At 58.1% G+C, this 40,592-nt stretch carries 34 protein-coding genes and 2 tRNA genes (1 of these 36 only partly in view); 17 read left to right on the forward strand and 19 right to left on the reverse strand.

Going from position 1 to position 40,592, the window contains the following annotated elements; genetic code table 11:
* Positions 1–15, forward strand: partial view of a putative quinol monooxygenase gene (locus tag AC2FEB_RS06370; protein WP_496676483.1) — the 3' portion only. Its footprint begins 291 nt before the window's first position; the window shows 15 of its 306 coding nt (coding positions 292–306); the start codon falls outside the window, past its left edge; the stop codon is at positions 13–15.
* Between the two features lies 1 nt (position 16).
* Here AC2FEB_RS06370 and AC2FEB_RS06375 read toward each other — a convergent pair whose 3' ends face one another.
* From AC2FEB_RS06375 to hemB, 4 genes are all read right to left on the reverse strand, one after another.
* Positions 17–412 (reverse strand): SgcJ/EcaC family oxidoreductase, encoded by a 396-nt coding sequence (locus AC2FEB_RS06375; RefSeq protein WP_496676480.1) that lies wholly within the window; start codon positions 410–412, stop codon positions 17–19.
* 109 nt (positions 413–521) lie between these two features.
* The gene (locus AC2FEB_RS06380) at positions 522–2,984 is read right to left on the reverse strand and encodes a penicillin acylase family protein (protein WP_496883915.1); all 2,463 of its coding nucleotides are present in this window, start codon (positions 2,982–2,984) and stop codon (positions 522–524) included.
* A 168-nt stretch (positions 2,985–3,152) separates the two neighbouring features.
* Positions 3,153–3,725 carry a lipid-binding SYLF domain-containing protein gene (locus AC2FEB_RS06385; RefSeq protein WP_117868788.1) on the reverse strand — a complete coding sequence of 191 codons (573 nt, stop codon included), beginning with the start codon at positions 3,723–3,725 and terminating at the stop codon, positions 3,153–3,155.
* 142 nt (positions 3,726–3,867) lie between these two features.
* Positions 3,868–4,866 (reverse strand): porphobilinogen synthase, encoded by a 999-nt coding sequence (hemB, locus tag AC2FEB_RS06390; RefSeq protein WP_299893725.1) that lies wholly within the window; start codon positions 4,864–4,866, stop codon positions 3,868–3,870.
* 120 nt (positions 4,867–4,986) lie between these two features.
* On the opposite strand from hemB, the gene AC2FEB_RS06395 reads away from it, so the two are divergent.
* Both AC2FEB_RS06395 and mfd read left to right on the forward strand, forming a co-directional pair.
* Positions 4,987–5,511 (forward strand): component of SufBCD complex, encoded by a 525-nt coding sequence (locus tag AC2FEB_RS06395; RefSeq protein ID WP_496676474.1) that lies wholly within the window; start codon positions 4,987–4,989, stop codon positions 5,509–5,511.
* 21 nt (positions 5,512–5,532) lie between these two features.
* A complete protein-coding gene (mfd, locus tag AC2FEB_RS06400) occupies positions 5,533–8,991 on the forward strand; it encodes a transcription-repair coupling factor (RefSeq protein WP_496676472.1) in 3,459 nt (1,152 codons plus the stop codon).
* A 144-nt stretch (positions 8,992–9,135) separates the two neighbouring features.
* Here mfd and AC2FEB_RS06405 read toward each other — a convergent pair whose 3' ends face one another.
* The 4 genes from AC2FEB_RS06405 to AC2FEB_RS06420 all read right to left on the reverse strand — a co-directional run bounded on the left by AC2FEB_RS06405 (position 9,136) and on the right by AC2FEB_RS06420 (position 14,311).
* The gene (locus AC2FEB_RS06405; protein ID WP_496676470.1) at positions 9,136–10,794 is read right to left on the reverse strand and encodes a tetratricopeptide repeat protein; all 1,659 of its coding nucleotides are present in this window, start codon (positions 10,792–10,794) and stop codon (positions 9,136–9,138) included.
* 58 nt (positions 10,795–10,852) lie between these two features.
* Positions 10,853–12,061 (reverse strand): multidrug effflux MFS transporter, encoded by a 1,209-nt coding sequence (locus tag AC2FEB_RS06410; RefSeq protein WP_299637229.1) that lies wholly within the window; start codon positions 12,059–12,061, stop codon positions 10,853–10,855.
* Positions 12,062–12,137: 76 nt separating this feature from the next.
* Positions 12,138–12,797, reverse strand: a complete 660-nt coding sequence (locus AC2FEB_RS06415) for a DsbA family oxidoreductase (protein ID WP_496676466.1) — start codon at positions 12,795–12,797, stop codon at positions 12,138–12,140.
* A complete protein-coding gene (locus AC2FEB_RS06420) occupies positions 12,794–14,311 on the reverse strand; it encodes a class I adenylate-forming enzyme family protein (protein ID WP_496676464.1) in 1,518 nt (505 codons plus the stop codon). Before AC2FEB_RS06420 ends, AC2FEB_RS06415 begins: the two co-directional genes overlap by 4 nt.
* A 64-nt stretch (positions 14,312–14,375) precedes the next feature.
* Here AC2FEB_RS06420 and AC2FEB_RS06425 point away from each other — a divergent pair, with 64 nt between their 5' ends.
* On the forward strand, positions 14,376–14,999 hold the full coding sequence (locus tag AC2FEB_RS06425; protein WP_117868795.1) for a helix-turn-helix domain-containing protein: 624 nt from the start codon (positions 14,376–14,378) through the stop codon (positions 14,997–14,999).
* Here the strand turns inward: AC2FEB_RS06425 and AC2FEB_RS06430 are convergent.
* Together AC2FEB_RS06430 and AC2FEB_RS06435 are read right to left on the reverse strand one after the other, a co-directional pair.
* Positions 14,988–15,227: a hypothetical protein gene (locus tag AC2FEB_RS06430; protein WP_496676460.1), complete on the reverse strand. Its 240-nt coding sequence runs from the start codon at positions 15,225–15,227 to the stop codon at positions 14,988–14,990. The genes AC2FEB_RS06425 and AC2FEB_RS06430 overlap by 12 nt on opposite strands.
* Before the next feature lie 559 nt (positions 15,228–15,786).
* Complete coding sequence (locus AC2FEB_RS06435) at positions 15,787–17,604, reverse strand: extracellular solute-binding protein (protein WP_496676458.1); 1,818 nt, start codon at positions 17,602–17,604, stop codon at positions 15,787–15,789.
* 298 nt (positions 17,605–17,902) lie between these two features.
* On the opposite strand from AC2FEB_RS06435, the gene AC2FEB_RS06440 reads away from it, so the two are divergent.
* Entirely contained in the window at positions 17,903–18,676 is a 774-nt protein-coding gene (locus AC2FEB_RS06440; protein WP_496676456.1) for a 3-hydroxybutyrate dehydrogenase, read from the forward strand.
* A 67-nt stretch (positions 18,677–18,743) separates the two neighbouring features.
* Entirely contained in the window at positions 18,744–19,769 is a 1,026-nt protein-coding gene (locus AC2FEB_RS06445) for a patatin-like phospholipase family protein (RefSeq protein ID WP_496676454.1), read from the forward strand.
* Here AC2FEB_RS06445 and AC2FEB_RS06450 read toward each other — a convergent pair whose 3' ends face one another.
* From AC2FEB_RS06450 to AC2FEB_RS06460, 3 genes are all read right to left on the reverse strand, one after another.
* A complete protein-coding gene (locus AC2FEB_RS06450; RefSeq protein WP_117868800.1) occupies positions 19,770–20,447 on the reverse strand; it encodes a DUF502 domain-containing protein in 678 nt (225 codons plus the stop codon).
* Between the two features lie 64 nt (positions 20,448–20,511).
* The gene (locus AC2FEB_RS06455) at positions 20,512–21,423 is read right to left on the reverse strand and encodes a pseudouridine-5'-phosphate glycosidase (protein WP_496676452.1); all 912 of its coding nucleotides are present in this window, start codon (positions 21,421–21,423) and stop codon (positions 20,512–20,514) included.
* On the reverse strand, positions 21,420–22,313 hold the full coding sequence (locus tag AC2FEB_RS06460; RefSeq protein WP_299893700.1) for a PfkB family carbohydrate kinase: 894 nt from the start codon (positions 22,311–22,313) through the stop codon (positions 21,420–21,422). The genes AC2FEB_RS06455 and AC2FEB_RS06460 overlap by 4 nt, the downstream gene beginning before the upstream one ends.
* 171 nt (positions 22,314–22,484) lie before the next feature.
* Here AC2FEB_RS06460 and AC2FEB_RS06465 point away from each other — a divergent pair, with 171 nt between their 5' ends.
* Complete coding sequence (locus tag AC2FEB_RS06465; protein WP_496676449.1) at positions 22,485–23,627, forward strand: HupE/UreJ family protein; 1,143 nt, start codon at positions 22,485–22,487, stop codon at positions 23,625–23,627.
* Here AC2FEB_RS06465 and AC2FEB_RS06470 read toward each other — a convergent pair.
* Positions 23,624–24,244, reverse strand: coding sequence for a thiamine phosphate synthase (locus AC2FEB_RS06470; RefSeq protein ID WP_299893696.1), 621 nt, complete (start codon positions 24,242–24,244; stop codon positions 23,624–23,626). The two genes, AC2FEB_RS06465 and AC2FEB_RS06470, sit on opposite strands and share 4 nt — an antisense overlap.
* A 155-nt stretch (positions 24,245–24,399) precedes the next feature.
* On the opposite strand from AC2FEB_RS06470, the gene AC2FEB_RS06475 reads away from it, so the two are divergent.
* From AC2FEB_RS06475 to AC2FEB_RS06490, 4 genes are all read left to right on the forward strand, one after another.
* Positions 24,400–25,143 (forward strand): RNA methyltransferase, encoded by a 744-nt coding sequence (locus AC2FEB_RS06475; protein WP_117868805.1) that lies wholly within the window; start codon positions 24,400–24,402, stop codon positions 25,141–25,143.
* Between the two features lie 59 nt (positions 25,144–25,202).
* Positions 25,203–26,351, forward strand: a complete 1,149-nt coding sequence (gene ctaA / locus AC2FEB_RS06480) for a heme A synthase (RefSeq protein WP_496676446.1) — start codon at positions 25,203–25,205, stop codon at positions 26,349–26,351.
* A gap of 1 nt (position 26,352) precedes the next feature.
* Positions 26,353–27,822, forward strand: coding sequence for a carboxypeptidase M32 (locus AC2FEB_RS06485; protein WP_496676444.1), 1,470 nt, complete (start codon positions 26,353–26,355; stop codon positions 27,820–27,822).
* A gap of 149 nt (positions 27,823–27,971) precedes the next feature.
* Positions 27,972–28,721 carry a CE1 family esterase gene (locus tag AC2FEB_RS06490; protein ID WP_496761214.1) on the forward strand — a complete coding sequence of 250 codons (750 nt, stop codon included), beginning with the start codon at positions 27,972–27,974 and terminating at the stop codon, positions 28,719–28,721.
* A 156-nt stretch (positions 28,722–28,877) separates the two neighbouring features.
* Here AC2FEB_RS06490 and trhA read toward each other — a convergent pair whose 3' ends face one another.
* Complete coding sequence (gene trhA, locus AC2FEB_RS06495; protein WP_117868810.1) at positions 28,878–29,540, reverse strand: PAQR family membrane homeostasis protein TrhA; 663 nt, start codon at positions 29,538–29,540, stop codon at positions 28,878–28,880.
* 131 nt (positions 29,541–29,671) lie between these two features.
* Positions 29,672–32,398 carry a DNA gyrase subunit A gene (gene gyrA, locus AC2FEB_RS06500; protein WP_496676437.1) on the reverse strand — a complete coding sequence of 909 codons (2,727 nt, stop codon included), beginning with the start codon at positions 32,396–32,398 and terminating at the stop codon, positions 29,672–29,674.
* A 193-nt stretch (positions 32,399–32,591) separates the two neighbouring features.
* Between gyrA and AC2FEB_RS06505 the strand changes: the two genes are divergently transcribed.
* Positions 32,592–32,861: an usg protein gene (locus AC2FEB_RS06505; RefSeq protein ID WP_299643075.1), complete on the forward strand. Its 270-nt coding sequence runs from the start codon at positions 32,592–32,594 to the stop codon at positions 32,859–32,861.
* Positions 32,862–32,962: 101 nt separating this feature from the next.
* Entirely contained in the window at positions 32,963–33,640 is a 678-nt protein-coding gene (locus AC2FEB_RS06510) for a lipid-binding SYLF domain-containing protein (protein ID WP_496676434.1), read from the forward strand.
* Here AC2FEB_RS06510 and AC2FEB_RS06515 read toward each other — a convergent pair whose 3' ends face one another.
* The gene (locus AC2FEB_RS06515; protein WP_496676431.1) at positions 33,641–34,594 is read right to left on the reverse strand and encodes a radical SAM protein; all 954 of its coding nucleotides are present in this window, start codon (positions 34,592–34,594) and stop codon (positions 33,641–33,643) included.
* A gap of 163 nt (positions 34,595–34,757) precedes the next feature.
* Between AC2FEB_RS06515 and zwf the strand changes: the two genes are divergently transcribed.
* The 4 genes from zwf (at position 34,758) to AC2FEB_RS06535 (ending at position 40,294) form a co-directional block, all read left to right on the forward strand.
* Positions 34,758–36,212, forward strand: coding sequence for a glucose-6-phosphate dehydrogenase (zwf, locus tag AC2FEB_RS06520; protein ID WP_496883916.1), 1,455 nt, complete (start codon positions 34,758–34,760; stop codon positions 36,210–36,212).
* A complete protein-coding gene (gene pgl / locus AC2FEB_RS06525; RefSeq protein WP_496676426.1) occupies positions 36,209–36,880 on the forward strand; it encodes a 6-phosphogluconolactonase in 672 nt (223 codons plus the stop codon). The genes zwf and pgl overlap by 4 nt, the downstream gene beginning before the upstream one ends.
* Before the next feature lie 4 nt (positions 36,881–36,884).
* Complete coding sequence (gene pgi, locus AC2FEB_RS06530) at positions 36,885–38,489, forward strand: glucose-6-phosphate isomerase (protein WP_117868816.1); 1,605 nt, start codon at positions 36,885–36,887, stop codon at positions 38,487–38,489.
* A gap of 185 nt (positions 38,490–38,674) precedes the next feature.
* A complete protein-coding gene (locus tag AC2FEB_RS06535; protein WP_496676503.1) occupies positions 38,675–40,294 on the forward strand; it encodes a long-chain-fatty-acid--CoA ligase in 1,620 nt (539 codons plus the stop codon).
* Between the two features lie 21 nt (positions 40,295–40,315).
* Here the strand turns inward: AC2FEB_RS06535 and AC2FEB_RS06540 are convergent.
* Both AC2FEB_RS06540 and AC2FEB_RS06545 read right to left on the reverse strand, forming a co-directional pair.
* Positions 40,316–40,390, reverse strand: a tRNA-Asn gene (locus AC2FEB_RS06540).
* Positions 40,391–40,516: 126 nt separating this feature from the next.
* Positions 40,517–40,591, reverse strand: a tRNA-Asn gene (locus tag AC2FEB_RS06545).
* Between the last annotated feature and the right edge of the window lies 1 nt (position 40,592).

The following is a 40,592-nucleotide window of genomic DNA, read 5'->3' on the forward strand; positions in this document are numbered from 1 at the left end:
TCCAACGGGGGGTAGGTCAGGCTCCGTCTATCTGTCGTTGATAGTCATCCGCGTCGAACCAGCCTGTTGATGATTGTACAAGGTAGTCCGGCGTCAGTTCCCATTCCTCCCATCCACGCGTGACAACGTGATTGCCGGTCTCGGCGTGGTGCCCTTCGCGCGTCCAGACGAAAATGGCACGAGTTCCGGCCCATCGCATCATGTCACAGCGCACTTCCAGATCCGGAAAACTGGCGTAAGTTTCGCGCACCAGGTTGGCGATTGCTTCGCGTCCTTTGGCTGGTTCGCTATCGTTGAAGGTGATCTGTCCGTCACGTGCAAAGAAACCGGCAACTGCGTCAGCGTCGCCAGAGCTCCATGCGATTGCGTAGTCGCGCGCAAGATTATTTAGGACATCCCGAATACTGGCCATACTCGTCCCCCTTTGGTCCCACATAATCAGTCCGATAATGTTAGGGGAATTTGACCTTGGGCGCCACGAGGCGTGGAAAATCGGGGCGGGGACTTGCCGAATAGGCGGATTATCGCGGGATCAGATTGGTTGTTCCGACAGCCGCGGCGCGGGCCAGATCAAGATCCAGTGACATGGGGATGTATTCGCCACGCCGCCACAGCTGCGCCTGATCGTCATAGTAGCGTGACAGGAAATGACCCGATTGCCCGGTCGCCGTAATGAAGACCGAGCTGTTGGGGTCGGCGAAGTCATAAACCCCGCGATACCCGGCGCCGTGCACATTCTGGAACGGATCCGGCCCTTCGCCCGACGTGCGGCCTCGCAGCAGCGTGTTGTCGCCGCCACTGGTCGATTGGTGAATGTTAACAAAAAACCGCAATATGGGGGCGGATCCCAGCACGGGATGATCATGAGTTGCCTGATGCGCGTCGCCCCAACGCAGAGATTCAAGCGCGCTGCCATATCGTTCGGAGATCCAGATCAGCGCGTCGTCCAGCGCGAGCCGTGCCATTTCCGTGCAAGTCTCAACCGGTGCGCTTTGAATCACGTCGCACCAGACACCAGCGCCGTCAATTTCGCGATAGACCCGCTCGATGAACAGCGGTTCGACATGTTTGTATTCGCTGGCCAGTGGCCCAAGCTCGTCCGAGATCAGCCGGATTTGCAGCGCACGCAGCCAGGCCGCATAGATCAACGGCTCGGGCAGGTGTTCGTTCATCTCACCGTTCCAGTCCGCCAGCAGCGACAGCGCGATCTGGCGCTGACGCTCCAGAGTTCCTTCAGGGGCCGAAGCCCCGGTAAACCACAGATCGGCACCGATCAGCGGCAGCAGGGACCGCGCAGTAAAGCTGACCGTGTCCAATTGCGCTTCGATAAAACTGTCGCGGGTATGCACCTCGCGCGATTGCATCAGGCGTTCCCAGCGATGCACGCGCTGCGTATCACCCCATTCATACGAGACGTGCTCCGGAAACGGGCGGTCGATGATCTTGTTGTTCGTGTTGCCAAGAACACCGCCGACGGGGGCCACGAATTCCGGGTTGTCGGCATAGGGCAGGCGGCCTTGCCAGCGATTGGCTTCGATCCAGCCGGGCGATGGGATACGCCCACGGCTTTGGTTTTGCAGATCACGCCGTGGCATGGCGCCGATCAGCTTCATCCCAATCGTCGTCTTGTCGACCAGCGACAGATTCTGAGAAGGCGCGATGAACTGTTCACCGACCGCGATGGCCTGTTCCACGTTGTCGGCGTTCATCAGAGCCATGGACGCCGACATCGACGTGTCTTGCGGGCTGAGCGCCGTCCAGGACAGAGATGCCACGTGGCCCGGCGGCGTGATGGTTTCCAGCTTGTAGTCCGTGCCCGGCAGCACCGGCCCATTGTCCGTCCAACGCAGGGTCAGCGTAACCGGAGCCTCACCCTTGATCTCTATGATCGAAGGGCGGGTCTGGAATTCCTTGAAGCCGGTCGGGGTCAGGTATTCCTCGGGGTTGTCAGGATTGAGCTGCTCGATATGAACGTCCTGATCGTCAAGATACGAGGATGTAAGTCCCCATCCCAACCGGTCGCTGCGTCCTGTCATGATGGCGGGCACACCCGGGATCGAGGCCCCGATGACACTGCCTTTTTTCAGATCGAGATGCGCCAGGTACCAAATCCCGGGAGCAGTGAAACCCAAATGAGGGTCGTTGGCCAACAGAGTCCCGCCACTTGCAGAACGTGACGGCGCGGCGGTCCAAGCGTTTGACGCTCCGGCCAGACCACGTTTGGGAAGGGGTGAAAGATGTGTTTCGGGAATATCCGTTCCCGCCGCATAACGCGGAAGATTTGGGAACAGCGTGGCATATTCCGGCAACGCCGCGATGCCGGGTCCGGGAACGTCGGGCAGGATATCCGCCAGACGATCGGGGTTGTTCAGCATCAGCGACGTGCGCGCACGCAGAACTTCATCGGTCAGGTGGCCTGACAGTTGCAGCGCCATCAGCTTGATCATCGCGATACTGTCACCCGGTTGCCAGGGTGAGACCGGAGCGTTGAACAGGAACATCTCGGGCGCGCCGCGACCCAGCGCCTCTTCGTTGATCTCGGTCAGACGGGCATTGACCCCGGCGGAATAGGCACGCAAGGCGGCCTTGGTATAATCGTCCTGCACCTCGACCGAGCGGTGAGCCAGCCCATAAAGGTCCAATCTGCGCAGCAGCTTGTCGATGTGAAGCGTGCGCGGGCCAAAAACCTCGGACAGACGGCCTTGCGCGGTACGGCGCATGACCGTCATCTGCCACAGTCGATCCTGTGCATGGGCATATCCCAATCCAAAAAACACATCGGGATCGGTCTGGCCCAGAATATGTGGCACGTTGGCGGTGTCGCGTACGATTTCGACCGGGGCGGTCAAACCGTTAACCTCAAGCGTTTGGTCATAGTCCGGCAGGGATTGGCTGGCCAGAAAATAGACAAGGCCCATAGCGGCGAGGATCAGGATGATCAGACCCGACGCGATGCGCACCAGCCAGCGGAAAACAAGACCCATTACTGCCCCAGATTCTTATTAAGTGAACGTTGGTCTGAGATTAGAGGATGGTCGGTCTGACCGAAAGAGGAACGCGGCAAGAACCTGCGCGGGGAGGGTTGAAATTAAATGCCCCGCCGCAGTGTTGCGCTGCGACGGGGCCGTGTGTGGGGGAAGTGGTAATCCGGGTTATGGAATGATGCGGGTGTATTTCGTTCCTTCGACGGTTGCGCCGATCTGAAGGCCAGCTTGCCCGAAGATCGCGGCCAGAACAGGGCTGCGCAGAGTCGTGGTGTCGGTCGACAACGAGTCGCCCTGATCGCTGACCACATATCCGATGTCGGCCCCGGCGGTCCAACCGCTTGAGCGACGGAAATCATTCAGCGCATCTTCTGTCATGAAGAACAGCACATGCGCATATTGCTGAGCGCCGATCTGCAATCCGGCGGTGCCTTTGACGGCCGAGTAGTAATCGACTGTAGCGCCGTTGATACGTAACGCGCCGCGGCCATAGCCGCCGCCGAATACAAACCCCGCCTCGGTGATCAATGGCATGACAAGCAAGCCGTTGGCTTTGTTTGCGATTTCCACGGTGTTGGGGTATCGGCTGTACATCTCGGTCAGCGTGGCATCGACGCGGGCGTCGATCGTGGCCGAGTTAGAATTGCCGACGCCGTTGCCGCAGGCAGCGGTCAGGGTCAGGCCTGCCATGCCCAAGGCAAAGCCGCGACGGTTCAGTCGGGGGGAGTTGGAACTGCTCATGGTTTTTTTCTCTGTAACTGTGCCTGATATGTCGGGTGATCCCGATCTTGCTGGCAAGGATACGCCGATTAGGGCGATGTGTCACGGGAAAGCTGCCCGCTGAAGGGGATTTGTCGGCGAAAAGTTGCGACTCTTCGGGGTTTTAGCCTTGCAGGATGCGGGCAACCTGAGGTGAGAAATAGGTCAGAATGCCATCGCATCCTGCGCGCTTGAAGGCCAGCAGGCTTTCAAGCATCGCCTTTTCTCCGTCGATCCAGCCATTCTGGGCGGCAGCCTGGATCATCGCGTATTCGCCCGAGACCTGGTAGGCATAGGTGGGTGCGCCGAAACTGTCTTTCACACGACGACAGATATCCAGATAGGGCATTCCGGGTTTGATCATCACCATGTCCGCGCCCTCGGTCAGGTCACGCTCGATCAGGCGCAACGCCTCGTCCGAGTTGGCAGGATCCATCTGGTAGGTTTTCTTGTCACCGGTCAGCGCGCCTGACGCGCCGACGGCGTCGCGGAAGGGGCCGTAAAAAGCGCTGGCGTATTTCGCGGCATAGCTGAGGATCATCACGTTGTGATGCCCGGCGCCTTCCAATGCGCGGCGCATCTCCCCGATCCGGCCGTCCATCATGTCCGACGGCCCGATGATGTCGGCTCCGGCGTCGGCCTGGGCAAGGGTCATCTTGACCAGCGCTTCGATGGTCTGATCATTCACGATCTCGCCGTCGACGACGTATCCGTCATGACCATTTATATTGTACGGGTCCAGCGCCACGTCTGTCATCACCGCGATGTCAGGGGCTGCCGCCTTGATCGCCCGGATGGCCCGGTTCGACAGGTTGTCAGGGTTCCAGGCCTCGGCGCAGTCTTCTGTTTTCAGCGCAGAATCCGTATAGGGAAAGATGCATATCGCGGGGATTCCAAGCGCCTGCGCTTCGATGGCCGCTTTTGCAATCAGATCCACCGAACGGCGGACCACGCCCGGCATCGAGGGTACGGGCTCTTCAATCCCTTCACCGTCGCGTACGAAAACGGGCCAGATCAGGTCATCCGTGGTCAAGGTGTTCTCGCGCACAAGCCCGCGAATTGCCTGAGATTGACGGGCACGCCGAAAGCGGGTCATAGGATAGGGTGCAATGGTCGGTTTCATGGCGCGTTCTCCTTGAACATTCGTGCATTGGGTGGCATGAATTCACAAAGGTCTCAAGGGTATCAATGGACGCGGCAGCGTGGCAGAACCTCTCTGAGAGGTTTGAATAAAGGGTTGGGTTTGGACTGGTACTCTTCGATCTTTGAAGTCATCGACATGCGCAGCTTCTCGAATCTCTGGTTCTGGATCGTGCTGGCGGTTGTCTGGTCATCGGCAAGCCACTGGGTGATGGGTATTCCCTACGATCTGGTGGTTCGTGCCCGACGCATTGGCGGGCAGGTCGAGATCGACCTTCTGGACATCGTTCGCATACATACCAACCGAATACTGTTGATCGTCGACATGTCCGGCACCATCTTACTGGCATTTGGGTGTTTTTTGTTTACCGGCTTGGCGACGCTGGGGTTCTACTATGGGGTCGAGTTCGCACAGGCCGTGTTTCTGCTTTTGTTTCCATTAACGCTTGTTCTGCTGGTGAACATCGTGCATGCACGACGATTGCGGCGGCAGGAACTGACGCTCGACTCCGTTTCGAAAACCATTGCGCGCTGTCGGCTTTATACCCAGATCATAGGCATGATCTCGATACTGGTCACTTCGTTCTGGGGCATGTATCAGAACATCTCGATTGGCGTTCTGGGATAGCAAAATCTGAAAGGCGAGGCGATGAAGGCTCCGAACCACGTGACAGTTGGCGGCGCCCCTGAAGGGTTTGACGCGCAGCTTGTGCTGAACGAAATCGCCCGCAGCAACGGGCCGGTGGCCCATGTCGCGCGAGATGACAAGCGGATGGAGGCGATGCGCGCTGCGCTGGCTTTCTTTGCCCCCGACATGCCGGTCTTCGTGTTTCCTGGTTGGGATTGTCTGCCTTATGACCGGGTGTCCCCCAATGCGGATATCTCGGCGGCCCGCGTTGCCACGCTGGCTGCGCTGGTTCACCAGATGCCGCAGAAATTCGTGTTGTTGACGACATTGAATGCGGCTACCCAACGCGTCCCGGCGCGAGACGTGTTGCGCGAGGCGGCTTTTACCGCCCGCGTCGATCAGCGCATTGACGAGACCGCGCTGCGCAACTTCCTGGTGCGCATGGGGTTCACGCAAAGCCCCACCGTGATGGAGCCGGGCGATTATGCCATTCGCGGCGGTATCATCGACATCTTCCCGCCGGGTGAATCGGGCCCTGTCCGTCTGGACTTGTTCGGAGATGTACTGGACGGCGCGCGCCGTTTTGATCCCGTGTCTCAGCGCACGACCGAAAAGCTGGACGTGGTCGAACTTGCTCCGGTGTCCGAGGTCATTCTGGATGACGCGGCCATCACACGGTTCCGCCAGAACTATCGCATTGAATTCGGCGCTGCCGGCACCGATGATCCGCTTTACGAGGCTGTAAGCGCCGGTCGCAAACATCAGGGCATCGAACATTGGCTGCCATTCTTCCACGACAAGCTTGAAACGCTGTTTGATTATTTGCCGGATGCCACGATCACTGTCGATGATCAGGTTACACCGGCCAGACTGGCCCGATGGGACACGATTGCCGATCAATATGAAACCCGGCGACTGGCGCTGGAAAACCGATCCCGTATGGATACGGTCTACAAACCCACACCTCCGGGCCTGCTGTATCTCGATGATGCCGCGTGGGAGGCGGCCGTCGGAGATCGGCGTGTCATGCAATTCAGCCCCTTGCCGCAGGCGTCGGGCCCGGGTGTCATCGATGCGGGCGGGCGGATCGGGCGCAACTTTGCCCCCGAACGTCAGCAGGAAAGCATCAGCCTGTTCGGTGCTTTGGCCAGCCACATTGCAGCTAGGCTCGACAAAGGTCCGGTGCTGATTGCGTCCTATTCGGAAGGTGCGCGCGAACGTCTGACTGGCTTGATCGAGGATGAAGGTCTGGCCGAGGCGATTCCGATAACAAATGGCACGCGTATCGGAAAGCGCGGCTTGCACCTTGCCGTCTGGGCGCTGGAGCACGGTTTTGAGGCCCCCGACCTGACGGTGATCGCCGAACAGGATGTTCTGGGCGACAGGCTGATCCGCCAACCCAAGAAGCGCCGCAAGGCCGAAAATTTCCTGACCGAGACCCAATCCCTCAGCCCCGGTGATCTGGTGGTGCATGTTGACCACGGGATCGGTCGTTACATGGGGATGGAGGTCGTCACGGCCGCCGGTGCCGCCCATGAATGTCTGCTGCTGGAATATGCCGAGCAGGCAAAGCTGTACCTGCCGGTCGAAAACATCGAACTGCTGTCGAAATACGGCCATGACGAAGGTCTCCTGGATCGACTTGGCGGCGGCGCATGGCAGGCCAAGAAAGCCAAGCTGAAAGAACGCATCCGCGAGATGGCCGACAAGCTGATCCGCATCGCGGCTGAACGTGCCTTGCGAAAAGCTCCGGTAATGGACCCACCTCCTCATGCATGGGAAGAGTTCAGCGCCCGTTTCCCATATCAGGAAACCGACGACCAGTTGAGCGCGATCTCGGATGTGATGGAGGACATGCACTCCGGCGCGCCGATGGACCGGCTGATCTGCGGTGACGTCGGCTTTGGCAAGACCGAGGTGGCAATGCGCGCCGCCTTTGTCGCCGCCATGTCCGGCGTGCAGGTGGCGGTCGTGGCACCAACAACACTGCTGGCCCGCCAGCACGCAGCAAGCTTCAGGGAACGGTTCCGTGGGTTTCCTCTGGAGGTTCGGCAATTGTCGCGCTTTGTCTTGGCGAAAGAGGCCCAGAAAACCCGCGACGGTTTGGCGCGCGGTACGGTGGATATCGTGATCGGGACCCATGCGCTGCTGGCCAAGAACATAAGGTTTAACAATCTGGGTCTGCTGATCATCGACGAGGAACAGCATTTCGGTGTCAGCCATAAGGAACGGCTGAAACAACTGCGCAGTGACATCCATGTACTTACACTGACCGCGACCCCGATTCCACGAACGCTGCAATTGTCGCTGACCGGGGTGCGCGACCTGTCGATCATTGGCACCCCGCCAATCGACCGTTTGGCAATCAGAACCTATGTCAGCGAATTCGACGCGGTCACGATCCGAGAGGCGCTTCTGCGCGAACACTATCGTGGCGGCCAAAGCTTCTACGTCGTTCCCCGCATCTCGGACCTGCCCGAGATCGAGGAGTTTTTGAAAGAGCAGCTGCCGGAACTGACCTATGTGGTTGCACATGGGCAAATGGCAGCCGGTGAGCTCGATGATCGCATGAACGCGTTTTATGACGGTAAATACGATGTGCTGCTGGCTACAACGATTGTCGAAAGCGGGCTGGATATTCCAACGGCGAACACGATGGTTGTGCACCGCGCGGATATGTTCGGCCTTGCGCAGCTCTATCAGATCAGGGGTCGCGTTGGGCGCTCGAAAACTCGTGCCTATGCCTATCTGACCACCAAACCACGCCAGAAGCTGACCGCCACGGCCGAGAAACGCCTGCGTGTCCTGGGATCGCTGGACACGTTGGGCGCCGGGTTTACGCTGGCTTCTCAGGATCTCGACATTCGCGGCGCGGGGAACCTGCTGGGTGAAGAGCAGTCCGGCCAGATGCGTGACGTCGGCTATGAACTTTATCAATCCATGCTGGAAGAGGCGATTGCCAAGATCAAAGCGGGTGAAATGGAGGGGCTGTCGGATGCTGATGACCAGTGGGCCCCGCAGATCAATCTGGGTGTGCCGGTTCTGATTCCCGAGGATTACGTACCCGATCTCGATGTTCGTCTGGGCCTTTACCGCCGCCTGTCATCGCTCTCGACCAAGGTTGAACTGGAGGGTTTTGCTGCGGAGTTGATCGACCGTTTTGGCAAGTTGCCGAAAGAGGTTAACACTCTGATGCTGGTCGTGCGCATCAAAGCCATGTGCAAACGGGCGGGCATTGCCAAGCTGGACGGCGGCCCGAAAGGGGCGACGATCCAGTTCCACAATGACAAGTTCGCATCACCAGAAGGTTTGGTCGAGTTCATTCAAAACCAGCGCGGCATGGCCAAGGTCAAGGATAACAAGATCGTCGTGCGCCGGGATTGGAAGAAAGACAGCGACAAGATCAAAGGGGCCTTTGCGATTGCCCGCGACCTTGCTGAAAAAGTGGTCGCGGAAAAGAAAAAGGCCAAGGTAGGTTAAGCTGTGGGATGTGGGCTTTGCCCCTGCCGCATGCAGTGCGTCTCGGCCGAGATCATTGCGGCAAGATGAACAGGGGATCCCAGCTTCATCTGGCTGAAAGTACCCCCGCCGGAGGCATCGCGCGGCAGCGCGATCCAACACGCCTCATTCACGCATTGCGGCCTGCGCGCAGAAACAGGACGCTGCAACCGCCCGATCTGCCCGGGCCAGAGCCAGATCCAGGCGTTGTTTGACCTGTAGGATTTCAACATCTTCCCCCCGGGCTTTGAGACAATCGTACAGCCCCTTCAGGCTCCAAACGTTGTCGGGATGGATCGAAGCGCGGCTGAGCGAGCCACCAAGGCCAAGATCTTCGCGATAGACAGCCTCTGCTTCTGCCGTATGACCTTGTTCGAACAGCAATGCGCCAAGCGCGTGGCGGGTGGGCTGCATCCAGCCCCAGGGCTCGTCATATGGCAGGGTGTCATCCAACTCGACCGAGCGGCGCAAATGGGCAAAAGCGATCTCGAAATTCCCCTTTCGGTACTCGATCTCACCACGCAGCATTTCCCGGGCAATTTCCAGCAGGTCTATCACGCGGTTGTTGTGCAACCTGCGCGTTTCCGGAACGCATTCCTTGGCTGCGAGAAACAGGTTCTCTTCCGCTTCGGCATGGGCGACATCACCGGTTGCGGCACGTGCGATGGCGCGGGCGTAGTGGGTCGTGGCCGTCAGGGTACGGTAGAGATCCGGATCGGAGGGCAGTTCCAGCGCCTTGGCCTCTTCCCAGCGACCAAAGCGGATCAGGATGTGCGGCCCCATGGACATGTAGCTTTCGAAGTAATCCGCCATGGGGGGGCTTTCGATACGAAGCATTTCTTCGGGCGTCGTTTCCCACAAACCCTGATTGGCGCGCAGGGCAGGTTCGATTTGCCCCAGAAACAGCGCGCCGTAGATGGCGAAGTGATAGTTGTGTTGACGGTAGCCGGTGTAGATATTGAACGCCCCCTCACGTTCGTAATACTTCAGATCGGCATCCGAGGCTTTTTCGTTCCAATGCACCACGTTGTGGTAGTGTCCGCAGAGGACGTCGATATGTGTCGGCATGTGAACGAGGTGGCCTGCATCAGGTACCAATGTGCGCAGGACATCACCGGCTTTCAGGGCTTTTTCCGGGGTGGGCGACATTTCCATCAGGTGAACATAAAGATGCAGCAGACCGGGATGCGACATGGCGGCCGGATCGCTGGCCATGGCTGTTTCCAATACTTCCTGAGCCTCAAGCGTTGCGGCGCCTTCAGCAGGCTGGCCGGTTTTCAGATCCCACATTTTCCAGGGCGTCAGGTTCAAAAGCGCTTCGACAAAGAGTGTGCGCAGGTCAAGGTGATCGGAGTGCGCAGCGAACGCCGCGCGCATCGCTTCGGCAAAATCGTGATCCCAAAGGTGCATGTCCTCGGCCGGATCCCGCTGCGGGTATCGCGCTGGAAGGGCCCGGATCAGTGCCTGCTCAACAGGCGTGCAGCCGTCAGCCAATTGAAGTGCGTTTTGCGTGGCATCATAAGCCAGCGCCAGCGCCTTGCTGCGTCCCTGCTCGTCCTGCAAGTCCCATGGCAGGTTGTAATTCGGTCCCGCCGCGTAGGCGACGCCCCAATATGCCATGGCGCATTGGGGGTCATGTTCAGCTGCGCGCTGGAAACAAACCACGGCTTCTTCGTGATTGTATCCATAGGTCCAGTTCAGGCCGCGGTCGAACCACAGCTGAGCCTCGGGAACCGAGGTCGTTACCGGACAGGAATAGCTGCCCAGATCATAGTATTCACGCATCAGAAGCCCTCCGCTCGGTTCAGGTCGAGAGTAACGTGTTTCTGACGAGTCGCACAGATCAGGCTGGCAGACGCTCTTCGACGCGGCCCATATGCAGCATTAGCCCGAAGGCCAGAATGCACATGCTCAAGACGCCAAATGTCAAAGGCGCGATGGACCCATCGAAAAGCAACCCGATCGGCGCGGCAATAGCCGCAGCCAAAACCGTCGAAATGGATCCGATGACCGAGGCTGCCATTCCGGCAATATGCCCCATCGGCTCCATCGCGATGGCGTTCAGGTTGCCCAATGTTACCCCGGCCATGAAAAACACCATGGTTTGCCAGAATACAAACAGTGCAAATGAGGCGTCCGGCGAAAGGTGCATGGTGTTAAGCGTCATAACAAAAGCGGTGATCAGGATTTGCCCCCCCAGCGCCCATGTCACCATCCGGCGCATGCCCACACGCACCACAAGTGCTGCATTCAACAAGCTGGCCGACCCAGACATCAAAGCCACGAACCCAAACCAGAATGGAAAGCTGTCGGCACGGTCATGGATCACGTCATAGACTGGCTGAACCATTGTCAGCATGGTGAACAGCACCCCCATGCACAGGGTCTGAACCATGATCGAAAGGCGCACGGTCGGATGGGAAAACATTTCCTTCGTGGCCGAGAACATCAGCGGTATGCGGAAGGGACGGCGGTTTTCACGGGCCAGAGATTCCGGCAGGCGAACACCCATCCAGGAAATGACGACCAGGGCAAACAGAATGAACGACACAAATATCCCGCGCCAGCCAAAAAGGGCGATTACCCCTGCGCCCAACATCGGTGCGGCTGCGGGTACCAGCGTGAAAATCATCATCGCGATCGAGATGATCCGCGCCATTTCGCGGCCCGAATACAGGTCGCGAATGATTGCCATGGCCACCACGCGCGGACCTGCGGCGCCCAGCCCCTGAACCACGCGCGCAATCAATACCAGCTCCAGTGAAGAACTGGCCCATGCGACGGCAGAAGCTGCTATGTACAAAGCCGCGCCGCCGTAAATGACCGGTTTTCGTCCGATCGCGTCAGAGAGAGGGCCGGTAAAGAAAGTGCCGATCCCCATTCCAAGGACAAAAGACGTCAGGATAAGTTGGGCACGGTTAACGTCATCGGGGCTGAGCTGCGCGCCGATCTCGGGCAGCGCAGGCAGCATAGAATCGATCGAAAAGGCGATGGTGGCGAACATCATTGCAATCAGCGCAATGAATTCCGCCTTCGACATGCGATTGGCCATGAAGCACTCCTAACCCGTTCGCGCTATCACGGCGGGTCGGCATAGGCCAGACTGGAAATTTGCACAGACCTCTGTGCTATTCTGCAGGGGAAGCCTCAAGTTGAGACATGATCTCAGCGATTACTTTCTCCCACATTTCAGGAGGTTGCGCGCCCGGCACCGCATGTTGGTTCGCGACAATGAAGGTCGGAACCGAACTGACGCCCATTTCGCGAGAATGAGCATCGCGGTTGCGGATATCCTCGCGGTCGGCGTCGGATTTCAGCAGCTTCATGACCACGGCTGCGTCCATTCCGGTGCTGTCTGCGATGTCGGCCAGCACCTCGTGGTCGCCGATGTCGCGGCCCTGCACGAAATAGGCGTCGAACAGCGCATCCACCACCTCGTTCTGCTTGCCCTCGATCCCTGCCCAGTGGATCAGGCGATGGGCGTCCAGCGTGTTGGGGGTACGTTTCATGGCCTCGAAGTTGATGTTCAGACCGGCCTTTTCGGCATGTTCCACCACCGGCGCATAGGCGCGCAACGCGCCGTCCTTGCCGCCGAACTTGCGCTCAAGATACTCGCGCCGATCCATACCCGCATCCGGCATGTCAGGATTCAACTGGAACGGATGCCATTCAATGAAAAAGGGGTGGTCGGGCACATTGGCCAGAGCTTTGTCCAGATGGGTTTTGCCAATATAGCACCACGGGCAGATCGGATCGGACAGGATGTCGAGCTTGACGGTCTGGGTCATTTTGTTGGTGCCTCGAAATAGGCCGGCAGCGCCCGGCGCAGGAGTTTGCCGTTTCCGCCAGTTGGCAGGGCGGGCAGATGGATGAAGGCGCGAGGCTGTTTGTACCGCGCCAAGTTGGCTTCGACATAGGTGCGCAAGGCCGTATCGTCCAGCTTTTCCGGGCCCGTATAGAAGGCCGCTATCACAAATGTGTCCGGTTTGACCTCGACTGCCGCTGCGCCGACTTGGGTTATGCCCGAATAGCGGGCAAGAACGGCTTCGACCTCGACCGGGGATACGCGATAGCCACCCGCGTTCATCATGTCGTCGTCGCGGCCCAGATAGCTGATCTGGCCACCCACTGCCATGGCCCCCTGATCGCCAGTCAGAAACCATTCACCCTGCATCCGCGTTTCAACGTCCTCGGGTGCGTTAAGATAGGTCAGCATCAACCCGGGGTCAGAGCGGTGAATGGCAATTGTACCTTCCTGCCCCTGTGGCACCGGACCGTCCGGACCAAGGATCGCCACTCGACGCCCGGGTTGCGGTTGTCCCAGTGCGTCGCAGCGCGCAGGATGGTCCGGGCTGGAGGAAATGAAGGTAGAGCATTCGGACATGCCGTAGGCTTCGAACAGCTCGGTGCCGGTGGCATTCAGCCACTGTTCGTGCAGGGCGCGCGACAGTTTCTCGCCCGCGCATAATCCGTGGCGCAGGTCTGGCAGCTCCATCCGATTGCGCCCTTGCACTATCTTGCGAAAGACCCCCGGAGCCGCAGCAAAGATCGTTGCGCCATGCTGGCGCAGTAAGGCAGGCAACGCAGTGATTTCGGTTCCGGGTTCCGGGATCAGGGCCGTCGCACCAATGGTCCATGGGTCCATCAAGCCAGTGCCCAGCGTATAGGTCCAGTTGAAAGCCCCCGCGTGACACAGCCGGTCGGTCTCGCGCAGACCATACCAGCCATCGACCATCATCTGCCGCGCCCAGATTGCCCGGTGGGCATGGGCCACGGCACGAGGCTTGCCCGAAGTTCCAGAGGTGTAGACAACATAGGCCAAACGTTCCGGATCGCCCATGTCAAAACCTGCCGTGGGCAGGTTTCGCATCGCTTTCAACTCGTCCAGCCTGATCTGCTTGGAATGCGAGGCACAGGCAACATCCGGATCGCGCAGTATGGCCGCCGGAGAAAGCTCGTCGATCATTTTGGCGGTTTCGGGTTCCGTCAGTTGCGACGATGTCGGCACCGGTACGATACCCACGGCAATTGCACCCAGATAGGCAATCGGGAAGTCCACCGTATTGCCCAGCCGCATCAGGGCGATATCTCCGGGTTTCAATCCTGCCCGCAGCAACCCCGCGCCGGTGCCCAGCACGGCTGTTTTCAGATTGCGAAAGCTCCAATCCTGCGTATCGTTTCCACGCAAGACTGACAAAGCCACTTTCTCCGGGGCTTGATCCGCGCAGCCCAGAACATGAGCTGCCAGATTGAAAGGCGTGGGGCAGGGCGCAGGCGCCCCCTGATCGAAGATTGACAACATGGCCTCTGGCTATCGCGCCGCCTGTCGCGTTGCAAGCGTGGCTGGCCGGGCCTATAGAAGGGGCATGAGCACTCAAGATCCCAAATCTCTGATCCGAATTGCCCGCAACTCTGGCGAACACACCGAAGTTGAACCGTTGGACCTTGGCGCGCGTGTGAGAGAGCTGCGCAAAGCACGGGAATGGACATTGGAGCAAGCCGCCAGTCAGGCCGGTTTGGCACGTTCGACCCTCAGCAAGATCGAAAACGGGCAGATGTCGCCGACCTACGACGCGCTCAAGAAGCTTGCGACTGGATTGGAGATTTCGGTTCCGCAGCTTTTCACGCCGCCCCAGCGCGATCAGGTGATCGGGCGTATGGCGATAACCCGTCTAGGCGACGGCACGGCGCACGCCACAACCACTTATGAACATGAGTTGCTGGCCGAAACCCTGACCAAGAAACAAATGCTGCCCTATCGCGCGCGGGTCCGCGCGAGATCAATGGAGGAATTTGACGGCTGGGTGCGCCATGACGGAGAAGAGTTCATGTATGTACTGACCGGTGTCGTCAAGCTTTACACCGAGTTTTATGAGCCGGTGGAGATGCGCAGGGGCGACAGCGCCTATTACGACGGCAGCATGGGCCACAATGTGATTTCCGTCAGTGACGAAGACGCGACTATCCTTTGGGTCACATCACTTGCTTAAAGCGGCACTGCTGAATTCACGGTTCAGCCCTTCGGTGAACAGGAAGTCTTCGACCTCCTCATGCGCCTCATTCATTGTAAGTTGGTGACGTTCGGCCAAATAGGCTTCAAATCCTTTTCGATCCTTCAACACGCGCATCATGTCTTTGTCACGCAAGTTCGGAAAACGCCGCTTTGCGCGTTCGCTGGCCGCGCTCCAGTCTTTTGTAAGATCGGTCCAGTTCATCATCAATGAGCTTCCCTTAGCAACGATTAGGACTGCTCTCCCCCACATCAGAGTACGAACGGGGTGCCGTAACGAAAGACATGACAAAATGTCGCATCCTGAGGCCGCGCCTTTTTTGGGGGGAATTGAGCCCGCTGCGAAGTATCCGCAGCGGGGCGACGGGCCTACATTTGGTGTGAGTGGTGGCGGGCCCGGTTGTTCTTTGGTTCCCAGCGTCCGATTGTCCGGGGAAGTCCGGGATCTTGGGCTGGCACCAGCTATCTATGACGACTAAATATGCCATTTATATACAGGTTTTTCTAGATGAGTAAAACTGTTTGAGGGCGTTTCCTGCGGGATCACCCGGTGGTGATTGTGTTGGCGGCCCAGTACGGCGGTTTGGGTGCGATCAAACGATATCTTGTATGACGCGGCAATGTGCCGAATTTTGCCGACTGATGGAAACTTCCTGACCGCAGATTGTACAGAACAGCTGAAACTTCGAGCTTCTGACGTTCGGAATGCCCGCTTGGAAAAACCCGCCGGGATCACATACCCATCGGCTGGCCCTGGGATCACGCCTCTACCGGGCGTCGTACCACCACACTTCTGGCATGTATTGCGGACCGTCACCATAGATGGGCAGGGTTTTCGGGTGCATCAGTTCCTTGACATGCGCAATTCGTCCGATGTCAAAGCTCCAGATCGGGATGACATAGCGGCCTGCTGTCAGTACCCGGTCCAGCGCGCGGGTGGCATCGGTGAAGTCCTCGCGGGTTTTTGAGGCGAGCATGGCATCGATCATTGCGTCAACTGCGGGCGAGGATACGCCCATCAGGTTGCGTGTGCCGGGGGCATCAGCAGTCTCGCTGCCCCAATAAAGACGCTGTTCGTTGCCAGGAGACAGAGAAAGCGCCCGGCGGAATGTCGTGACGTCAAAGTCCAGTTCAGAGGTGCGTCCGACATATTGGGCATTGTCGACTTGTTCCGTCGTGACCTGAATGCCAAGACGTTCCAGCGCGCGGGAATAGATCTCGACCACTGTTGCCATCTCGCTGTCGCCCTGTTGAAGCAGGAAAGTCACCTGAAAGGCATCACCATTTCCGTTGCGCAGTGCGCCGTCCTGAACGGTCCAACCTGCCTCGGTCAAAAGCTTGGTGGCCTCGCGAAGGTTTGCCCGATTCCGGGCCGACCCGTCACCCTTCGGCAGCTCATACCCTTCCAGCGTGCCTGGCAACAGGATGTCAGCGTAAGGAAGCAACAGTTCTTTTACCTGCCCTTGGGCCGGGCCGGGCTGCATGGCAAGGTCGGACCCCGAGAAATAAGACGTGATCCTTGGTTGGGCGCCACCGGTTACCGTGTCGTTGATGAACTCAAAATTGAAGGCAAGCATCAGCGCTTCGCGCACACGCCAGTCGTCGAACGGGGCCTTTCGTGTATTCATCACGAACCCGGTCATTCCCGAAGGTTTTCCATGCGGAATTTCAGTTTTGATCACATCACCCCGCTGCACAGCGGGAAAGTTGTATTGGGTGTCCCATTTGTCGGCATTGAATTCACGGACGGCTGACAACTCTCCGGCCTTGAAGGCTTCGAACAAGACGCTGCCGTCGCCGTAGAATTCGATCCGCAGCTCATCAAGGTTCATGGTGCCGCGGCGAAACGGAATGTCGTTCCCCCAATAGTCCGGATTGCGTCGCAGATTCACGTAGCGTCCCGCTTCGTAGCCATCGATCACATAAGGGCCGGTTCCAATCGGCACATCATGCAGTTGCGCGTCAGCGAAGTCCTTTCCCTCCCATTGTGCCTTTTGCAGGATCGGACGCATCCCTGCCAGCAGCGCAAGCTCTCGATCGGGTTCATTGAACGTGATCCGCACCGAGCGCGGGCCTGTTTGTTCGATGTCGTCGATCTTGCCCCAAAGACCGCGATAGCGCAGATGCCCCTGCGTGCCCAAAGTCTCGTAAGACCAGATCACATCATCGATCGTGACCGGGCTGCCGTCGGAAAAACGCGCCTCTTCCCGCAGGGTGAATTCGACCCAGGACCGGTCTGGATCGGTCTCAACTGATTCGGCTAACAGCCCGTAAAGTGTGAAAGGTTCGTCCCAGGATCGCCCCATCAGGCTTTCATGGGTCCAGAAAGGCAATTGCCATGGCGAAGTGCCTTTTTGCAAAAACGGGTTCAGACTGTTAAAGCCGCCCGTGTTTCCGAAAACAGCTTTGCCACCTTTGGGCGCATCCGGGTTCGCATAGGGGAGAGACACAAAATCCGGTGGTAGGGCCGGGTCCCCGTACATAGCTATGCCATGAGACGATTCTGCATGGGCGACAGACATCACGAAAATGCTGGCGATTCCCGCCGCAAGTGATCGAAACGGACGGAGAAATTCCGGGCTCATTTTGGAAACAATCCTGCTCTGGCCTTATTTTGTTGGAGATCATCGTAGTGATGATTTTTCTTATTATCAAACTTTTAGCTTGGACCAAGGCGCAGAATTGCTTATAAAGGTTGCACTGCTCGATAGGTTTCTTGCCTGTATGAAACCTGCCTCAATAACTTAACGCCCGCTTCGTGCGGGCGTTTTTTTGTGCGTCGCGAAGTCTCAGGCCGGGATTCCAATCTGATGTGTTTCCCCGTTTTCTTTGCAGGTGCAGCATGGCATGGTGCGCCTGATTAACGCTTGAGGGAGAATGGACATGAGCCTGTCCGGTAAAACGGCAATCATCACGGGATCAAATTCGGGCATCGGGCTGGGCGTAGCGCGCGAGCTGGCCAAGGCGGGTGCCGATGTGGTTCTGAATTCCTTTACGGATCGCGATGAAGATCATGCGCTTGCCGCAGAGATTGCGAAAGAGACCGGAACCAATGCGCGCTACATCAAGGCCGACATGTCCAAGGGCGAGGAATGCCGATCACTGATTGAACAGGCGGGGTCCTGTGATATTCTGGTGAACAATGCTGGTATTCAGCATGTCTCTCCGATCGATAAGTTCCCGGTTGAAAAATGGGACGCGATTATCGCAATCAACATGAACTCGGCCTTTCACACCACAGCCGCTGCGTTGCCGATGATGCGCAAGGCGGGTTGGGGGCGGGTGGTGAACATCGCCTCGGCCCATGGTCTGACGGCATCCCCTTACAAGGCGGCATATGTTGCGGCCAAGCACGGCGTGGTGGGAATGACCAAGACCGTAGCGCTGGAAACCGCGCAGGAACCGATCACCTGCAATGCCATCTGCCCGGGCTACGTTCTGACGCCGCTGGTCGAGGCGCAGATCCCCGACACGATGAAAGAATACAACATGAGCCGCGAGGATGTGGTGAAGAACATTCTTTTGGAACGGCAACCCTCCAAGGAGTTCGCCACCGTCGAGCAATTGGGTGGAACGACTATCTTCCTGTGTTCGGACGCGGCGGCTCAGATCACCGGAACCACAATTTCAGTCGATGGTGGCTGGACAGCACTTTGAGGTTTAAAGGGGGCCATTGCCCCCATTCCCCCGAAGCATTCTTTTGCAGAGACGAAGGGGCAGCGACGTGAAACGGATCAATCTGGCTTTGCAGGGGGGTGGCGCGCATGGCGCGTTCACCTGGGGTGTGCTTGACCGGCTGCTGGATGAGGAAGACATCGAGGTCGCTGCCATCACCGGAACTTCCGCAGGGGCACTGAACGCAGCAGCGTACAAGTCGGGAATGGTTCATTCAGGGCGCGAAGGAGCGCGGGCGCGCCTGGACGGGTTGTGGCAGCGCATGGGCGCGATTGGCGACATGCGTTTCGCCAACTGGTTTCGCGGCCTGGAACCGGCGACCATTGCGCAGGCGATGGAATATTCGGTACCGTTTTCAATCGGGGATGCGTGGTCGCGAATGGTGTCGCCCTATGCGTATGGGCCGTTCTACAGCAACCCGCTGGAACCGGTGGTGGACAGGTTCAATTTTGACGAGATTTGCGCGGAAGAAGGCCCGCGCCTTTTCGTGTGTGCCACTTGCGTACGCAGCGGCAAGATCCGCGTCTTTACCGGCGACGAGATCAGCACGGACGCTATCCTGGCCTCGGCCTGTTTACCGACCCTGTTCAAGGCGGTTGAGATTTTTGATCCGAAAACAAACCGGACCGAAGCCTATTGGGACGGCGGGTATACCGGCAATCCGGCTCTCTATCCGCTGTTCAACGATGATTTGCCGGATGACGTGGTGATCGTGAACATCAATCCGCTGGAGCGCGACGAAGTTCCGGTCACACCGCAGCAAATTCAGAACCGGATCAACGAGATCAGCTTCAACTCATCCCTGTTTCGCGAGTTGCGGGCGATCAGCTTTGTCCAACGGTTGCTGAAAGAGGGCAAGCTGACCTCCGGAGAGATGAGCCGCGTTCTGGTTCACATGATTGCAGATAACGAGTTGATGAACAGCCTGTCTGTTGCCACCAAGACCGTGCCCAATCCGGTCATTCTGCATAAGCTGAAACAGGCCGGACGGGACGCCGCGGACGGTTTTCTTGCCAAACACAAGGACGATTTGGGGCAGACCAGCACAATTGATCTGCCTGCGATGTTCAGCTGATTACTCGGGTGGCTGGGTCGGATCTTTTCCATTCGGATAGACAAGCCCCGCTGAAATCACCAGTTTGGCTGCGTCTTCGATGCTCATATCCAGCAAGATCACGTCTTCTGCGGGGAAGAACAACAGAAACCCCGACGTCGGGTTGGGCGTCGTGGGTACGAATACGCTCAGCAGCTCTCCGCCGGTTTCGGCACGTTCGCTTACCTCACCCTTGGCGCTGGTGGAGACAAAGCCGATGGCCCAGATCCCGCGACGCGGGTACTGGATCAGGCAGGCTTTTTCAAAAGAACGCTCAGTCTGGGCAAACACCGTTTCCGAAATCTGTTTGATCCCGGAATAGACCGAGCGCACGACGGGCATCCGGTCAACAACACTTTCGGCGAAGTGGATCAGGGAACGGCCCAGAATACCCTTGGCGATCCAGCCGACCAGAATGGTGAAGATCAGGAAGATGACCACGCCCACACCGCGCAGGTTGATGCCCACGTACTGTTCTGGCTGGAACTGGTGTGGCACCAGTGGAAGAACCGCGCTATCGATCCAGCCGACCACCGACCAGATCAGCCAGACCGTCAACCAGACAGGCGCAATGACAACGACGCCCGTCAGAAAGGACGCGCGCAGCCGTGAAAGCATGCCTGGGCGGCGGTGAGGTTCTTCGTCGAACGGTGTATTCATGGTGGTTCCGAATGGTTTCCGGAATTAGGTAGTCAATCCACGGCCTTGGTACAATAGGTTAACGTCACCTCTGTTTGACCAGCGCTTGCGCGATCTTTGCCGCCAACCGTGCATTGTTTCGAACAAGGGCGATATTGGCGACCAAGGACCGGCCTTCGGTCTTTTCAAAGATTCGTTGCAGCAGATAGGGGGTCACGGCTTTGCCGGTGATACGATGGGCATCCGCATCTGACTGAGCCTCGGCGATGATCGGGGCCAGTTCCTCGGACGGGATCTGATCAGCGGCCGGGATCGGATTTGCCACCAACTGCCCGCCGGGCAGACCCAGCGCGCGGCGGGTGGAGTGGGCTTTGGCGATGGCGTCGGCACTGTCCATACGAAGGGGCGCGGCAAAGGGTGACTTTGCCGACCAGAACGCAGGAAACTCGTCCTGACCATGTGCAATCACAGGCACGCCCAGCGTTTCCAGAACCTCAAGCGTTTTGGCGAGGTCGAGGATGGCTTTCGCCCCGGCTGCGACGACAGTCACCGGAGTATGCCCAAGCTCGTGCAGATCGGCAGAGATGTCGAACGTGGTCTCGGCCCCCTGATGCACGCCGCCGATACCGCCGGTGGCAAAAACCTCGATCCCGGCATAATGCGCGGCGATCATCGTGGCCGCAACGGTGGTGGCCCCGGTGCCACCGGTCGAGATGCACGCTGCCATGTCCGCGCGCGAGATCTTGGCGACACCCTGGGCCTGACCCAGCCATTGCAGCTGATCCTGCTCCAGCCCAACATGCAATTTGCCTTCGATCACGGCCATTGTCGCAGGAACCGCACCCTCATCTCGGATGTCCTGTTCGACCTGTGACGCGACTTCGATGTTCTGCGGGTAGGGCATCCCATGGGTGATGATGGTGCTTTCCAGCGCAACGATGGGCAGGCCCGCGTCCTTGGCGGCGCTGACCTCGGCTGAGTATTGAATGTCGATCACAGTGGGGTTTCTCCGGAAACGTAGGTTGCAGCGGCGTGCAGGGCGCGGGCCATAGCCTCGTCACTGGATGCACCGCCGGATTCTGAGGCGATATGGGCCGCCATGAAAGTGTCCCCGGCGCCGGTCACGCGTGTGACCAGAACGGCAGGGGGTGTTTGTGTCAGGATATCATCAGAGCTCCCGACGGTGGCTGAATTGCCGCCATCGGTGACCAGAGCGCGCAGCGCGCCACGATCCAGCAGGCCCTTAGCTGCGGATTCGGAGTCGGTGAACTCGCGCTGACACAGGATGCCGGCCTCTTCGAGATTCACGTAAAGCGTTGCGCGTGCGTGTTTCAGGAAGGGTAGCAACCGTTCGGCTTTGCCGGGCGAGGCCGGGGCCACGCGAAGATCAGCGCGAGAGAAAGCAGGGCTTTGAGCAATCTCTTCAAGCAGGTCCAGTGTCAGATTGCCGTCGAGTGCGATTGGGCCTTCAAACGGTGTGTTTTCGTAGCCCAATGGCCCGTGCATCAAGGGGCGTAGTATCTTTGCGCCAGCGGCTTCCAGCGAATGCGCGTCGGCAATCGCCGCGATCAACCCGTTCGCACCTTCGACAGCCATGTAGCGGTCAGTCGGCAAATCCTGCGAACGATAGATGTGATCCGTCACCATGCCGAGGCGCGAACAGGCGTGAACCAGTTCGTCACCTTCTGGGTCGCGGCCAATGGCAGTCAGCAGGGTGGGCGTCATGCCAAAGCGTACCAGTGTCATGGCGATGTTCATCGCAACGCCGCCGGGCAGGCGGGTGATCCGGCCCGGCACGTCCGAGCCTTGCCTCATGGCGCTGGCCGATCGACCGATGACGTCCCACAGGACCGAGCCGATGCACAGGATATTGGTGTTCTGAGTCATACGGGATGTCATGCCGCAGCGATGGTGCCCGTGCAAGCCGGAACGTTATCGCTATAAGAGATTCCCGATCTGCCGGGGCTGATGTTTCCTTTGGGCTTGCGATCCGTGGCCTTCGCGGGAACAATCGAGAGCAATGATTGGTGATTTGATTTTCCTGTTGGAGCGTTTCGTATGAATGGCCCTGCCTTCCGTGCCATCCTTCGAGTCCTCAAAACCTGCGCCCTGAGTATTATTGTTCTTCTGACTGTGCTTCCTGGAACTGTTAAGGCACAAACCGCCCCACCGACAGTTGTCGATTTCTGGGTCAAAGCTGACACGCTGTTTCTGGAGGTGAAATTGAATGCCGAGTCGATGCTGGCCGGGGCCGACCCGACACAGCCAGAAACCTATTCTGACGATACACAGTACCGATCTCTGCGGCGGAAGGTGTCGTCGGAACTGGAGCCGCAGATCAGAGACTTTGTTCAGGTCTGGAAGCAAAGCCTCGTGGTCGAAGCGCCTGATCGCCTGGACCTGTCTTATGAAGGTGTGCGTATTCCGGTGGTGGGCGACACGGAAAAAGTGCGTGTTTCCAGGTTGTTGTTGACTGCACGTTTGCCGGATCATGCATCGAATCTGCGCCTGACCTGGCCGCAGTACAGCGGGTCAGTCGTTCTTCGTCAGCAAAACGTGATGGCCCCGTATACAGGGTTTCTGACTGCCGGAGAAATCAGCCCACTGATCCCGTTGCAGGGCGGGGCATCGCTGACAACAGAGCAGACACTGCAGACGTATTTCGCAAAGGGGATCAGCCGTTTTGTTCAAAGCCCCCTCAAGCCATCCATCGTTGTTCTGACACTCGTAGTGCTGACACTGAGCCTGCGGCCTGTGGTGTCTCAGGTGGCGTTTTTGGCAGCAGGAGTTTTTATCGGGCTCGGGTTGGGCATGTACGGCGCGCTGGACGTGCCAGAAAATGTGCAGGACCAGACGTTGGTGGCCTCGATCATAATTCTCGCGCTATGGAACCTGGTGGCCCGGCACTTGCAGGTCTGGCGACTGTTGGCTGTGCTTGCCGCAGGTTGTGTTCAAGGATTGGCACTGGCTTCGGATTTGACAAGGATCGGGGTGCCGCCCGATCATCTGGTCGCGGCTGTTTTTGGGTTTGGCGTCGGAAATTCACTGCCGGTCATCCTTGTGGCTGTCCTGACCTTTGCCTGCGCGCTTTTGGTTGCTGGCGGGTCACACAGAACACGAGGCCGGATTTCGGTTCTGGCCTCGATGCTGATCGCCGGAATCGGCGTGTATTGGATGGCTGAACCCTGGTTGCTGGCTTAAGACATCGCCGCCAGCAGCGTGTCCAGCGCGCCCAGCGGGTCGTCGCTGCCCCAGATTTCGTCGCCGATACCGAAGAAATCGGTGCAGGGGGACAGATCACGGATCAGCTCGGGCGTCAGACTGCCTTCGGCCACGACCGGGACCTCGATCATCTGGGACCACCATTGGAACAGATCCTTGTCGGCGCGGGTTCCGTCCCCCAACGTGGCGGTTCCGACGGGCCCGAAGGCCACGTAATCCGCGCCGTGTTCGCCCGCCGTCATGCCGTCATGGCTGGACGCGCCGCAGAAGCTGCCGACAATCGCATCGGTGCCCAGTTCCTTGCGCGCGGCGCGGACCGAGCGTGCGCCGTCGTCCAGATGCACCCCGTCCAGCCCTAGACGTTGCGCCAGCAGCACGTGGTTCGAGATCACGATGGCCACGTCGCGGGCGTGGGCCACTTCGCGGCAGGCATCAGCGGCACGAGCGATGGTGTCTTCGTCATTGCCAGCCAGCGCCAGGCGGATGCAGGCGATCTCGGCCCCGTCCAGAACCGATGCCAGTTTGCCGGGGAACGTGCTCAGCTCGATCGTAGGAGGCGTTATCAGGTAAATCTGCGGCTGCTCGGGGGTGTCCATGGGCGCGTCCTTCGGGTTTCAGTCTTTGGCGCGGTTTAGCGGATTGCGGCGGGGAAGCAAACTTTTATGGCTGAGGCCGCGCAAATAACACCCCCAGCGACTTGCCCTGCAAGTGCCTGCCGATTACAGCAGGCCAAGCTTTCATAAGGTGAACCATGCCAAGCGACAAATCCCAGCCTTCCTTCGTGCTTGTTCGCCCGCAGATGGGTGAGAATATCGGTGCTGCTGCCCGGGCAATGTGGAACTTTGGACTGGACCGAATGCGCATCGTGGCGCCCCGTGACGGCTGGCCAAACCCCAAGGCAGTGGCGATGTCCAGCGGTGCAGGCCGGTTGCTGGATGAAGCACTGCTGTTTCACGATCTGGCCGGATCGCTGGCCGACAGCACCTTTGTCTTCGCCACCACTGCACGGCAACGCGGGCTGACGAAACCCGTCTACAGCCCCGAGCGCGCCATGCAGATCGCTGCTGAAAAAGTCGCGGCGGGCGAAAAGGTTGCGGTTCTGTTCGGCCCCGAACGTGCGGGGTTGGAGAACGAAGACATCGCCAAGGCAAACGCAATCATCTCGGTGCCGGTGAACCCGGAATACGCGTCGCTGAACCTGGGCCAATGCGTTTTGCTGACCGCTTATGAGTGGATGCGCCAGACTGGCGACGTGGTGCATGAATCTACAGATCTGGGCAAAGGTGACTGGGCCACGGGGATCGAGGTTGAAAAACTGGTCGAGCACTACGAGGACCGGTTGGAAGAGGCCGGGTTCTTCTATCCCCCCGAAAAGGCCGAGGGCATGAAAACCAACCTGCGCAATCTGTGGTCGCGGATGCGGATGACGCGGGCCGATGTGCAGATGCTGCACGGGATCATGCGGCAGATGGTCCGCTGGAAAGACAAAGGCTGAGGCTGGACCTATCTTCCGCCACACCCTAGCTTGCGACGAAATCAGGACATGAGGACAGCATGAGCGGTAAGCGCAGCATCTTCGAAGAGGTCACGGACACCGAAAAACAACAGGCGGTTCAACCCGGTATGATCGACCGGGCGCGCGGCGGCGCACGCAAGGCGATCCGCGTTTGGCTGATGATCCTGTTTGCCTTGGTCGTCGCGATGATCGCAGTCGGAGGCCTGACGCGCCTGACCGACAGCGGTCTTTCGATCACCGAATGGCGCCCAATCACCGGAGCCATCCCGCCAATGACCGACGCGGACTGGCAGGCTGAATTCGACAAATACAAGCAGATTGACCAGTGGCGCATCCAGAACCAGTGGATGGAGCTGAGTGACTTCAAAACTATCTACTGGTGGGAATGGGGCCACCGCCAATTGGGCCGCGTGATCGGGCTGGTCTGGGCCATCGGGTTCTTTGGCTTTCTTGTCGCGCGCAAGGTACCCACGGGTTGGACCGGCAAGCTGCTGATCCCGGGCCTGTTGGGCGGCGTTCAGGGCGCGGTCGGTTGGTGGATGGTCGCCTCGGGCGTGACGCAGGGCGAGGGCATGACAGCCGTTGCCAGCTATCGTCTGGCCACGCATCTGGGGCTAGCCTTCGTGATTCTGGGCTTCCTGGCGTGGTATATCTTTGAGCTTGGCCGCGATGAACGTGACCTGATGCAGGCGCGTCGTGCCAAAGAGGCAAAACTGTTCTCGCTTGCGACTGGCCTGATGCATTTCGCTTTTTTGCAAATACTCATCGGCGCGCTGGTCGCCGGGATCGACGCCGGGAGGTCTTACACCGACTGGCCGTTGATTGGGGGGCAATTGTTGCCACCGGATGCCACTGCGTTGGAGCCGGTGTGGCGAAACTTCTTTGAAAGCCCCGGACTGGTGCAGTTCATTCACCGCTGTGCCGGTTACCTGCTGTTTATCTTTGCCATTGTCGTGTGGCGACGTGGTGGTGCCAGTGCGCATCCTCAAACGCGCTTTGCCTTCAATGCGGCATTCGCAGCGCTGTCTTTGCAGGTCGTCGTCGGCATCGTGACGGTCGTCTACGGCGCCCCATGGCAGATAGCGATCTTCCACCAGTTCATGGCCGTCGTTGTCTGGACCCTGATCCTGCGCGCTCGGTTCCTCACGGCTTACCCAATCGCAACATCTCTGCGCGGAGTAACATAATATGACCGCTTTCAACGAATTGATGGCCTTTCAGCGTGAAACCTCAGCATTGGGCCAGATCGCGGGTCGGCTCGGCTGGGACCAGGAAACCGTCATGCCGCGCGGGGCTGCTCCTCAACGCGCCGAAGAAATGGCGGCTATCGAGGCGGTCCTTCATGCGCGCCGATCGGATTCACGCGTTGCAGAGTGGCTGGATCAGGCTGCCCCACAGGATGAAGTCGGTAAGGCGCAACTGCGCGAAATCCGGCGCGCCTATGATCGGGCGGTCAAGGTGCCTGCCGATCTGGCTACGGCGATTGCCCGAATTACGTCCGCCGCACAGGGAACCTGGGCGCAGGCGCGGGCGGACGAAGATGTCTCGGCGTTCCTGCTGGTTCTGGAAGAGGTCGTGTCCCTCAAACGTCAGGAAGGCGAGGCGCTGGCGCAGGGTGGAGATGTCTATGACGCGATGGTCGAGGATTACGAGCCTTACACGACCGGCGCCCAGATTGCGGCCATCTTTGATGAGATGCGCCCACGTCTGGTGGCCTTGCGCGCCGCGGTTCTGGATCGTCCGGAACCTGCTGCGCTGACAGGCAGCTTTGACGAACTGACCCAGATGCAGCTGACGCGAAAGCTAGCAACGACTTTTGGCTATGACCTCAACAACGGCCGTGTCGACAAGGCGGTTCACCCGTTCAGCTCGGGCTCTGGTCTGGATGTACGCATCACCACGCGGACCAGCGAAACCGACCCGTTCAACTGCTTCTATTCCACTATTCATGAGGTCGGTCACGCCGCCTATGAACAGGGGATTGACCGCGACTATCTGCTGACGCCACTGGGGAGCGGCGTGTCCATGGGTGTGCATGAAAGCCAAAGCCGGATTTATGAAAACCAGCTGGGTCGCTCGCGCGCGTTTACAGGCTGGTTGTTCGGTCAGATGCAGGACGCATTCGGCGATTTCGGAATTGCCGATGCCGACGCGTTCTATGCCACCGTCAACCGGGTTCATAATGGCTATATCCGCACCGAAGCCGATGAAGTGCAATACAACCTGCATATCATGCTACGCTTCGATCTTGAGCGCGCGCTGATGGCCGGAGACTTGCAGGTCAGCGAACTTGAGGCGGCGTGGAACGACCGCTTCAAGGCTGACTTCGGCTATGCGGTCGACAAACCCTCGAACGGCTGTTTGCAGGACGTGCATTGGTCTGTCGGTCTGTTTGGTTACTTCCCGACTTATTCGTTGGGCAACGTCTATGCAGGATGCCTGTATCAGGCCCTGCGTGGCGGCGTGCCCGATCTGGACGCGCAACTGGCAGAAGGTGACACTTCTGGCGCGACAGGCTGGCTGCGTGAACACGTCCAGCAACACGGCGGGCTTTACGCCCCGCGCGAGATCATCCAACGCGCCAGTGGGGTTGAGCCGGGGCCAGAGCCTTTGCTGGGGTATCTGGAACAGAAGTTCAGGGCGATTTATAGGCTGTGACAGCACGGAACGGCAACCGAATGGTAAGGCTCCTTGCTCTTTGCATTGCGGCAATGGCTTTGGTTTTAGCGCTCAAACCAGCGCGACATGCGGATAGTTTTTCACATCTGTACCAAGCACAGGAATGTGGCGGCTTGGGTGCCCCATGTATGGTTTCCGGGCGGCAATACAGCGTATTGATTCCGAAGGGCGAAGGACCATTTCCGGCCGTGATCTTTCTTCATGGATCGCAGGGAACGGGGCAGCGGGTGATTCAGAGTACATTTCTGGTCAAGCCGATACTGGAGCGCGGGTATGCCATCGTCGCTCCGACCGCGCTGGAAATTGAATACCGAAACGGCCCGGGCACAGGGTGGGTTTGGAATGACGCATATTATGGCCGGGATGATTTTGAGTTCATTGCCAATATGCTTGAGGACGTGTTAGCGCGATTCCCCGTTGATCCGGCGCAGATCGTAACCACTGGCCATTCCCGAGGCGGATCGTTCGCTTGGTATCTTGCCTGTGCAGATATTGACCCACGTCTAAAAGCTTTCGCTCCTATTGCTGGAACACCGGTGCGTGGCCAGCCTGGGGATTGTGCTTCAGCGGACTTCGATTTCGATATGTTCTATAGCCATGGTTATGACGACACGGTTATTCCATTCGCCGGTTCCGGATCTTCGTGGTCTGATCCGGGATATATGGGTGCAGTTGAGGCTACGTTAAGGCTCGCATCTTCTGCAGGCTGCCAAAAGGATGAAGTTGTTGAGACAGATAGCCATGATCAGCGCATTCTAAGCGGTTGTAAAACCGGCTCGAACATTTCGGTGATCGGCTATGAGGCCGGACATGGCGTTCCACGTGGCTGGAGCGATCTGATGCTTGACTGGTTTGAGACGGTGAATGCTTTGGAATAGGGGCTTCCAACGCAAAACTCGTCAGGTGAGTATGGAGAGGTGGTCGCGGGACATGGTGCGCATTGGGTCTACGGCTTCACGCGGAATACTATTTTCGGGCGTCGCCAACTTTCGTTTTACGTAAACTTTTTCCCGAACAAATACGCACAGGTTAACCTAAACGACCTGAAACAGTTCAATTCGCGCCGCGACCGCTGCAAAGAACAAAACGCTGCCCAGCAGCACAAATACATGCCAGATCGTGTTGTGGAACGGCAGCCAGTCCAGCAGGTAGAAGGCGACCCCTGCCGTGTACACGAGCCCTCCGGCAATCATCAGTGTAACGATCGTAGGCGACAGGTCTGCCAACATGGATTGCCCGGCCCAGACCACCGCCCAACCCATCAATAGGTATAGCGCAAGCCCGAACCAGCGGAACCGGTTTGGGTCCAGCATCTTGAGAACCGACCCAAGTGTTGCCGAAGACCACAATCCGAGTAATAGCCCCGGGGGCTGAGCACCGGACAACAGTAGAAACGGTGTGTAGGTCCCTGCGATCTTGACGTAGATGCCGGAATGATCGAGGCGCTGCAGGAACCCGCGCCATTCCTCGTTTTCGACCATGTTATACAAGGCGGAAAACGTGAGCATGAGTATCAGCGTCACCCCGTAAACAGAGGCACCCAGAACCGCAGATTGATCATACCGGTAATAGATGGTCATTGTGATCAGAAGTGGTACGGCAACCAACGCACTTGAGACACCGAGCACATGGACCACCCCGTCGCTGATACGTTCCGTGCGACTGTAAGCTGGTCGGATATGCGCAAATGACCACATAAGAAAAAGCTAGGCGGCAGAATGGCTTCGGGCAAGCGGATCATCCCGAGAGTTGTCGATATCGTGATCCAGAATGACAAAACGCCCGCAGAGCGAGCGTTTTGTTTCAGATCCGTAATTGAGCGTGAGGGTTATTCTTCGGTTTCCTCATCACCCTGATCAGCGATCCAGGCAACGCTGACGACCACTTCGCCCTTTCCGGTATTGAAGACTTTCACGCCACCTGCCGAGCGGGAGCGGAAGGAAATACCTTCCACCGGAACCCGGATCGATTGGCCTTTGGATGTCGCCAGCATGATCTGGTCGTCGAGTTCAACCGGGAAAGAAGCCACCAGTTCTCCGCCGCGCATCGCCTTGTCCATCGCGGCAACACCCATGCCGCCTCGTCCGCGGACAGGGTAGTCGTGACTGGAACTCAGCTTGCCCGCACCGCCGGCAGTGATGGTCAGGATCAGGTTTTCCGCCGCTGACATCTCGGCGTACCGCTCCTGCGGCAGCAGGCTGTCGGCATTGCCTTCTTCATCGTCCGTCTCACCATCGTCGGTGACACCGGCTACGGCGCGGCGCATCTTGAGGTACGCGGCACGCTCGTCTGAGTCAGCTTCGAAGTGGCGGATCACCGACATCGAGACCACGCGGTCGCCGTTGCTCAGTTTGATGCCACGCACACCGGTCGACTCGCGCGAGTTGAAGACGCGCACATCCGTAGTCCGGAAGCGGATGGCCCGACCTGAGTTGGTCACAAGCATCACGTCTTCATCTTCCGAACAGATGCGCGCATTCACCAGTTCCACGCCTTCAGGCAGTTTCATTGCGATCTTGCCGTTTCGGCGGACGTTGGTGAAATCCGACAGGCGGTTGCGGCGCACGTCACCCGCGCTGGTGGCGAAGATGATCTGAAGGTTCTCCCACTCTTCATCCGGCACATCGACAGGCATGATCGCGGCGATGGAAACCCCGGTTGGGATCGGCAGGATATTGACGATCGCCTTGCCCTTGCCGGTACGACTGGACTGCGGCAAGCGCCAGGTCTTGAGTTTGTAGACCATGCCTTCTGTGGTGAAGAACAGCAGTTGGGTATGCGTGTTCGCCACGAAGAGGTTGGTAACAACATCCTCTTCCTTGGTCTGCATCCCCGAAAGACCCTTGCCACCGCGTTTCTGCGCTCGGAAATCAGCCAGCGGGGTTCGCTTGATGTAGCCGCCCGAGGTGACGGTCACGACCATGTCTTCACGTTCAATCAGGTCTTCGTCTTCCATGTCGCCGGACCAGTCGACGATCTCGGTGCGGCGTGGTACTGCAAATTGCTCGCGTACGCTGCGCAGTTCATCAGCAATGATGCTCATGATGCGTTCGCGTGAAGACAGAATATCAAGGTATTCCTTGATCTTACCAGCCAGTTCTTCCAGCTCGTCGGTGACTTCTTTGACGCCAATTTGGGTCAGCCGTTGCAGTCGAAGATCAAGGATTGCGCGGGCCTGAACCTCGGTCAGGTTGTAGGTTCCGTCGTCGTTCATCTTGGACAGCGGATCGTCGATCAGGCGCAGATAGCTTTCGATCTCGGATGCGGGCCAGCGGCGGGTCATCAGCTTTTCGCGTGCTTCAGCCGCATCTGCCGACGAACGGATCGTCGCGACCACTTCATCGACGTTGGATACCGCCACGGCCAGACCACACAGAATGTGGCTACGTTCGCGGGCCTTGCGCAGGTCGTATGCGGTACGTCGCGCGACAACATCCTCGCGGAAGTCGATAAACGAGGTCAGGAACCGGCGCAGTGTCAGTTGCTCGGGTCGGCCACCATTCAGCGCCAGCATGTTGCAGCCGAACGAAGTCTGCATCGGCGAGAAGCGGAAAAGTTGGTTCAGCACCACTTCAGGCGTGGCATCCCGTTTCAGTTCCACTACGACACGAACACCGTTGCGGTCGGACTCATCCTGTACGTGACTGACGCCTTCGATGCGTTTCTCGCGCACGGCTTCGGCGATCTTTTCGATCATCGCGGCCTTGTTCACCTGATAGGGAATCTCATCAACCACAATGGCGTAACGGTCTTTACGGATCTCTTCGACGCGGGTCTTAGAGCGGATGATGACGCTGCCGCGCCCCTCAAGATACGCTTTGCGCGCGCCGGACCGTCCCAGCATAACGGCGCCGGTCGGGAAATCTGGACCGGGGACATATTCGATCAGTTGTTCTGACGTCAGGTCCGGGTCGTCGATCAGTGCCAGCGTGGCATCGACCACTTCGCCCAGATTGTGCGGCGGAATGTTGGTCGCCATACCCACGGCGATACCACCGGCACCGTTGACGAGCATGTTTGGGAAACGGGCGGGCAAGACGGTCGGTTCCCGGTCCTTGCCATCGTAGTTGTCCTGAAAATCGACCGTTTCTTTTTCGATATCCGCCAGCAGGGCGCTTGCGGGCTTGTCCATTCGCACTTCGGTATATCGCATGGCCGCCGGGTTGTCGCCGTCCATCGAGCCAAAGTTGCCCTGTCCATCCAGCAAGGGCAGCGACATCGAGAAATCCTGTGCCATCCGCACCAACGCGTCATAGATCGCGCTGTCACCGTGTGGGTGGTATTTACCCATCACATCGCCAACCGGACGGGCCGATTTGCGATAAGATTTGTCGTGGGTGTTTCCGGTTTCGTGCATCGCATACAGGATGCGGCGGTGAACCGGTTTCAGCCCATCACGCAGATCGGGGATCGCGCGGCTGACGATGACCGACATGGCATAGTCCAGGTAGGAGGTGCGCATCTCGGATTCGATGGAGACCGTCGGGCCGTCGTAGACAGGGCGCTCGGGCGGGGTTTCGTCCATGTTTTCAGGAATTTCTGGCGTATCGCTCACGTAAACTGCCCGTATATTGTGCTGGGTCTATATCTTGTGGATGCACCTTATCAGACCCGGCACATAAGGTGCAAGCAAGCAGCGTTTCCTGAGGCTGAAATCCTCGGTAACACCCAAGTAACATATTGTTATCTAAGAATTAGGAAGTTTTCGTGCTAACCTGAAGACATCTTGCAACAAACCGGAGGTCTGCATGAAGGCAAGCGAAACAGAATTGATGCTCAAGGGCTATGGTCTGACAACGGCTGAATTTTTCTACCATATGCCCGATTATATCCACGTCCTGAATACCTTCATCTGGCAGGAATATGACCTTGCGCCGGATCATCCCAAGCTGTTCGAATTCATCGAGTTTTGGCAGCGAGAGATCGAAGGGCCGCTGCATTCTGTCAAATTCACTCACCGCAAGATGATTGCGCCGGGTGAGTGGCGCAACATGGTCGGTGAGTTTCGCGTGAACTGAGCGGTCGGCTAAGTTTGCCTGAACGTCGGAAATCCCGTTCTCATTTGAGGCAAGTCGCGTATGGTGGCAGCCAATCTGTTGGTGTCACAGGAAAACAAATCATGACAAGAACCTTTCTCTTTGCTGCGGCGCTTATTGCTGCAGCGCTTTGCGTGAACCACCCTGTTTTTGCAGAAGGTGTTCTGGACAAGATCAAGAAAGGCGCCGAGAGCGTCGGGAACACGATCGACAAAGGTGCCGCCGCCGTCGATGAGACCATCGATTCAACATCAGAATTGCTGTCCAATGAGGCAACACCGGAGGAAACGCGCGCCAAGCTTGACGCGATGGCAGGCGAAATTCTGGATCAGCTTCTGACGGAGAACCCCGAGGCGCAGGCCCTGTATGACATCAGTGCCGGATATGCGGTGTTCGATTCTCGTAAGGTGACAGTGTTTCCCGTGTCGGCGGGCTATGGCCGTGGCGTAGCAGTGTCGAAAGACACCGGACAGCATACGTATATGAACATGGGGACAGGCGGTGTTGGCGGTGCCATCGGCATCGGCGGTTTCGAGACCAAATTCGTGATCCTGTTCGAAACCCCTGCTGATCTGGATAAGTTCATCAGCCAGGGTTACGACGCGACCGCAGAAACAGGGGCCATGTATGGCGAGGATAAAACCGGCGAAACCCTGCGCTTTACCGATGGGCGCTCGTTCTTTGTTCTCAACAAAAAGGGGTGGCGCGTATCGGCCGGCGCGTCGGGCACCAAGTTCTGGAAATCGCCCGAGCTGAACTGATCAGCCAGAACAGCTGGCGCCGCCCAGGACACAGAACTTGGCGCAATGAGGGTGGTTCAGATGCACGTCCGACTCGGCCTCGGCAAGGGTATGACCCAACTCGAACTCCGGCTCGTAGGGCAGTAGGGTGCAGGCCAGGACAGCAGGTTTTTCGGCCCCCTTGCGTTTGACCACCATACGTGCGCTGGCGCACATGACGTCGTTGGGGGATTTGCCCAGAATTCCCCAGCAAGCCGTGGTGATTTCGGGGACTTCAACAGTTTCGTCCATTTCGGGGAACAGAACGGTCCGAGCCGGGTTTTGCGGGTCAATATCGAATCCGTGCTCGGCAATGAACTTGGCATAACCCGTACGGCTTTCCGCCTCTGAATCTCCCCAGACGGTGCGTCCGGCGATGGCCATGTTGAAACCGTGGTCGCGCAACCACTCCATCCCGGCCAAGGTTTTGTCGAAACTGCCCTCGCCGCGCTCTTCATCGTGCAGGGCCGGGCGGAAGTGATCGACCGAAATGCGCAGAGTCAACATTTGGTTGAATTCCTTTTGCAACCCCAGCAAGCCTTCGCGCATTTTACGGCGCATCATCGGAGCCATTGCGTTGGTCAGGATCAGAACCTCGTATCCTCGTTCCAGCGCGGCGCGTGTCATGTCAATCATTTCCGGGTTCATGAACGGCTCACCACCCGTGAACCCGATCTCGCGCACGGGCCAATTGCGAGCTTCGATTTGATCCAGGTAATCACGAACCTCGTCAGCCGTGATGTAAACCAAAGCATCATTGGTCGGGCTGCTGGCTATGTAGCAACTCACACATTCGATATTGCACAACGTGCCTGTATTGAACCAAAGGGTTTCGGGGCGTGTCAGGGAAACCGTTGCGCGGGCCTGTCCGTCAGCTGTCACCGATTTGTTTTGAAACTTGCCGATATTGGCAAGCTGAGGGGCGTTGTCTTTCATTCCCGCATCCGGTTCTTTGAGGTCGTCGTTCTGATCTAGCCCTTCGCCGCCGATTTGGTAAGGGTGACGCAGCGGTTCTGACAGAGTTTTGATTAGTGTGATTTCTCGGTATATGGTTGCGCTAACATTGGACATGCCGGAAGGGGCGAGGTAAGGACAACTCATGGTTTCACGCGTCATACCAGTTGATCCCTTTGATCTGATTATTTTCGGTGGCACCGGCGATCTGGCGCAGCGCAAGATCCTGCCTGCGCTTTACCGTCGCTTTTGCGCCGGGCAATGGCATGAAGATGCGAAGATTATCGCAGCAGCGCGTGCGGGCCATTCCGCTGATGATTTCCGACGGATGGTCACAAAGTCGCTTCACCAGCATGCCGCGGTCCGGGCCGCGGATTCGCAGGCACTGTCCCGTTTCCTGCAGCGGGTCGATTATGTCCCGCTGGATGCTATGTCAGACGCAGGATGGGATGTGCTGGGTGAAAAACTCTCACCCAACCGCGTTCGCGCGTTCTATTTCTCGGTCGGCCCCAGTCTGTTTGGACCCCTGGCCGAGCGTGTCCGGGCTTATGATCTGGCGACGGAAGAGACGCGCATTGTGGTGGAAAAGCCGTTTGGGCATGATCTGAACAGTGCGCGAGAGCTGAATGCCACACTCGCTGCGCATTTTGATGAAAGCCAGATTTACCGGATCGATCATTATCTGGGCAAGGAAACCGTCCAGAACCTGATGGCGGTACGGTTTGGCAATATGTTGTTCGAACCGCTGTGGAACAGCCAGTATGTAGACCACATTCAGATCACGGTTGCGGAAACCGTCGGTATCGAAGGGCGCGAAGAATACTATGAGCGCGCGGGTGCGATGCGTGACATGGTGCAAAACCACCTGATGCAGCTGCTGTGTCTGATTGCCATGGAACCCCCGGCAAAGTTCGATCCGGACGCGGTACGGGATGAAAAGCTCAAGGTGATCCGGGCGCTTGATCCTGTGGAACCGCATCACATCGTGCGCGGCCAGTTTTCGGAGGGGCCGGACGGACCGGGATACCGTGAATGTGTTGGCAATCCACGCTCGACCACCGAAAGCTACGTGGCGCTGAAGGCGCATGTCAGCAATTGGCGATGGGCGGGTACGCCGATTTATTTGCGTACGGGTAAACGGTTGGTGGCGCGCTCTTCGATTATCAACGTGATGTTCAAGGACGCACCGCATTCGATTTTCGGGGAAGAAGCCGGGCGTCACGCCAATGCGTTGTCGATCCGATTGCAACCCAATGAGGGGATCACACTGAAAGTGACGATCAAGGAACCAGGGCCGGGCGGGATGCGTTTGATCGACGTGCCTTTGGATATGAGTTTTGCCGAAGCGCTGGGGCCGGAAAACCAGGACCCGCCAGATGCTTACGAACGTCTCGTTATGGACGTGATCCGGGGTAACCAGACGCTGTTCATGCGTGGAGACGAGGTCGAGGCCGCATGGGCCTGGACCGATCCGATCATCGCCGGATGGCTGGCGCGTGGGGACGTGCCCAAACCTTATGACAGCGGCAGCACAGGGCCTGGCGACGCAGAGCTGCTGATGAAACGCGACGGTCGCCGCTGGCAAGGAATAAAGCCATGAACATTCAGGAATATGCCGATCGGGAAATGCTTGCGATCGATGTGGCAAACGCGTTGGTGGGTGAGCTTGAAGCCGCTTTGTTGCACAACGACACGGTTGCGTTGGCCGTCCCCGGCGGGACAACGCCGGGGCCGATTTTTGACAGTCTGTGCGCCGCTGATCTTGAATGGGACCGCGTACGCGTTCTGCCCACGGATGAGCGCTGCGTACCGGCTGATCATGAACGTTCGAACGAACGCCTGATCCGGGAGAGACTGCTGACCAGCCGGGCATCCGTGGCGCAGTTTATTCCACTCTATGTGCCGGGCACAGAGCCTGAAGCGGCGTTGCCCGAGGTTGAATCGCTGATCGCGCCAGTGCTGCCATTGTCGGTTCTGGTCCTGGGGATGGGGGAAGACATGCATACGGCCTCGTTGTTCCCCGGAATGGAGGGGCTTGCCAAGGCTCTCGACAGCCAAGCGCCAACCTTGATCGTCGCCCGGACCGATGTGCAGCCAGAAGCTCGGATTTCTTTGACGGCCCCTGTTCTGGACGGGGCTTTGTCGAAACATCTGGTCATCTACGGGCAGGCAAAACGAGACGTTTTGGAAAAAGCCATGTCAATGCCACCGGAAGAGGCACCGATCGCCGCCGTTCTCAGTGGCGTGACGGTTCATTGGGCGGAGTGAGGCAATGCAGCTGAATGCTTTGAAGACACTTGCGACGGCCGAACGCCGTATCGTCGATCTGTTCGCAGAGGATGCAAACCGAGCCGGGTCGTTTTCAGTCTCATCCAAGGATATGCTGTTCGATTATTCGAAAACACAGATCGATGAAGACGTGCGCGTGGCGCTGCTGCAATTGTGCGAAGAAGCCGGGCTTGCGACACAGCGCGACGCCATGTTTGCCGGGAAGAAGATCAACGAAACCGAAGGGCGCGCGGTGCTGCACACTGCCTTGCGCAACCTTGATGGCGGGCCGATCGAGGTGGACGGTCAGGATGTTATGCCCGGGGTTCTGGGCACACTGCATCGGATGCGTGTCTTTGCCGAGGAGGTGCGCGGCGGCGCCATTGCAGGGGCAGGGGGCAGTTTTACCGATGTGGTGAATATCGGCATCGGAGGATCTGACCTTGGCCCGGTGATGGCCACGCACGCACTGGCCCCGTATCACGATGGTCCGCGTGTGCATTACGTCTCGAATGTGGATGGGGCCCATATTGCAGACACGTTGCGCCAGCTGGACCCGACACGGACGCTGGTGATTGTCGCGTCGAAAACATTCACCACGATCGAAACGATGACCAATGCGCGCACGGCCCGCGCCTGGATGTCTGAGGGTGGGGGGGATCCGTCCCGCCAGTTTGCTGCCGTATCCAGCGCGCTGGACAAGACGCAGGCTTTCGGCATCCCCGAGGCACATGTATTTGGTTTCGCCGATTGGGTGGGCGGGCGCTATTCGGTCTGGGGGCCGGTTGGATTGCCAGTCATGATTGCCGTCGGTTCAAATGCATTTGACGCGTTTCTGCGCGGCGGGCAGGCGATGGATCTGCATTTCCGTTCGGCGGATTGGGGTGAAAACATGCCTGTGATACTGGCGCTGGTCGGTATCTGGCACCGTCAGGTTCTGGGTTATTCCAGCCGGGCCGTGCTGCCCTATGATCAGCGGCTGCTGCGCCTGCCTGCATATTTCCAGCAGTTGGAAATGGAATCGAATGGCAAATCTGTCGCGATGGACGGATCAACCCTGACCGTCCCTTCGGGGCCCGTTGTCTGGGGTGAGCCGGGAACCAACGGTCAACATGCATTTTATCAGCTGATCCATCAGGGCACGGATGTCATACCCTGTGAATTCATGGTCGCTGCCGAAGGGCACGAACCTGAGCTGATTCACCATCACCGCCTGCTTTTGGCCAACTGTCTGGCGCAGTCAGAGGCTTTGATGCGTGGTCGTTCTTTGGATGAAGCCCGTGAACGCATGGCGGAAAAAGGCCTTGATGGCGACGAACTTGATCGGCAGGCGCGACACCGGGTATTTCCCGGTAATCGTCCTTCCACAACGCTGATGTATCCGAAGCTTACACCGTTCGTTCTGGGGCAGATTATCGCGCTGTATGAGCATCGTGTGTTCGTTGAAGGCGTTCTGCTGGGCATCAATTCCTTTGATCAGTGGGGGGTGGAGTTGGGCAAAGAGCTTGCCAACTCTCTTGGGCCTGTCGTGGATGGTGTTGCGAGCGCTGAAGATAAAGACGGATCAACCGCTGCATTGGTCGCCTATGCGCTGAAACACCGGGATTAACGGCAGAAAATGCTGCCTGTCACCTTGGTGGGCAGCATTCTTTTATTGTCAGACAATTAAATGATTGGCAGGGTTCCTCCGTAGGAAACGACTGGATTGACGCATCGGGTCACGCCCCAAGCTGTCAATGTCAGGTGGAAAAGGCAGAGGCCGTCTAAGGTCTCGCCAAGGACGGGAGGATGTCCATGCTGGGACAGATGATGACGCAGCCCCTGCTGATTTCGTCGCTGATCGAACACGCAAAGCGCTATCACGGTCAGACCGAGATTGTCTCGGTCGAAACGGATGGAACGGTCACTGAAACCAACTGGTCCGAGATTGCAGTGAATGCGCGACGAATGGCGTCGGCATTGACGACTCTGGGGCTGGAGCCGCAGGACAGGATCGGGACACTGGCCTGGAACAATCGGCGGCATCTTGAGATCTATTTTGCCACTTCCGGCGCGGGCTATGTCTGTCACACGGTCAATCCCCGCCTGTTCCCCGAGCAGCTGACCTTTATCATCAATCATGCCAAGGACAGGGTTCTGTTCTTTGATGCGACGTTCATTCCGCTGATCGCCGCGCTGCATGACGCTTTGTCCGAGGTTCAGCATTTTGTCCTCATGGGGCCTCGCAATGAAGAGGCTGCGGCTCAGGTTCCTGATCTGAAGTTCTATGACGAGTTGATCCAGACAGGAGATGCGAATTTCCAGTGGCCCGACCTGGATGAAAAAACCGCCTGCGGTCTGTGCTATACGTCGGGAACGACGGGCAATCCAAAGGGCGTGTTGTATTCTCACAGGTCAACACTGCTGCACAGTTTTGCATCGAACACACGGGATGTGATCGGGTATTCTGCGATGGATGTTGTTATGCCTGTTGTGCCGATGTTCCATGTCAACGCGTGGGGGTCGCCTTACGCCTGCGCCATGTCGGGATCGCGGCTTGTGTTGCCTGGACCGGATTTACATGGTGAAGCGCTGGTCAATCTGATCGATACCTATGGCGTGACACTGGCCATGGGCGTGCCTACCATCTGGCAGGGTCTACTGGCCCATGCCGCGGCATGCGGAACCGAACTCAAAAGTCTTGATCGCACTGTTATTGGCGGCGCAGCCTGTCCGCCGTCGATGATCGAAACGTTCCGCGAAACCTATGGCGTTGACACGGTTCACGCCTGGGGCATGAGCGAGATGAGCCCGCTGGGCACGACGAATTACCCATTGGCCAAACACCTGAAGCTGCCGCCGGAAGAACAGCACAAGATTCGCCTGAGCCAGGGAAGACCGCCCTTTGGGGTTGAGTTGAAAATCGTGGACGAAGATGGGAATGATCTTCCGCATGACGGTGAAACTCAGGGCGACTTGCTGGTGCGGGGCCACTGGGTTCTGGACAGCTACTTCCAGTTGCAGGATCAGGATCTGTTGCAGGATGGGTGGTTCGCGACCGGGGATGTGGCCACTTTGGACCCGGATGGTTACATGACCATTCGCGACAGATCCAAGGACATCATCAAATCCGGTGGGGAATGGATCAGTTCGGTCGAGCTTGAGAACATCGCTGTGGCCCACCCCCAGCTTGCGACGGCCGCCGTGGTCGGTGTTCCGCATCCGAAATGGGATGAACGCCCCTTGCTGGTTGCCGTGAAAGCCGATGGAGTAGAACCTAGCGAACAGGATTTGCTGTCCTTTTTCGATGGCAAAATCGCCAAATGGCAGATTCCTGACAAGGTTGTCTTTGTTGATGCGCTGCCACTGAGCGCAACGGGAAAGGTCTTGAAACGCAAGCTGCGAGCAGAGTTCGGGAATGCCCTGACAGGGTAGGTCTGCTGCGTTTTGGGGAATTGGCTCCGGCGGTAGGGATCGAACCTACGACCAATTGATTAACAGTCAACTGCTCTACCGCTGAGCTACGCCGGAACGGTTCGCGCCGTATAGCAATCCGGTTTCCCGGCGTCCAGGGGGGGCGTGTGTTTTTTCGACGAAAAAACCAGCAGAAACCGATGCGATTTTTGGCGTCATTGAAGGTCTGAACGAGGGGGAATTTGGCTCCGGCGGTAGGGATCGAACCTACGACCAATTGATTAACAGTCAACTGCTCTACCGCTGAGCTACGCCGGAA

Source organism: Ruegeria sp. YTSC106 (assembly GCF_059609765.1).

What these genes read in the sequence shown, in the direction of transcription:
- AC2FEB_RS06460 (WP_299893700.1), bottom strand. Translation starts at nt 22,313, where the DNA reads ATGACTCAGAACACCAATATCCTGTGCATCGGCTCGGTCCTGTGGGAC.
- AC2FEB_RS06380 (WP_496883915.1), bottom strand. Translation starts at nt 2,984, where the DNA reads ATGGGTCTTGTTTTCCGCTGGCTGGTGCGCATCGCGTCGGGTCTGATC.
- zwf (WP_496883916.1), top strand. Translation starts at nt 34,758, where the DNA reads ATGGTTTCACGCGTCATACCAGTTGATCCCTTTGATCTGATTATTTTC.
- AC2FEB_RS06430 (WP_496676460.1), bottom strand. Translation starts at nt 15,227, where the DNA reads ATGATGAACTGGACCGATCTTACAAAAGACTGGAGCGCGGCCAGCGAA.
- AC2FEB_RS06375 (WP_496676480.1), bottom strand. Translation starts at nt 412, where the DNA reads ATGGCCAGTATTCGGGATGTCCTAAATAATCTTGCGCGCGACTACGCA.
- AC2FEB_RS06470 (WP_299893696.1), bottom strand. Translation starts at nt 24,244, where the DNA reads ATGGACACCCCCGAGCAGCCGCAGATTTACCTGATAACGCCTCCTACG.
- AC2FEB_RS06465 (WP_496676449.1), top strand. Translation starts at nt 22,485, where the DNA reads ATGAATGGCCCTGCCTTCCGTGCCATCCTTCGAGTCCTCAAAACCTGC.
- pgl (WP_496676426.1), top strand. Translation starts at nt 36,209, where the DNA reads ATGAACATTCAGGAATATGCCGATCGGGAAATGCTTGCGATCGATGTG.
- mfd (WP_496676472.1), top strand. Translation starts at nt 5,533, where the DNA reads ATGAAGGCTCCGAACCACGTGACAGTTGGCGGCGCCCCTGAAGGGTTT.
- trhA (WP_117868810.1), bottom strand. Translation starts at nt 29,540, where the DNA reads ATGTGGTCATTTGCGCATATCCGACCAGCTTACAGTCGCACGGAACGT.
- AC2FEB_RS06420 (WP_496676464.1), bottom strand. Translation starts at nt 14,311, where the DNA reads ATGTTGTCAATCTTCGATCAGGGGGCGCCTGCGCCCTGCCCCACGCCT.
- AC2FEB_RS06510 (WP_496676434.1), top strand. Translation starts at nt 32,963, where the DNA reads ATGACAAGAACCTTTCTCTTTGCTGCGGCGCTTATTGCTGCAGCGCTT.
- AC2FEB_RS06410 (WP_299637229.1), bottom strand. Translation starts at nt 12,061, where the DNA reads ATGGCCAATCGCATGTCGAAGGCGGAATTCATTGCGCTGATTGCAATG.
- AC2FEB_RS06385 (WP_117868788.1), bottom strand. Translation starts at nt 3,725, where the DNA reads ATGAGCAGTTCCAACTCCCCCCGACTGAACCGTCGCGGCTTTGCCTTG.
- AC2FEB_RS06475 (WP_117868805.1), top strand. Translation starts at nt 24,400, where the DNA reads ATGCCAAGCGACAAATCCCAGCCTTCCTTCGTGCTTGTTCGCCCGCAG.
- AC2FEB_RS06405 (WP_496676470.1), bottom strand. Translation starts at nt 10,794, where the DNA reads ATGCGTGAATACTATGATCTGGGCAGCTATTCCTGTCCGGTAACGACC.
- pgi (WP_117868816.1), top strand. Translation starts at nt 36,885, where the DNA reads ATGCAGCTGAATGCTTTGAAGACACTTGCGACGGCCGAACGCCGTATC.
- AC2FEB_RS06435 (WP_496676458.1), bottom strand. Translation starts at nt 17,604, where the DNA reads ATGAGCCCGGAATTTCTCCGTCCGTTTCGATCACTTGCGGCGGGAATC.
- AC2FEB_RS06515 (WP_496676431.1), bottom strand. Translation starts at nt 34,594, where the DNA reads ATGAAAGACAACGCCCCTCAGCTTGCCAATATCGGCAAGTTTCAAAAC.
- AC2FEB_RS06505 (WP_299643075.1), top strand. Translation starts at nt 32,592, where the DNA reads ATGAAGGCAAGCGAAACAGAATTGATGCTCAAGGGCTATGGTCTGACA.
- AC2FEB_RS06425 (WP_117868795.1), top strand. Translation starts at nt 14,376, where the DNA reads ATGAGCACTCAAGATCCCAAATCTCTGATCCGAATTGCCCGCAACTCT.
- AC2FEB_RS06490 (WP_496761214.1), top strand. Translation starts at nt 27,972, where the DNA reads ATGGTTTCCGGGCGGCAATACAGCGTATTGATTCCGAAGGGCGAAGGA.
- ctaA (WP_496676446.1), top strand. Translation starts at nt 25,203, where the DNA reads ATGAGCGGTAAGCGCAGCATCTTCGAAGAGGTCACGGACACCGAAAAA.
- AC2FEB_RS06535 (WP_496676503.1), top strand. Translation starts at nt 38,675, where the DNA reads ATGCTGGGACAGATGATGACGCAGCCCCTGCTGATTTCGTCGCTGATC.
- hemB (WP_299893725.1), bottom strand. Translation starts at nt 4,866, where the DNA reads ATGAAACCGACCATTGCACCCTATCCTATGACCCGCTTTCGGCGTGCC.
- AC2FEB_RS06450 (WP_117868800.1), bottom strand. Translation starts at nt 20,447, where the DNA reads ATGAATACACCGTTCGACGAAGAACCTCACCGCCGCCCAGGCATGCTT.
- AC2FEB_RS06440 (WP_496676456.1), top strand. Translation starts at nt 17,903, where the DNA reads ATGAGCCTGTCCGGTAAAACGGCAATCATCACGGGATCAAATTCGGGC.
- AC2FEB_RS06485 (WP_496676444.1), top strand. Translation starts at nt 26,353, where the DNA reads ATGACCGCTTTCAACGAATTGATGGCCTTTCAGCGTGAAACCTCAGCA.
- AC2FEB_RS06415 (WP_496676466.1), bottom strand. Translation starts at nt 12,797, where the DNA reads ATGACCCAGACCGTCAAGCTCGACATCCTGTCCGATCCGATCTGCCCG.